The sequence below is a fragment of the Collinsella sp. AM16-21 genome, from assembly GCF_003471905.1.
Taxonomy (GTDB): Bacteria; Actinomycetota; Coriobacteriia; order Coriobacteriales; family Coriobacteriaceae; genus Collinsella.
The window spans coordinates 23,010-73,515 of the sequence record NZ_QRKJ01000012.1 but is presented as its reverse complement, the minus strand read 5'-3'; the positions used below and the strand labels follow the sequence as shown (position 1 = coordinate 73,515).

Here is a 50,506-nt window from a genome sequence, read left to right as displayed (position 1 = left end):
GAGGGGGCTGAGTTTCCCACTGAGCGACTCTGCTTGCAGCCGGAGCGAAGGGGGAAACTCAGCCCCCTCCGCCCCGGCCGGACAGCTCAATCTACACCGTGTGCTGCGGCAGGTCCTGCAGGGCGATGACGTCCATGCCCATGTCGTTGGCGCTGCCGTGACCCCGCTGGTCCTCGCGCACCGCCTCGATGGCACTCACGTACGTGTTGGCCGCAGACATCGCGGTCACGCAAGTCACGCCGCGGCGCACGGCCTCGGTACGTAGCAGGTAGCCATCACCACGCGAACCCGGACCGTACGGCGTGTTGATAATCACCGCGATCTTGCCATCGGCGATGAGGTCGCCGATGTTGGGACGCTCGCCGTCGTGCGAGCCGCTGATCTTTTCCACAACCTCGCACGTCACGTTGCCTCCACGCAGTACGCGCGCCGTACCCTCGGTGGAGCAGATGTCAAAGCCCAGGTAGCGCAAGATACGCGCGACCGAAAGGATATGACGCTTGTCGCGGTCGCACACACTGATGAACACCTTGCCACAGCTCGGGTCGGGCAGCTTGTAGTCAATCGCCAGCTGCGTCTTGGCATATGCCTCGGGATAGCTCTTGGCGATACCCATGACCTCGCCCGTCGACTTCATCTCGGGCCCCAGGATAACGTCGGCTCCCGGGAAACGACCCCAGGGCATAACGGCTTCCTTCATGCAGAACCAGTCCAACTGACGCTCGTCGCTCGGCAGGCCCAGGCTCGCGATGGAATCGCCCGCCATGATGCGCGCCGCGCACTTGGCCAGCGGCACGCCGGTAGCCTTGGAGATAAACGGCACGGTACGGCTGGCGCGCGGGTTGGCCTCGATCACGTAGACGGTCTCGCCCTTAATGGCGTACTGCACGTTGACCAGGCCGCGGACTCCCAGCGCCATCGCGATGCGGCGCGTGGTCTCGCGGAGCTTCGCCTGCAGGCTCTCGCTAAAGCTAAACGGCGGAATGCACGTCGCGGAGTCGCCGGAGTGAATACCGGCCTCCTCGATATGCTCCAAGATACCGCCGATGTAGACCTCTTCGCCATCGCACAGGGCGTCGACATCGGACTCGATCGCACCCTCCAGGAAGCGATCCAGATACACCGGGTAGTCGGGGCTAATGCGCGCAGCCTCGGCCATGTATTCGCGCAGATGCTCGGCATCGTAGGCGATCATCATGCCGCGGCCGCCCAGCACATAGCTCGGACGCACCAGCAGCGGGTAGCCAATGTGCGCGGCAACGGCCTCGGCCTCCTCAAACGAGGTGGCCTGGCCCGCCGGCGGGTACATAATGCCCAGCTTATCGAGCAAAGCGGCAAAACGCTCGCGGTCCTCGGCAAAATCGATGGCGTCGGGCTTGGTACCCATGATGTTAACGCCGCTCTCCTCGAGCATGCGCGCCAGCTTAAGCGGGGTCTGGCCGCCGAGCGTCACCACGACGCCGTCGGGGCGCTCAACATCGATAACGTCCATGACGTCCTCGTAGGTGAGCGGCTCAAAGTACAGGCGGTCGGACGTGTCATAGTCGGTCGAAACGGTCTCGGGGTTGCAGTTGACCATGATGGTCTCAAAGCCGCGGGCAGCCAACGCATAGCTCGCATGCACGCAGCAGTAGTCAAACTCGATACCTTGGCCGATACGGTTGGGGCCGGCGCCCAGAATCATCGCCTTGGGCTTGTTCGCGGGCGTGGTCTCGTCGGGGGCAACGCACTTCTTGGCGACCGGGCTCGTGCGGTAAATGTTCTCGTAGGTCTTGTAGTGGTATTCCGTGGCACTCGAGAACTCGGCGGCGCAGGTGTCGACCGTCTTCATGCTGGGGACCACGCCCAGACCCTTGCGGTAAGCGCGAACAAAGCGCTCGTCCGAGCCGGTCAGCGCGGCAATCTCGGCATCACTCGTGCCATACTGCTTGAGCAGGCGCATCGCGTCGGCGTCAATGTCCTCCACGCGCAGGCCGCGAATGCTCTCCTGGACCTGCACCATATCGTTGATGCGGTTGAGATACCACGGATCGATACCGCAGATGGCGTGAATGCGTGCAACATCCCAGCCACGGCGCAGGGCCTCGACCACAAAGAAGATGCGGTGCTCGGTCGGGGTGCCCACGGCCTGGGCGAGCTCATCGTCGCTCAACTTTTCGGCGCCCTCCTTGCCGCCGGCGCAAATGCCCTGGTGCCCATCCTCCAGCGAGCGCATGGCCTTGCCAAAGGCCTCCTCAAAGGTGCGGCCGATCGCCATGATCTCGCCCACGGCCTTCATGCGCGTGGTGAGCGTGGGGTCGGTGCCCTTGAACTTCTCGAAAGCAAAGCGCGGCACCTTGACCACGCAGTAGTCGATCGTGGGCTCAAAGCAGGCGGGCGTGGCCTTGGTGATGTCGTTGACGATCTCGTCGAGCGTATAACCCACGGCCAGGCGAGCGGCGGCCTTGGCGATGGGGAAACCCGTGGCCTTGGAGGCCAGCGCGGACGAACGGCTCACGCGCGGGTTCATCTCGATGACAATCAGGCGGCCGGTCTGGGGGTTCACGGCAAACTGCACGTTGGATCCGCCGGTCTCGACGCCAATCTTCTCCAGAATGGCGAGCGAGGCGACACGCATGCGCTGATACTCAAGGTCGGAGAGGGTTTGTGCCGGCGCCACGGTGATGGAGTCGCCGGTATGTACGCCCATGGGGTCGAGGTTCTCGATGGAGCACACGATGATGCCGTTGCCGGCGTGGTCACGCATGACCTCCATCTCGTATTCTTTCCAACCCTCGATGGACTCCTCGACCAGCACCTCGTGGGCGGGCGAGAGCTCCAGGCCCTGGCTCACGATGGAGACGAGTTCCTCGTGGGTATGCGCGATGCCGCCACCGGCACCGCCGAGGGTAAAGCTCGGACGCAGCACGCAGGGATATCCCACGCGCTCGGCGATGGCCTCGGCGTCAGCCACGCTGTAGGCGTAGCCCGAGCGCGCGACCTCCAGGCCAATCTCGGCCATGGCCTCGTTAAAGAGTTTGCGGTCCTCGCCGCGCTCGATAGCGGCCAGGTCGCAGCCGATCATCTCGACGCCGTACTTGTCGAGCGTGCCGTCTTTCGCCAGCTCGACGGCGGCGTTCAGACCGGTCTGGCCGCCCAGCGTGGGCAGCAGCGCGTCCGGGCGCTCTTTCTTGATCACGCGCTCGATAAACTCGGCGGTGATGGGCTCGACATAGGTGCGGTCGGCCAAGCCCGGGTCGGTCATGATGGTCGCCGGGTTGGAGTTGACCAGGATGACCTCAAAGCCATCCTCCTTGAGGACCTTGCAGGCCTGGGCGCCGGAGTAATCGAACTCGCAGGCCTGGCCAATGACGATGGGGCCCGAGCCAATGACGAGGATACGCTTGATGTCAGTACGTTTCGGCATGTTAGTTCTCCTCGGTCGCAGCGTTCTCGGACTCGGCGAAATTCCAGCCGGCGAGGCGGTCCTTCGCGGTGTCGATGTCCAGGTAGTTCTCCTCGCCGTCCATGAGTCGCGTAAAGGCGGTAAAGAGATAGTGGGCATCGGTGGGGCCAGGCGAAGCCTCGGGGTGGTACTGGACCGAGAAACACGGGGCGTCGAGCAGCTGGATGCCCTCGGCGGTGCCGTCGTTGAGGTTCACATGTGTCAGGCGAATGCGACCAAAGCGCTCGTTCATCACGACCGGCGCGATGCCGCGACGCACCCAGGCGCGCAGGTCACCGTCGGCCGCATGCTCGGTTTCGCCGCCGGAAAGCTCCGGAATCAGTTTGCCCAGACTGGGGAACAGCAGGCCAAAGCCATGGTTTTGCGCGGTGATCTCCACGCGACGGCTTACCAGGTTCATGACCGGCTGGTTGCCACCGCGGTGACCGAACTTAAGCTTTTCCATCTGGGCGCCGCAGGCCAGGCTGATCATCTGGTGACCAAGACAAATACCAAAGACCGGCACCTTGCCGATCAGCTGCTGTACCTGCTCGTAGGTCTCCACCACGGCGTCGGGGTCGCCGGGGCCGTTGGACAAAAAGACGCCATCGGGATTCATCTCGAGCACCTGCTGGGCGGGCGTATCCCACGGCACGACGGTAAGGTCGCAGCCGGCGCGGACCAGCCCCTCCAGAATGCCGCGCTTCACACCGCAGTCGTAGGCGACCACTTTGTGACGGGCAGGAGCGGCAACCGCAAGCGCAAAGTCATGCGTGGCAGGCAGGTCGGCGGCCACAAACTCGTGAGGCGCGGGGCAACTTACGGTCTTGACCAGGTTCTCGCCTACCAGCGTGGGCGCTGCGGCCAGACGCTCGGCAAGCTCGTCGACGTCGAAGATCTCGGTCGAGATAATGCCCATCTTGGAACCATTGTCGCGCAGATGGCGCACCAGAGCGCGGGTGTCGACACCCTCGATAGCGACGATGCCGTGAGCACGCAGGTACTCCGGCACGCTGACGGCCGAGCGCCAGTTAGAAGGCGTGGCGCACATGTCGCGAACAATCATGCCGCGCATAGCCGGAGCGCTCGCAGGGCGCACGGCGTCGCCGGGGAAGGCCGACTGGACATCGGTCTCGTCGATACCGTAATTGCCGATCTGCGGATAGGTCATGGTTACAATTTGGCCGGCATAACTCGGGTCGGTCATGACCTCAAAGTAGCCCTCGAGCGAGGTGTTGAAGCAGACTTCGCCGGTCGCGGTGCCCTCGGCGCCGCATGCACGTCCATAAAAAATGGTCCCATCCTCAAGATACAGGATACAGGGACCGCAGGTGCCCTTGCTGGTTTTGGCCAGCATATGCTGGCAAAGCTCGCTGGGCGCGAAGGTGCGGGCGGCAGCGCCCGCGGTATGGTTGTTCGCCATAATTCTCCTTCCCGGTCTCACAGGACCGGCTTAAAGGTGTGTAGTTAGGCCTCGCGGTATTGTAACCGCAAGCATGCCTCATGGCGTTAATTTCATCAAATTGTTTACGAAATGATAATTATGACTTTCTATGCATAATGATTTTTCTGGGACGGGGATTAAAAATCATCCCGCGGGGCTTGTGGCTCACGCGGGATGACGGCGTCTTACTTTTTCTTGTCCTGTTCCAGCAGATCGGACGGTGAGCGATCGGGCTTGCCGCCGCGGAAAATCTCGCGGCCATGCAGACGATGCTCCAGGTCACGTTCGGCCTTTTCCTCGTCAATCTTGGTCTGGCTCACCACCGGGTCCTCAATCAACGACGACACCGAGTTCACCTGCTTCTGAATGCGCTCGGCGATGGTGTCATCCATACTCACGATGCGCATCTTCCAGTCGATATTCGTGGCGTTGGATGAACTCTTGGTCCACACAAACGTCAAAATGGCGCTCTGATGACCCCGCGCGGGGAACATGCCAAAAAAGGAATCGTGCTGAATGTTGCTATCTTCGTCGATATAGGCGTGCACGTTATACACCACGCGGTCAATCTTATCGTTGAGCAGCGCGTTGGTCGCAAGCGCCGCAGCCTGAATCTGCCCGTTGGACAGCAGCTCGAGCTCGTTGGCAGACGATGTGTCCAACACCGTCACCTCGACCGTGCCCGTACGCTCATCGGCCTCATCGACGGAAAAATCGAGCGGAAACTGCGTAAAGCCGTTACCCCACTCAAGGCCGCCCTTCAGCGCCGTCGAAACAGTATCGACCGAAACGCTCTCGGACAGATTGGCGGTATTCAAACGGCGCATCACGCCGTAGCCGATCTGCATGCCCACGATCAGCACCAAAATACCGATGACCACGGCCATCGCGGTCTTCGTAATGGTATGGCTCACCTGCGAGCCCGAAGGATCGTCCTCGGACAGCGGGTCGATATGTTTTGCCTGGCTCGCTCGGTCCTCGCTGCGCAGCTGCACTAACGCCGCTTTGTCACCGCGCTTGGCCGCAGCCTCCTTCTCGCGCATGCGCTCGGTACGCTTTTTGGCAAGCGTAGGATCCAAGACGCCGGATGCATCGATTTCGGAGAATAACTCCGTCACCTCTTCCGGAGTCAAAGGGTTCTTATCAGCCATAATCTTCCTGTCATATCAATCAGTCGAGCTCGTGCGCACGCGCACCTTCGAACTGCATTCGATAGTAACGGGCATAGGTGCCGCCACGGGCGAGAAGCTCCTCGTGCGTGCCACGTTCCACAACGCGACCATGCTCAACGGTCGCAATCTCGTCAGCATGCTTAATAGTCGAGAGACGGTGGGCGATGATGATCGTGGTACGGCCGCGTGCCAGCTCTTCGAGCGACTCCTGCACCGCCTCCTCGCTCTCGTTATCCAAAGCACTCGTCGCCTCATCCAAAATAAGAATCTTGGGATTCTTGAGAAACACGCGCGCAATGGCAACGCGCTGTTTCTGTCCGCCCGAAAGACGGCTGCCGCGCTCGCCCACGACCGTGTCATAGCCCTGTGGAAGCGACTCGATAAAGGCATCGATGTTGGCGCGACGGGCGGCCTCGGCGATCTCCTCTGTCGTAGCGCCCGGCTTGCCGTAGGCGATGTTCTCGCCGATTGTTCCGTCAAACAGGTAGACATCCTGCTGCACCAGGCCGATGGCGCGGCGCAGGCTCTGCTGCGTCACATCGCGCACGTCCTGGCCGTCGATGCTAATGGATCCGGCAGCCACGTCATAAAAGCGCGGCAGCAGCGAACAGGTCGTGGACTTGCCACCGCCCGAAGGGCCAACCAAAGCGATGGTCTGCCCGGGCTTGATGGACAGGTTCATATGGTCGATAACGGGACGCTCTTCGGCATCGCCCTCGCCCAGCTCAACGTCCTCGTAGTTAAAGCACACGTCGTGATACTCCACGGCGCCGGCAGTCACCTGCAGATCCGTAGCGCCCGGCTTGTCCTGGATATCCGGCGCGGTCGAGAGCACCTCGTCCATGCGCTTAAAGCCGGCGATGGCCTTCTGATACGTTTCGGCCGAATTGACGAGTGTCTCGAGCGGCGTGCAGAACAGCGAAATATAGAGTGCAAAGGTCGCCATATCGACCGCCTGCAGCTGTCCCTGGGCGACCAGCCAGCCGCCCAGCAGCACCACGATCACATAGAGCACACCCGAGAGCAGGCCATACGTCGCGGTATAGACGCCCATGGCGTGATACATGTTCTCCTTGGACGAAAGATAGCGATTGTTGGAGGCGCGGAACTTGAAGCGCTCGGTCTCCTCATTGGCAAAGCTCTTGACCACGCGCATGCCCGCCAGCGAATCCTGCAGCTGCGCATTGATGCCGCTGATCTTTTTGCGGTTGTCGCTAAAGACCTCGCGCATGCGCATGTTCTGCCAAAACATGATGACCGAAAACGCTGCTGTCACCGCAGCCATGGCAAGCGCCAGCACCGGGGCGATGGTAAAGAGGATCACAAACGAGCCGATAATCTCGATGCCGCAGATGATGATCCACTCGGGCACGTGGTGCGCCGCCTCGCAGATATCGAACAGGTCGTTGACCACGCGGCTCATCATGTCGCCCGAGCTGTTACGGTCGAAGTACGCAAAGCTAAAGCGCTCATACTGGTCGAACAGGTCCTCGCGCATCTTGGACTCCATGCGCGCACCCATCACGTGACCCCAATAGCTCACAAAATAGCGGCAGGCGCAGCGGATGACATACATCAGCACCAAACCTACCGCGATCATACCGAGCGCCTGCATAATGGCAGCATGACCCTGGGTAAACAGCCCACCGGTCAAATTGCGCAGAATAATAGGAAACGCAAGGTCAATGGCGGCAAGCACCAGAGCACAAACAGTATCGGCAACAAAAAGCCCCATCTGGGGCTCGTAATACGAGAGAAACCTTTTCAGCATAATCACCTTACGCGGTTTTACCAAACCGCGTTTCGTCTCGACGCTGCAAGTGCTCCATTTGGACAATCTGGCCTTCAATCGTCGGTCGCGTATATCCATACGCTTCCCTCCTCTTTTAGGCCACCTTGTCTCAAATGGAGCACTTTCGCTGACTTACACAAACCTGCGGGATCATCCCCGCTCGTTAAAGCTCCGCGCCCCCAAGGCGATGCGCGATGCTATCGCAGGCCAAGGCGCCCACGACGGTCTTGGCGTCTTCGATCTTGCCGTCGAGTACGGCGTCGATCAACTCGTGCAGCGGCACCAGGTCCACGTTGACAAACTCGTCATCATCGGGGTTGGGCGCATCAAACTCGAGCTTGGTGGCCAAGTAGATGTGAATGATCTCGTCGCAAAAACCACAGGACGTGACAATCGACGTCAAAAAGCGAATGCGACCAGCCCTAAAGCCCGTCTCCTCATGCAGTTCGCGCTTGGCGCAATCGAGCGGATCCTCGCCTGGATCGAGCTTGCCGGCGGGAATCTCGACCGTCACGCGGTCGATGGCGGTGCGGTACTGACGCACCAGTACGATCTTGCCGCTCTCGGTCAGCGCCACGACGGCCGCCGCACCCGGATGGCGAACGATATCGCGGGCGCTGCGGCGACCGTTGGGCAGCTCAACCTCAAGACGGTGGACGTCGAGGATCTTGCCCTTCCAGGCGCACTCCTCCGAAAGAATCTTCTCGTGCAGCTCGGCATCGTGCGGGTCGTCGTCGCCCAGCACCAGCGCCGGCTCGTCAGCGACCTCGCCGCCAGGCTCGCCCTCGGCGTGCCCATACATGCGGCTGTCCTCTTCAACGATCTGCGCATCCACGAGCTCTTCGTTCTTCTCGTCCATCCGTCTCATTCCTCTCGGATTTTAGGCATCCCAGGCGTCGCGGCCGCGCAGTGCGCGCAGGCCGATGTCGTGGCGCAGGGTCTTGCCTTCAAAATCAATCTTCTCGCAGGCCTCGTAGGCAAGGTTGCGAGCGTTCTCGAACGTGTCACCCAGAGCGGTCACGGCAAGCACGCGGCCACCATTGGTCACGAGCTGGCCGTCCACCACGGCAGTGCCCGCGTGGTACACGGTCACGTTCTCCATGACCTCGGCATCGGCGATACCGGTGATGACCTTGCCCTTCTCGTAGCTGCCGGGATAGCCCGCGCTCGTCAGGACAACGGCCACAGCCCACTCGTCACGCCAGTCGAGCTCAATCTGATCGAGCTCGCAGTTGGCGCAGGCGAGCATGACCTCAACCAGGTCGTTCTTAAGGCGCGGCAGCACGACCTGCGTCTCGGGGTCGCCAAAGCGGGCATTGAACTCCAGCACCTTGGGGCCGGCAGGCGTGAGCATAAAGCCGCCATACAGGCAGCCGCGGTAGTCGATGCCCTCGGCGGCAAGCTCAGCCACGGCCTGCTCCATGACCGCCACCATGGTGGCGTGCTCCTCGTCGGTCACGATGGGCACCGGGCTGTAGACGCCCATGCCGCCGGTGTTGGGGCCCTTGTCGCCCTCGAGGGCGCGCTTGTGGTCCTGCGAGGTGGCCATGGGGCGCACGGTCTTGCCGTCGGTAAAGGCGAGCAGCGAGCACTCGGGACCGGTCAGCATCTCCTCGATAACCACGGTGTTGCCGGCATCGCCAAAGGTGCCGCCAAAGCACTCGCGCACGGCCTCCTCGGCCTGCTCAAGTTCGGTCGCCACGATAACGCCCTTGCCCGCGGCAAGGCCGTCGGCCTTCACGACCAGCGGAGCGCCCTGCTCGCGCACGTAGGCGAGAGCCGAAGCCTCGTCGGTAAACGAACCATAGGCTGCCGTCGGAATGCCCGCACGCCCCATGAGCTGCTTGGAGAACAGCTTGGAACCCTCCATCTGGGCACCCTCGGCACCCGGGCCAAAGCAGGGAATACCTGCCGCGCGCACGGCGTCGGCCACGCCCGCCACGAGCGGAGCCTCGGGACCAATTACCACGAGTCCGCATCCGTGGCTCTGCGCAAACGCCGCCACGGCCGCAGGATCGCAGTCGTCGAGAACAACGTTCTCGCCGCAGCTCGCGGTGCCGCCGTTACCCGGCGCGATGTAGAGCTTGCCGGCGCGCGGTGATGCTGCGAGCTTAGCTGCCAAAGCATGCTCGCGGCCGCCGCTGCCCAACAACAGGATGTCGATGGTTTGAGTGTCCGCCTTCAAGGGTGCCTCCTCTATGGATGAATGGCTCGCTCCGCGCGAGCCCTTTGCAAGCAAATATACCCCTCGGCCGCCCGCTTGGGCTGCAAAGGGGTATATCGCAATAACCAAATAGTCCCGATTACTTCCAGAATCGGTTGATGATCTGCTCGCGACCAGCGCCAACGCCAATGAACGTCACGCGGGTGTGTGCCAGATCCTCGATAAACGCCACGTAGTCCTGCGCCTCCTGCGGCAGCTCGTCAAAGCTGCGGCAGCCGGTAATGTCGCACTTCCAGCCGGGGAGCTCCTCGTAGATGGGCTTGGCGTGCTCAAAACGAACCTGATGCTCGGGCACGCTGGTGTAACGCTCGCCGTCGACGTCGTAAGCCACGCACACCTTGATGGTGTCGAAGGCCGAAAGCACGTCGAGCTTGGTCACGGCGATGTCGGTGAGGCCGTTGACGCGCGAGGCATAGTTGGCGATAGGGCCGTCAAACCAGCCGCAGCGACGACGGCGACCGGTGGTCACGCCGTACTCGTAGCCCTCCTCGGTCAGCGTGTGGCCGGCCTCGGACTCATAGGAAAGCTCGGTGGGCATGGGGCCCGAACCGACGCGGGTGATGTAGGCCTTCATGACGCCCAGCACGCGGTCGACGTTCTTCATGCCCACGCCGGAGCCGGTAATGGCGCCGCCGGCGGTGCAGTTGGAAGACGTCACGTACGGATAGGTGCCGTGGTCGATGTCGAGCAGCGTCGCCTGGGCGCCCTCAAACAGCAGGTCCTTACCCTCATCGATCATGTTGTTGAGCAGCAGGCTCGTCTCGGTGATGTAGGGACGCAGGCGCTCGGCCATCGGCAGGTACTCGTCGCAAATCTGGTCCACGGTGTAGGTGGGCAGGTTGTAGATGAGCTCGAGCTCAGGGTTCACGCGGGCGAGAGCGGTCTCCAGCTTGTCGCGGAACAGTGCCTCGTCCAGCATGTCCTGCATGCGCAGGCCAATGCGGGCCATCTTGTCCTGATAGCACGGACCGATGCCGCGCTTGGTGGTACCGATGTTCTTCTTGCCGAGCTTCTGCTCAAAGGCGCCATCCAGATCGATGTGGTACGGCATGATGACATGCGCGTTGCCGCTAATCTTGAGGTTCTTGGTGGTGATGCCGTCGGCCTCGAACATGTCGATCTCCTCAAGGACAACCTTGGGGTTGACGACGCAGCCGTTACCGATCACCGACACGTGATCGGAATACATGATGCCGGAGGGCACCTGGTGCAGGCCGTACTTCTTGCCGTTGACGACGATGGTGTGACCGGCGTTGTTGCCGCCCGAGTAGCGCACGACGGCATCGAAGTCGCCGGCGACCAGGTCGCAAATCTTACCCTTGCCCTCATCGCCCCACTGGGCACCGACCAAAACGGTTGACGGCATGTTTACTCCTTACATTCATGGACTGTCTACGCGCCACGCCGGCACGCAGAAGCACAAAACATTCCCAGTATACCCGTGCAACGGGCGCCTGTCCTACTCCTCGGCATGTGCCCCATCAAGCTCATAGAACTTGGTGGATGCCGGCAGGAACATCAGGTCGACGTCGCCGATCGGGCCCGAACGGTTCTTGGCCACGACGATACGCGTAACGCCCTCGTCGGGTCGATCGTCGCGCGAGGCCTCGGCCTCGTCGGCGGAGCGGTCCAAGAACATAACGATATCGGCGTCTTGCTCGATGGAGCCCGATTCACGAAGGTCGGAAAGCTGTGGGCGCTTGCCGGTACGGGATTCGACCTGACGCGAGAGCTGTGACAGCGCGATGAGCGGGATCTTGAGCTCCTTAGCCATGATCTTCAGACCACGCGACATCTCCGAAACCTCGACGGTGCGGCTCTCGGAGCGGCGTCCCGGCGGAGGACTCACCAGCTGCAGGTAGTCCAGGATGATGATGGCCTTCTCCTTGTTATGGAGCATGCGACGGCTCTTGGCGCGGATCTCGGTCACTGTGGTGCCGGGCGTATCGTCAATCAGAATATCGAGCTTGGACAAGGTCTGCGTGGCCTCGTTGATATTGGCCCACTGCTCGGGGCTAATGCGGCCCATGCGGAAGTCACTGATCGAGATCATGGCGTAGGCGCAAATCAGACGCTGGGCAATTTCCTTGCCCGACATCTCCAGCGAGAAGAAGCCGACGGTATAACCGGCAGCGGCAGCGTTGAGCGCCAGATTCAGGGCGAACGACGTCTTACCCACAGCAGGGCGGGCGCCGATGATGATGAGCTGGCCCTCGCGAAAACCCATGAGCATGCGGTCGAGCGACGGGAAGCCCGTGGGCACGCCCGCAGCCTGGCCGCCTGCCTGGCACACTTCCTCGGCCTCGTTATAGGCCTCGACCATAAACTCGGTCAGCGTCTTGTAGCTCGACTTGACCTCGCGCGCCGTGACCTTGAGCAACTTGCTCTCGGCCAGCTCCACGACCTCTTTGGTATCGGTGGGAGCGTTATAGGCCAGCGCGTTGATCTCGTTGGTGGCGCCGATCAGCTCACGCAGCATCGAATCGCGGCGAACGATAGCGGCATGGTGCTGCCAGTTGACGAGCGACAGGGTCTGACCCATCAACTCCAAAATGTAGGCCTCGCCGCCCACGGCATCAAGCTTGTTGATGCTTCGCAGGTAATCGATCAGCGAGATGGAGTCGATGGGAATGCGGCTGTTGTACATATCGACCATCGCGGTATAGATGGTCTTATGAATGGGCCGGTAGAAGTCATCGGGCTGCAGCTCGACCTGGGCCTCTTCGACCACCTCGGGCGATAGCAGCATAGCGGCCAGTACATTGGCCTCTGCATCTTGGTTTTGGGGAAGACCCAACTTGGAGCCGCGGTCCTCAACCGTCAGCCCGGTCTCCCTATCGTCATATGCCATGAGCATCCTCATTCATATCGCTTGCGAGCATCCATAGTATCAGCCACGGTCCCAAAACGCGCCGCGCGCCGCCAATCATCACCGAACCAAACGGATGAACGGTCCTGTATATAGGACTTCGACGCAACGTTCACCATGAAACTCACTCAGCGCAAAAAACAAAAGGGCGCCCTGGTTTCCCAGAGCGCCCTTCTTAGAACAAGATTGTTGCGTTGCAGCAAATGCTACTCGGCAGCAGCCTCAGTCTCGACCTCGGCGGTCTCGGCCTCGGCGACCTCAGCGGCCTCCTCGACCTCAGCCTCGGCAGCGAGCTCCTCGGCGGTAACGCCGACGAGAACGACAACCTCGGCCTTGATCTCGCGGTACAGCGAGATGGCAACGGTGTGGGCACCGGCAACCTTGATGGGCTTACCGAGCTCGACGCGCTTGCGGTCGATGTCCATACCGAGCTGAGCCTTGATGGCGTCAGCGATCATAGCGGCGGTAACGGAGCCAAAGAGGATGCTCTCGTCGCCGACCTTGACGTCAACGGTGACCGTCTTGCCCTCGAAGGCAGCCTTGGTCTCGTTGGCGGTAGCCAGACGGACGGCCTCGCGCTTGGCGATGTTGTTGCGACGCTCGTCAAGCTGCTTGAGGTTGCCCTTGGTGGCGGCAACAGCGAGCTTCTTGGGGAACAGGAAGTTCTCAGCGTAACCCTGAGCGACCTCTACGACGTCACCCTCGCCGCCCTTGCCCTTGATCTCATCGAGAAGAATAACCTTCATGATGCGTCTCCCTTCTTAGCCGCGGTCGCGGTTGCCACGAGAGGAAACCACGGGGACGGTGTACGGCAGGAGTGCCATCTCGCGGGCGCGCTTGATGGCATTGGCGATGTCATGCTGATGCTGCGTGCAAGCGCCAGTGACGCGACGGGGCTTGATCTTGCCACGGTCGGTCATGTACTTACGGAGAAGCTGAGTGTCCTTATAGTCGATGAACTCAGTGTTCTCCTTGCAGAACTGGCAGTACTTACGACGCGGCTGACGTGCAGAAAAATCATTAGCCATGTCAAAATACCTTTCATTTGGCAACTTCGGCGAACCGAAGCCGCCTCTCACTCAAAAATAGGTGAACAACCCTTAGAACGGGATGTCCTCATCGTAGACGTCGACCGCGGGCGGCGTAGCCACCGGTGCGGCAGGACGTGCTGCGGGCGCGGGAGCTGCGGGGGCGTAACCACCCTGATCGTAGCCACCCTGGCCACCACGGGAGCTCATAAACTCGATCTCATCGACGATGACCTCAAGCTTGCTCCGGCGCTGGCCGTCGCGCTCCCAAGAGCTGTAGCGCAGCTTGCCCTCGATCGCGACCTTGTTTCCCTTTGCCAGGAAACGGCTCACGGCCTCGGCGCGGGTGCCGAACATAGTGCAGTCGACAAAGTTGGGATAGTCCTCCCACTCGCCAGTCTGCGCGTTACGGCGACGATCGTTGACGGCGACGCCAAAGGACAGAACCTGGGTTCCGCCGGCGGTGGCGCGCAGCTCGGGATCGCGGGTGAGGTTACCGGTGATGTTCACTCGATTGATGCTCATAACTCACTACTTCCTCTTGGGGCACAAGCCCAGTCCAAAACGACAGTCTTACTCCTGGTCGTCGCGACGGACGATCATGTGGCGGACCACAGCGTCGGTGATGCGCAGGATGCGATCAAGCTCGGCGATCTGGGTAGGATCTGCGTGGAAGTTGATGAGGGTGTAGTCACCATCGGTGAGGTCGTTGATCTCGTAGGCGAGCTTGCGCTTGCCCCAGTCGTCAACGGAGTCGACCTTGCCAGCGCCCTCAGCGATCGTGGTATCGATACGCTTCATAACAGCGAGACGAGTCTCGGGGTCGAGCGACGGGTCAACAAAGAACAGCAGTTCATAAGCCTTCATATTGTCACCTCCTCTGGGCAAATGTGGCTTCAGGTCGTGAAGGTGCGCCTGAAGCAGGAAAAGACTTGGTAATAATATCTTTCAACCTCCTAGGCCGCAAGAATATGCAGCTACAACCTCATGACCTCCACATATGCCCATACTCGCACGACGTTTCATGCGTCTTCCAACCAAATGCTGACCAAGTGCTTGACGGATTTGTGGACAAGATACGACGCCGCGGGGACAAGCTGAGCCAAGCCACAGGTCAACGGGCACAAGGCTGTGGTCGCAAAATGCATACCAGTGGTCCACAGCGCCACCCAAAGATTTTTAAATTCATTGCCAAGTCGCTTATGAATACCCCTTTTGAACAATTGAGTTAATCAACCACGCTGGTCGGAAGCCGTTTTTTGGCACCTCAAACCCCACTGCAACGACAAGCGCGGCCGAGCGTTTTAAAAAATGCCAACTTTTCTGTTTGCACTTTGCGGTTCCTCGTGTATACTGACTTTCGCATTTAACGGAGAGTTGTCCGAGTGGCCGAAGGAGCACGATTGGAAATCGTGTAGGCGTCAAAAGCGTCTCCAGGGTTCAAATCCCTGACTCTCCGCCAGTTAATTCCAAAGCAGGCCTTCGAGCCTGCTTTGTTTTTACCCCACGCGGAGGGGTGGCAGAGTGGTTGAATGCGGCGGTCTCGAAAACCGTTTGGCCTGTATAAGGTCACGAGGGTTCGAATCCCTCCTCCTCCGCCATTTTGGTTGAGAAAGCTCCCAACAACGGGAGCTTTTTTGTTATCGAGATACGTCTCGATCCCACGCTTCCCCAAACGTGTACGTCAGCCTCCAAAACCGACATATTTCGACATCTTTGGAGGCTGACGTACACGTTTGGATTGAGCTCACGGGAGTGGCACTATTCGGAAGGCACCTCTTCGTCTCGCATGCTTTTCCAGTTGCGGATAAGCGCCTTGCGTAGTTCGTTTTGCTCTCGCTGGTGCCCGGTATCGGTACAGCGAGGCATGTCGAGTGCTTCGCGAATGTTGTTCATGGCGCGGTGAAAGGCGAGCTGGCTGCCGAACTGAGCCGAAGTGAGCGTAACGATTCGATATCCCATTTGGGAGAGAACGGCCTCTCGCTCCGCATCTGCTCCTTTGCGTTCGAACTCATCGTGAAAGCCGCCCTTATATTCGATACCGAGCTCCCTGCGCTTGTAGGTAACGAGCGCATCGATTTTGAGTGTTCGAGCTTTGGCGCAATGCCAGAGACGTTGAGGGATCTCGAGCGGTTTGTTGAGTTCGATACCTCGGATGCCAACGCCGCCTTCGCTTGTTGGGAGCGAGAGGGCGATTGCCGAAGCGGTCTCCATAGGCGAGGCCGAGCAATCGTAGATGTGCCTGAGCGCGAGCCGTGCACGTGTGGCACCGGGTTTGCCGGGATGCCGATCGAGCAGTTCGATTATTTCATCCTTGGAGGTGGTGGCTGGTTGCTCGGTATAAGGGTCGGCGGGATTGAGCCTCATGCGATAATCGCCGCAAACTTCATAGCCATATTCGAGATATTCGATCCTATCCATCCACTCGGCAGCGAGCACGAAGGTGAAGGCTTCGTCGGTGATGAAGATTCCGGGCGTCAACTCGTTAATATGCTCGTAGGGAAGATTTTGTCCAAGAATGTGGCAGACGACGCCTTTGGTACGAATTCGCTCAAATTCGAATACGACCGCGATATCGATAGTCTTAAGCATATCGGACGGAATGCCGCAGTCGGTAAGGGCCTGTCGTATGCGCGCAACACGTTGCTGGGTGGAGATGCCTTGTGCGCCTATCTGGTAGTCGTGCCGCGCAAGAGACTGAACCAAATTCTGGGGTGCATGATGGACAAGCCATGCGGTTTTATGCGAAATGAGAACAGGGGTATCCATTGAGGGCCTCTCGCTCTGAGCCAGTATCCAACTCTTATGTCCGTTGAAGTGGGGAAATATACCGGATGTGAGTAAATCAACTCACTCATGCTGTGAGCTCAATCCAAACATGTACGTCATCCTCCAAAGATGTCGAAAAATGTCGTTTTTGGAGGGTGACGTACATGTTTTGGATCCCTGGCATTCCAGTAACGCCACGCCCCCACCCAGTCCCGACCGTTTACCGAGCAATAGGATCACCACGCCCGCCAACCATGTACTATGTACGGGCATTGTCTAAACCCGCAACCAAAAGGACCCCATCTTGCCCGTCGTCGCCGCTATGACCGTTACCTCACACGCCACAGATGCCATGGTCGCCATCCCGTTTTGGCTCGAAATGTTCGCCGTCGTCGCGGCTTCAATCTCGGGCGTGTTGGTCGCGCGCGAGCACAAGCTCGATCTGGTGGGCGCGGTCGCGCTTGCCGTGGTCTGTGGCTTGGGCGGCGGTCTTTTACGCGACATGACGCTGCAGGTGGGCAACGTCTACATCCTCAACCAGCCAATGGCGCTGCCGCTTTCCATTGCCACGGCAGCCATCATCTATATTTTCCCGGCAATCGTCGACAAGCCCGAAAAACTCATCCCCCTGCTCGACATCATCTCGGTCGGCATCTATGCCGCCACTGGAGCAGACAAGGCGCTGGTCTACGGCTTTGCGCCGGCGGTGTGCATCATGATGGGCTTTTTCACCGCGGTGGGCGGCGGCATGCTGCGTGACAGCTTTATGGGCGTGGTGCCGGGCATTTTCCAGCGCACCAACTTCTATGCCATCGCAGCCATTGCCGGCTCTGCAAGCTATGTATGCCTTGTCATGAGCGGCGTCGTCAGCAACATCACCGCGTTAATCGTATGCGTTGCGATAACCATGGGACTGCGCTGGCTGTCGCTGCGCTTCGACATCAAAAGCCCCACCGAGGAAGACATCGCACGTTTTTTGCACCGCAAAAAGTAGATTGCGCGGCCTCATCCTTCGAAATACAACCGAGAGGTTCTTTTAGAGCGCCCACGCGTTGGGTACCCTGTTAGGTGCATGTCGAGCATCTGACGAAGGATTCACTATGCCCTGCAATCAATTCCCGTCGACCCAGCGCCATAAAGCGTGGGGCCGCATCACCATCCTATTCGCGCTCATCGTGCTGGCGCTCACCGCACTTCCCACGGCGTCGTTCGCCGGCACGGACACCGCAGGAAACATACTTGCGACCGACAATGACGCCAATCCGTCCGGCGTCGAGGGTGACCTGTACTGGGCAGGCCAGGCTCTCAACTTGGACGATGCGTCCATCGACCGCGATATCATCGCCGCGGGCGATACCCTCTCGATCCGCGACTGCACGGTGGGCGGCGCCGTCCGTCTGGCGGCACGCACTATCGATATCGCCAAAACCACGGTTAATGGCAGCGTCACGGTGGCCGGTCAGCACGTTGTGCTCAATTCCGACAGCGCCGCCAACTGTTTTTACGCGATGGGCGAGACGGTTGCCCTGCGAGGCTCCGCCAAGTCGGCAGCGCTTGCAGGCGATACGGTGACCATCGACGGCACCGTCGAGGGCGATGTCGAGGTTTGGGCCGATAAGCTCGTCTTGGGCAAGAATGCCCGTATTACCGGCACCGTGAACGCGCACGTCTCCGAGGACCCCGAGCGTGCCGCAGGAGCCGAGGTAGGCGCACTCAAGATCGACCGCACCGAGAACGAGAGCGCGGCCACGACCGCTAACAACATCATCGGCGGCATCGTCGCCGCGGCGCTCTCGACCTGCTTTGTCGCCCTGCTGCTCGAGCTCGTCTTTCCGCGTGCAACCGCCAGCGCCGCTGGCATGCTCCACCAGCGCCCCACGCCCCTGTGGGTGAGCGGTCTTCTGGGTACGATTGCTGTCGTCCCCGCCGTCCTACTGCTGATTATCTCTATCGCTGGCCTGTCGCTTGCCGGAACCCTCTTGTGCGGCGTTATCGGCATCGCATTGGTGTCGAGTGCCTTTGCGGGGTGCGCAATCGCCCGCATGGTCGGACACAGCCAGAACCGTTACGCCATGGCGGCCGTGGGCGGCATCGCCGCGGGCGCGCTTACGGCAATCCCCCTCGTAGGCGACTTCATCAGCGGCGTAGCCTTTGTCTTTATGCTCGGCTACATCATCCAAATCATCTGGCGCAACGCCCACCTCAAGCCGCAGCAGGCAGCCAACACACCGGGACTCCCCACCGCTTAGCCGCCAACCGCCACAAAGGGGCCAGGCACCCTTGTGGCGGTGCAGACCAGCTCAATCCCCTTGCACCAAAAAGGGCGCCGACCATTGCGGTCGACGCCCTTTCTTGTTAGTCGCTATAAAGCCCAGCGCTTATTTGTTGACCTGGCCGGCGCGGACGGCAGCCTTCTTGCGGTCGGTGGCGTTGAGCAGACGCTTGCGCAGGCGAATGTTCTTGGGAGTGATCTCGACCAGCTCGTCGTCGGCGATGTACTCCAGCGCTTCCTCCAGCGAGAAAGTGCGGGGCGGCACCAGCTGGACGGAGATATCGGAGGTCGAGGAACGCTGGTTGCCCAGGTTCTTGGTACGGGCGATGTTGACGACCATGTCGCCGGCCTTGCTGCGCTCGCCCACGATCATGCCCTCATAGCACTCGGTGCCCGGCTCAACAAACAGCTGGCCGCGCTCCTGCAGCGTACCCAGAGCATAGGCAACGGCCTTCTCGGTGGTCATGGAGATCATGGCGCCGTTCTGACGGTTACCGATCTCGCCGGCGTAAGGACCATACTCCAGGAAGGTGTGGTAGAACACGCCCTCGCCGTGGGTAACGTTCATAATGCGGTTCTTAAGACCCATGATGCCGCGGGTCGGGATCTTAAACTCGAGGTGCGTCACGATGCCCGAGGTATCCATGCTCGTCATGATGCCGCCGGAGGTGCCGAAGACCTCAACGACCTTGCCCGAGTACTCGTCCGGGCACTCGACGACGGCCTGCTCGACAGGCTCCATCTTGTTGCCGTTCTCGTCCTTCTTAAACAGAACGCGGGGACGGCCGACCTGGAACTCAAAGCCCTCGCGGCGCATGGACTCCATCAGAACGGATAGGTGCAGAATGCCGCGGCCCGAGACCTCGACGCCGCTCTTGTCCTCGAGCTCCTCGATCTTCATGGTCACGTTGTTCTCGGCCTCGTTGAACAGGCGCTCCTTGAGCTGACGGGCGCCCACGATGTCGCCGTCGCGACCGACGAGCGGGGAGGTCGACGCCTCAAAGACGATGGACATGGTCGGCGGGTCGATCTCGATGGGCTCGAGCTCAACGGGGTTCTCGGGATCGGTGTAGACATCGCCGATATCGGTGCGGTCGATGCCCACGACGGCAGCGATGTCGCCGGCGCCGACTTCCTGGCACTCGGTGCGGCCCAGGTAGTCGAAGGTAAAGAGCTGTTTGACGGTAGCGGTGGCGCTGGAGCCGTCGTTCTTCACAACCAAAATCTGGTCGCCCTGGTGGATGGTGCCGGAGTACACGCGACCGATGCCGATACGGCCAACGAAGTTGGAGTGGTCAATGGTCACGCACTGCATGGCCAGCGGGGCGTTCTCGTCAACCTCGGGCGCGGGCATGTCGTCGATGATCATATCGAGCAGCGGATACATGTCCATGTTGCCGTCGTTGGGGTCAAGGCGAGCAAAGCCATTCATGGCGCTGGCGTAGACCACGTGCTCCATGGCGAACTCGAGCTGGTCGTCGGTTGCGCCCAGGTCGGCCATGAGGTCCAGGCAGTCGTTGTAGGCCTTCTCGGGGTTGGCGCCCGGACGATCGATCTTGTTGATGACGATCATGATCTTAAGGCCGGTGTCGATAGCGTGACGCAGCACGAAGCGGGTCTGGGGCATGGGGCCCTCAAAAGCGTCGACCAGCAGCAGGGCGCCGTCGGCCATACGCAGCACGCGCTCGACCTCGCCGCCAAAGTCGGCGTGGCCCGGGGTATCGATGACGTTGATCTTAACGTCCTTGTACTCGATAGAGATGTTCTTGGCGAGAATCGTAATGCCGCGCTCGCGCTCCTGGTCGTTGGAATCCAGGACGCGGTCCTCGACCTGCTGGTTGGCACGGAAGGCGTCCGTGGCACGCAGGAGCTTGTCGACCATCGTCGTCTTGCCGTGGTCGACGTGAGCGATGATGGCGATGTTCCTCAGATTGTCTACGCGCATGTAGTTCCCCTATCTTCTATCCATATACAAACGGCACGCGTATGCGACCCGCCCAGCGATACAACGCTCGGCGGGAATATTGAGCCTTTTACCGAAAACTCGTTTATTTTAGCGATTTTAGATGAGAGGGGTTTCCTCACCTGCAGGTTCAGGGTCGCTCCACATAAAACCATCGCCGGCGCCCATGCCCTCATACAGTACATATGCCGAAAAACCGCTCTCGAGCGTCGTCTCAAAAAAGCTCACGAGCAGAGCGTCATGGTAGCCGCCGTCAATCTCGACGCAGCCGGTATAGCCGATGGCATAGCGGGCGATACGGCCCAGGCCCTCGTCCTTAAGACCCATCTTGTGCTCGGAGATAAAGTTGGTGGCCGCCTCGAGGCACGCCTCTTCGCCATCCTCATCGAGCGCCGCCAGATAACGGTTGGAAGCGGCGTCCTCAATTGCCACGACCACGCCGGGGTTTTCACCGGCGGCAAGGTCATCCAAGAACGCGCCGATTAGATCGCACACCATGGCGTCGAGCTCGGCGGAGACGTTACCGGCGTCCTGCATATCCTGTGCCATCTTTAGACCTTCCCATCGAGTCTGGCGTCGTTACAGTTCTTGCGCCTCGGCGGCGATCTTAGCGGCGGCATCGCGGGCGCGCGTCATGTCCGACGCGCGCTTGTCGAGCACCTTGATCTGGCTGGTCAGCATGACCGCATCGACCACGCCCCAAATCACCAGGCCCGTAGAGATCGAAAACCCAAGCGCACCAACTGTACCACGAAGGCGCGAGCAGATTGCCGCGACAAGGGCGGAGATGACAACCATCTTGATAAACGAGCTGCGGCGTTCACGAAGCGTGCGGGCCTGCGTCACATAGGCAATGCGAGCCGCCTCAGAAGCCTCCGAGCGCATCTGGGCCTCGCGGGCGATTGCAGCCGCTTCAGCCGACATCCCGCCGGCCATCAGCGAACGCTCCGCAACCTGGACGCCCCGCATTTAGAAGTCATCGGGGGAGAGCGTATGGACGAACTCGTCGAACTTCTCGAACTCCTGCTCGTCGTCGACTTCCTCGGCGTGGGTAGAAACAGTGCCCAGGCGATTCATGATGTCGTCCTCCACAAACATGGGGGCATTGCTGCGCACGGCAAGGGCAATGGCATCACTGGGGCGGGCGTCGATCTTGCGCTCGTCACCATCGGCCAGTACGACGATCGTCGCGTAGAACACCGGCGGCTCGGCGCGAACGATCTCGATGCGCTCGAGCTTGGCGCCCAGGGCGCCAACAGTATCGAGCAACAGGTCATGGGTAATCGGGCGCTCGGCGCGGCCGCTATCGATGCCGCGGCTGATGGCAGCGGCTTCAAACGAACCAGTCTGAATGGAAAGGGAACGCAGCGGCGCGGGCGAGTCCGATTTGCTGCAGCGCTCGCGAAGCACGATAAGCGATGGCACGGGACCGGCGGCCATGACGATGGTCTCTATGTCGACACGAACCATGGAACACCTCCGGTACGTAGCGGTTAACACGCGGCAGCTCCACCGCATTGAATAGCTATACTACCCAATCTTTCGCACAGCACACAAAACCAAAATGAGATTTATCGCAGACAAGAAAAAAGCCCCAAGGCAATGCCCCAGGGCTCTTCACAGTTTTGATGGTGGACCTGACAAGATTCGAACTTGTGACCTCCCGGTTATCAGCCGGACGCTCTAACCAACTGAGCTACAGGTCCATCATGGTGGAGGTTAGGGGGATCGAACCCCTGACCTCAGGCTTGCAAAGCCCGCGCTCTCCCAGCTGAGCTAAACCCCCACGGAGACAGTAATAAACACCCCAGCGGCGACTCGGCTCTCGCTGGGGTGTTTATTGCGAAAGAAAGTGGTGGACCTGACAAGATTCGAACTTGTGACCTCCCGGTTATCAGCCGGACGCTCTAACCAACTGAGCTACAGGTCCATCGCGCAAGGGATATATTAGACGAGTCGTTACGCGCGCGTCAACAACTTTTTTGAAAATCTTTGAGGGGTGTCGCCCCCGGCTGCCCGGCGGCATGCGAAGTCGCCTGCTCGGACAGTCCTGCTCGCACGGAGAGCACATTAAGTGCTCTCCTGCTCGTGCGGAACTCGCGATCGACTTCGCATGCCGCCGGGCAGCCGGGGGCGACGTGGGGTTCAAAGGTTTTCAAAAAAGCGGTCGGCGCGCAGTGCGCCGACCGCCGATATATGGGGTCTGATGATTTTTACCAGCTAGAGCCTCTTACTCGTCTAGGAGATCTTCTGGCATGTCGTTGCCATCGCCTAGATCGACTGGGGCTTCTTCGGGGGCAGAACCGTCTTCTGTTGCTTCGCCTTCGGGCTTCTCTTTGGCTGCCGTCATGCGGGCTACGGCGCATACGCGGTCGTTGTCGTCGACGGTCATCATCTTGACGCCCTGGGTGGCGCGGCCGGTCTGGCTGATCTCGTCGGTCTTGACGCGAATGACCGTCGCACCCTCCGTCACGATGAACAGCTCGTGCTGCGGGCCCACCGTCTTCATGGCCGCGAGGTTGCCCTTGCGCTCGGTCATTTGGATGGTGTAGACGCCCTGGCCGCCGCGATTCTGCTCTGGGTAGTCCGCGACCGGCGTGCGCTTGCCGTAGCCGCGCTCGGTGATGACGAACAGATCGCCGTTGCCGTTAGTGACTTCCATGCCCAGAACGCTCACGCCGTCCTTCATACCGATACCGCGAACGCCGCTGGTATCGCGGCCGGTGGCGCGCACCTGCTCCTCGGAGAACATGATCGCCTTGCCCGCGGTGGTGGCTAGGATAATCTTGTCACCCTCGCGCACGCGGCGCACGTTCAGCAGTGCGTCGTCGTCGCGCAGGTTGATAGCGATCAGGCCATCACGGCGGCTACGATCGTAAGCGCTCATCACGGTCTTCTTGACCATGCCGCTCTTGGTGGCAAACATCAGGTACTCGTCGGCCGGGAACTCGCGGCAGCTGATGACGCTCGCGATCTTCTCGCCCTCCTCGAAGGGCAGCAGGTTGACGATCGCGGTACCGCGCGCCTGGCGCGTACCCACCGGCAGCTCGTGCACCTTCAGGCGATAGACCTTGCCCTTGCTCGAGAAGAACAGCACATACTCGTGCGTGGACGCGATGAACATCTCGTCGATAACATCGTCCTCTTTGAGGTTGACGCCCGACACGCCCTTGCCACCGCGCTTCTGGGCACGGTAGGCAGCCACCGGGATACGCTTAACGTAGCCGGTGTGGGTGATGGTCACGACCATATCCTCGTCGGCAATGAGGTCCTCGACGTCCAAGTCCTTCTCAACCTGGCTGATCTCGGTGCGGCGCTTGTCGCCAAACTTCTTGGAGATCTCGCGCATCTCTTCCTTGATGACGCCCAGAATCTTCTCCTCGTGCGCCAGCAGGTCCTCGTAGTAGGCGATGGCGCGGCGCAGGCCGTCCAACTCTTCTTGGATCTTGTCGCGCTCCAGGCCGGTCAGGCGGCGCAGCTTCATCTCGAGGATGGCCGTGGTCTGCTCGGGCGTAAAGCCAAAGCGTTCGATCAGTCGGCTGCTGGCCTCGGAGTCGGTCTGCGAGGAGCGGATGATGCTGATGACCTCGTCGATATGGTCAAGGGCCATCAGGTAGCCCTCGAGGATATGCGCGCGGGCCTGGGCCTTCTTAAGGTCGAAGCGGGTGCGGCGGGTGACGACGTCGACCTGGTGGTCGATGTAGTGCTGCAGCATCTCGCGCAGGCTCAGGCATTTGGGAACGCCGTTGACGAGTGCCAGGTTGTTGGCGCCAAAGGTCGTCTGCAGCGAGGTGTACTTATACAGATTGTTGAGCACGACCTGCGGAATGACGCCCTTCTTGAGCTCGATGACCAGACGGATGCCCTTCTGGTTGGACTCATCGCGCATATCCGAGATGCCCTCGATGCGCTTGTCGTTGACGAGCTGGGCGATCTTCTCCTGCAGGGTGCCCTTGTTGACCATGTAGGGAATCTCGGTAAAGACTAGGCGGCTGCGGCCGGTCTTGGTGGACTCCACGTGTGCCTTGGCACGCACGGTAATGGAGCCGCGGCCGGTCTCGTAGCTCTGCTTAATGCCGGCGCTGCCCATGATGATGGCGCCGGTGGGGAAGTCCGGACCGGGCATGATCTGCATGAGCTCGTCGACGGTGGCGTCGGGGTTGTCGATCAGGTAGCAGGTGGCCTCGATCGCCTCGGTGAGGTTATGCGGAGCGATGTTGGTGGCCATGCCGACGGCGATGCCCTGGCTGCCGTTGACCAGCAGGTTGGGGAAGCGCGCAGGCAGCGCCACGGGCTCGGCGAGCGATTCGTCGTAGTTGGGCTGCCAGTCGACGGTATCCTTCTGCAAGTCACGCAGCAGTTCCATGGCGGGCTTTGCCAAGCGGCTCTCGGTGTAACGCATGGCCGCCGCGCCGTCGCCGTCGATGTTACCGAAGTTACCGTGACCGTCGATGAGCGGCGTGCGCATGGAGAACCACTGCGCCAGGCGGACCATGGCCTTGTAGACCGCGAAATCGCCATGCGGGTGGTACTTACCGATAACTTCGCCGACCGTCCAAGCTGACTTCTTGTGCGGGCGGTTGGGGTAGATGCCGCTCTCGTTCATCGCGTACAGGATGCGGCGGTGCACCGGCTTTAAGCCGTCGCGCACGTCCGGCAGGGCGCGCGCCGTGATGACCGACATCGAATACTCGATGAACGACTGCTTCATCTCGCGGCCAAACTCCGAAATCTGGAGCTGGCCGCCGTTGATATCCTCGCCGGCCGAGGCGCCACGGTCGACTTCGCCAAAGCTCTCCTCGAGCTCGGCGTCGTCTTCTTCCTCATCATCATCGGCATCGGGGTTATAGGCGTCCGGGTCGCCGTCCTCGCCCTGCTCAGCACGGGCAAGCAGGCGCTTCAGATCGTCGGGCATACCGGCATCGCCGGCCTCGTCCATACCCTCGTTATTGTTGATATCGTCTGCCACGTTACCTCCTCATGGTTTGCGTGGTCTAATTAGTTCCCTACCACGGAGACGGCTTTTCCAGGTGCCGCAGATTCGCCCGAAAGAGGAGGGAAACGTACTTGGGTACGCGACCGACGATTGAGGGCGAAGGTGCGGTGGCTGGGAAAGCCGAACAGGTTAGGCATCTAAGAATCGTGCATCATGTGCATGCTTCTCGATGTACTCGCGGCGATAGCCGACCTCGGAACCCATCAGCTCGCGCACGGCGCGGTCCGCCACCACGGCGTCCTCGATCGACACACGCTGCAGGATGCGGGTCTTGGGGTCCATCGTCGTCGAGGCAAGCTGCTTGGGGTCCATCTCGCCCAGGCCCTTGTAGCGCTGGACGGTATAGCCCTTGCGCTTTTTGGTGATCTTGCCGTCCTTGGCCTTGCCGTCCTCGTCGTTATCGTCGGGGTTCAGGCCCAGACTCTGGATGGTGTCGCGCAGGATCTCGTCTTCGGGCTGGCGGCCGTTGGGATACACGTAGTGGATCTTGTTGCGCACCTTAATGCCAAAGATGGGCGGGCAGGCAACATAGACGTAGCCGGCATCGATCAGCGGACGCATGTACTTGTAGAAGAACGTCAGCAGCAGGATGCGGATATGCGCACCGTCGACGTCTGCATCGGTCATGATGATGATCTTGTGGTAGCGCGCCTTGGTGATATCGAAGTCGCCGCCGTCGCCGGCACTCGTCGTGACGCCGCAGCCGATCGCGGTAATCAGCGACTGGATGGTGTCACTCGAGAACGCTCGATGGTCACCAACGCGTTCGACGTTCAAAATCTTGCCGCGCAGGGGCAGAATCGCCTGGATGTCTCGGCGACGGCCGTCCTTGGCCGAACCGCCTGCCGAGTCGCCCTCTACGATGAAGAGCTCGGTCAGCTCGGCATCGCGCACCGAGCAGTCAGCGAGCTTACCGGGCAGGGACGCCGTCTCGAGCAGGCTCTTGCGGCGGGTCGCCTCGCGCGCCTTGCGGGCGGCATTGCGCGCCTTGCAGGCCTGCTGCGCCTTCTTGACGATCTCGCGAGCGGGCTTGGGATGCTCCTCCAAGTAATCGGCGAGGCCGTCGGTCACAATCTTGAGCGTGAGCGCTCGCATATAGGAGCTGCCGAGCTTTGCCTTGGTCTGGCCCTCAAACTGCGGATCGGGCAGCTTGACCGAGATAACGGCCGAAAGGCCCTCGCGCACATCGTCGCCGGTCAGGTTGGCGTCTTTTTCCTTGAGCAGGTTCTGCTTGCGCGCGTAATCGTTGATCACGCGGGTGAGCGCGGTACGGAAGCCCTCAAGGTGCATGCCGCCTTCGGGGGTGTAGATGTCGTTGGCAAACGACATGACGTTCTCGCCGTAGCCGCTATTCCACTGCAGGGAAACCTCGACCTCGCCCATCTTGGCCACAGGCGCGTCCGGGTCCGATTTGCCCTCGATGTAGATGGGCTCCTTAAAGGCCTCGGGGACGTCCTTGCCCTCGTTGAGGAACTTGACGAAGTCGATGATGCCGCCCTCGTAGCAAAACTCCTCCACGTGGGGAGTCGCTTCGCGCTCGTCGGTCAGCACGATTTTGAGGTTCTTATTGAGGAACGCCGTCTCCTGCAGACGGTTATGCAGCGTATCGAAATCGTAGATGCAGGTCTCGAAGATCTCGTCGTCGGGCCAGAAGGTGACGGTGGTGCCCGTCGAATCCGAGGTGCCCACGACCTCCATCTTCTTGACGGTCTTGCCGCGCGAGAACTCCATCTCGTAGGTGTTGCCATCGCGACGAACCTGAACGACCACACGCTTGGACAGTGCGTTGACGACGGAGATGCCCACGCCGTGCAGGCCGCCCGAGACCTTATAGGCCGAGTTATCGAACTTACCGCCGGCGTGCAAGATCGTCATGACGACCTCGAGCGTCGGGATCTTTTTAACAGGGTGCTCGTCGACGGGGATGCCGCGCCCGTTGTCGACGACCGTGATGGAGTTGTCGGCGTGGACCGTCACCTGGATCTCGGTGCAGAAACCGGCCATGGCCTCGTCGACAGAGTTGTCAACGATCTCCCACACCAGGTGATGCAGACCGCTGGCGCTCGTCGAGCCGATATACATGCCCGGGCGCTTACGAACGGCCTCGAGACCTTCGAGAATCTTAATCTCGCCGCCATCGTAATCGTTTTCGTTTGCCACACGTCCTCCTTCAGTCAAGAAAATGTGTACAGCCTTACTAGTTTATCGTAAAATAATACCCTCGGGAACGAGGGTATTTGGCTCTACAAGGCCACCAGATGCGATTTAAGGCTCTTTTTTGCTTTGCACGCCCTTGGCCCACTCGGCACTGGCTCTCATGGCGTTCTCGAGGGCCTCGCGCAGTTTTTGGTCTTCGATGGGCGCCACTTGGCGCTCAATCTCGGTGCGCTCGGCATCGCTGAGGTCGGCGTGTGGGGCCGGCGGGCGCTCGGTCGTCGCTGGGCGAAGGCGCTCCTTGGCGGCGGGCGGCATGTGACCGGGCGCGGTGGTTTTGAACACCAGGCCGTCCACATGCGCACCGGCGCGCTCCATGCGCGCGCGGATGATCTCGCGCAACAACGTCATTTCCTGCGTCCACGAGGGCGAGTCGAGATATACCAGCAGCTCATTGGACTCGGGCAGGTAGCGCAGGCCCGTCACATGCCGCCCCTCGCGCGTGCCCGAGCACACCGCGTTCCACGCGCGATAGACCGCGCGCGACTCCTCGGCGGCCTCCATCTGCGCACGGCGCTCAGGGGTCGCAGCCGCCAGGATGCGCTGGCGCTCTGCGTTCAAAAAGCCACTGAAGGCGACCGTTTCGCTCTCGCGCTCGTAATTAGCACGTCTCACCCATGCTCACCACCTTGGCTCGATCAAGCAGGTCATCGGTAAAGTACCCCAGGTTGGTCGTGGTTATGACCGTCTGGATATCATCGCCGATCAGCCGCAGGAAAGCGCCGCGACGCTCGCCGTCGAGCTCGCTCATCACGTCGTCCAGAAGCAACAGCGGAGCAGTACCCAGAACATCGCGAGCCACGGCCACCTCGGCCACCTTCCAGGACAGTACCAACGTTCGCTGCTGTCCTTGGCTGGCAAATGAACGGGCAGAGCGACCCGCCACGGTAAATTCAATCTCGTCGCGATGCGGCCCCACCAACGTCACGCCGCGGCGAATTTCCTCGCCGGCGTGCTCATCAAGGGCGGCCAGCATGCGCTCGTACGCCCAGCCCTTCAGCTCTTCGCGATCCTCGACCTGGGGCAAATCCCCCAGCGTGGACGCATAGGACACGTTGGCGGCTTCACCGGACGCCACTTGCCCGTAGGCAGTACGCACATGGCCCGCCAGCCGGTCGAGCAGGGCCAACCGGTGCACGAGCAGAGCCGCGCCCGCGCGGGCAATCGAATCGTTCCACGCGCCGAGCATCTCACGGCAGCACCAGGTCTCCTTGAGCAAGGCGTTGCGCTGGGTCACGCAGCGCCCATAGGCGCTCGCAAGATCGGCATAGCGTGCGCTCAGTTGCATGCCAAAGTCATCGAGGGCGGCGCGGCGCACACTGGCGCCCCGCTTAACCATGTCCAGATGGTCGGGGCAAAACAGCACGCTCGGCAGAACCCCGCGCACACCGGCGGCAGAGCATCTCTTGCCGTTGCGGCTAAACGAGCGCTTACCGTCCTCCGCGCTCAATCCCATATCAAGCACGCGGCCGTCGCCCTCGAGCCTCAGCTCGACCCTGCACGAGCCCACGCCGTCATGAACGAGCTCGGCTGCGGTCGGATGCCTAAACGAGGCGCCGCTCGTCAGCAGCTGCAGCGCCTCTATGAGATTGGTCTTTCCCGCCGCGTTGGGTCCTGCAAGTATCGTCACGCCCTCGTCCAGGGCAAGGCGATAGCTATCGAAGCTGCGGTAGTGCGCGACGGAAAGATCGCGGGCGAACATGGTCATGGCGCAACGCTAGATGCGGACCGGCATGACCAGGTACAGGTAGTTGATCTTGTCGTAGGACTTGAAGATGCCCGCCTGCGAGTAGCTCTTGAGCTCCAGCGTGATCTCCTTCTCCTTGGATAGGGCATTGAGGCAGCCGAAGATGTAGTGGTAGTTGAAGGCGATGGTGCCCGACTCGCCCTCGACCTCGACATCGATCGTCTCCTGCGCAAGGTCCTGGTCATTGGAGATGGAGGACAGGCCCATCTGCCCGTTCTCGACATCGATCTCGAACTTGACGGCGGGGTTGGCGCTCGCGATAACAGCCACGCGCTTGAGGGCGGCGTTAAGGGCGGCGACGTCGATCTTGACGCTCGTCACGCACGAATCGGGGATGAGCTGCTTGTAGTTGGGGTACACGCCCTCGATACGACGCGACACGTAGGTGGTGTTGCCGGCCTCGAAGACGACTTGGGTGTCGGTAGCCCCGATCATGATGGTCGCCTGGCTGGCCATGATGTTCAGCGCGTCGTTAAAGGCGTCAGCCGGAACGTTGAGTTCAAAGGAACCCTCGAGGGTCGAGGTCTCGACCTGCGTATCGCACACGGCCAAACGGAAGGAATCGGTCGCCACCAGGCGAACGGTGTTGTTCTCGACCTTCATGTGCACGCCGCCCAGGATGGGGCGGGCCTTGTCGGTCGAGGTGACGCGCCACACGCGGCCGACCATCTCGGACAAGATATCGGTCGGCAGCTCCACGGCACTCTCGATGGCATAGGCCGGAAACTCGGGGAAGTCATTAGCATCAAGCGTGTTCAGGCGGAACGAGCTCTTCTCGCAACCAATCAGCACCTGGCGCTCGGACAGCTCAAAGGTGACCGGGGCATCGGGGAGGGTCTTGGTGATATTGGAGAGCATCTTACAGGGGATAACCATCTCGCCCTCTTCTTCGACATGCGCCGCGATGCGATGACGGATCGAGATGGTGTAGTTAGAGGTCTGGAATTCCAAGATGCCGTCTTGCGCCTTGACGAGCACGCCCGACAGGATGGGAAGGGTGGATGCCGAAGCGACACCCTTCATAACGACGCCGATGGCTTGTGTGAGCGAGCTCTGGCTGACGGTGAACTTCATCTTTTAATACCTTTCTATAGATATAAATATCTTAATAATAGTAATAGCACTGACGAAACTGTTGATTATTCCCAAAGACGCAGGTCAGACCCAGAAAGAGAATCGACAGCAACCTGTGTGCAACAGGGGTGGTTTTCCACGTTCAAAATCTGCGCAAAACTTTTCATCACCGCGGGTTGGGTTTTAGACACCTTATGCCCGTGGTTTCGACAAGTTTTCAACAGGTGTCTCTATTTCCCTACGAGCGCAGTGTAATTTTATCGCGCAGCGACTTGAGGTCTTCGGTGACGGTGCGGTCTTCCTGGATCATCTTCTGGACCTTTTTGTAGCTCGTGCTGACGGTCGAGTGGTTGCGGTTGCCAAATTCGGCGCCCACCGCCGTGGTCGTCATTTCGCACATCTCGATGGCCAGGTAGATAGCGATATGGCGTGCTTTGGCGATATTGGCGTTGCGACGCGGGCCGATGAGCTCCTCGTGTGTCACGCCGTACTGCTCTTCGATGACGGACTGAACCGTCTGGACGTTGATCTTTTTGGCCGATGTGTCGAAGTACTGGCTGGCGATGGCGTCGATATCGTCAAAGGTGAGCTCTCCGCCCTCGCGCTCGCGGTCGCCCGCCTCGCCGGCGCAGCGCTCGCAAAAGCTCTCGAGTTCGCGGATGTTGGTGCCCGAGACCTCGGCCATGTGTTTAAAGTGCTCGTCGGTCAGGTGCCCGCCGTCGCCCCCATAGGCCGCCAGCAGTGAGTCGTCGCCCGCCTCGGGAGCGGCGACGATGGTGTTCTCGTAATAGCGCTGCAAGATCTTGTATTTCATCTCGTAGCTGGGCTCTGCGACCAGGCAGAGCATTCCGGCGTTGAAGCGGCTGGTCAGACGCTCGTCCATGCTCAGGTCCTTGGGGGCGCGGTCTGCCGCGATGACGACCTTCTTGTTGTTGCGGATGAACTCGTCCATGAGCTGGAAAAAGTAGTCCACACTCGCGCGCTTGCCGATGATGTTTTGGATGTCATCGATGATGAGCACGTCCACGCCGTGGTACGCCTGCATGATGGGGGCGTTGCTCTTCTTTTGACGGTCGAACTCGGTCATCAGGTCGTCCAGATATGCCTGGGAGTTGGCATACTTGACCTTGATCTCGGGCGACTTCTCGGCGAGCTCGTTTTTGATGGCGAGCAGCAGATGGGTCTTGCCCAGCCCCGATTTGCCATAGATGAACAGGGATGTGCATGTGCCGCGCTCGTCCGCGAGGGCGGCAAACTTGAGTGCCGAGCGATAGGCATGGCTGTTCTCGGGGCCGTAGACAAAGTTCTCAAAGGTAAATTTTGAGTTCGCGGCGAGCGGGGCTCCATCCGTATTCTGCTCGGCCGGCACGGTCGGTGCTGGCATGGGTGAAGCGGGGGCCGCAGCTTGCGTGGATTTAGTCGGCGCTCCGCCCTTCATCTGGTTCATCATGCGACGAAAATCGTCGGCCGAGAGCGTGTTCTTGATTGCAATGCCCGAATCCGCGCCCGCCGCTGCGTCGTGAGCGATGGGCATGTGCGTGACGGGTGCGTTCGTTGACGTCGCCGCCGCGCTCGTCAACGGTGCCATTGTTTCACGGGAAACATCGCTGTGCTGGTGCTCGATTGTCGGCACATCGCCTGCGGAGGCCGGCACCGCCGGGGAAGCAGCGGGAGCCGTGGCGGGCGCCGTGGCGGCAGCGGATTCCGTCGCGGCGCCTTGCGGTGCCACGATGTCGAGAGCAATCGGTGCAAAGGCGATTTCTTCCAGATAGGCCTCAATAGTCGGCTGATGCTTTTTGAGCTGCGCGATGGCAAAGCGCGAGGGGGCCTCGATCGTGAGCGTATCTTCGGTCAGGCTTATGGCGCGCGATTGCCCCAGCATGTTGATGAGGCGTGCATCTTGGCCGTCGCGCTGGCAAAAGGCGATGGCATCCCCCAGGATGATGCTTGCTTCCTCGTCCACTGTCTCTCCCGTTCTTTAGCTCTGAGCTCGTACGCGAGCGGCGCCGAGTTCGGTCAGATGGTATTTCTGGCCATGCTTGATGACCAAGCCGGCCTGCGCCAAGTCATTGAGCGTGCGTGACCAAGTGGGGGCCGAGTTTCCAAACGCCCTCGCAAGATCGGTTGCGCCGCACGCTTGATTTTGCGCCAGATAGCCCAGCGCGGCGTTGCCGCGATCGCTTACGAACACGTCCGGTTGTGGCTGTGCATACTGATTTACTGCATTAGGATACATCATTTGAGCTGCTGGTTGTTGAGAACTCTGCGTCGGCGGCATTTGCTGTTGAAAACTTTGAGGCCACTGTTGGTAAGGCTGCGGAGGCGTCTGCTGGGCCCAGGGGTTGTACTGCTGCTGCGGCATCTGCTGGTACGGCTGCTGATATCCCTGCTGGTACTGCTGCGGGAACTGCTGGCCATACCCCAGTGGCGGCATCTGCTGATATGGATATCCCTGTTGGTACGGCTGATAGCCCATTTGCTGGCCACCCGGTGCCCCCGTCGCCTGCTGCATTGCTGCTGCATCCTGATCCGCCAGCGGCATGGTCTCTGGCATGTTTGGCGGCATCGACATCGATGTCGCCTGGGGCTCTTGTGTAGGAAGCATTCCGGGCTGCTGCATCTGTCCCACGGGGGGCTGCATCTGCTGCGTTGCCATGGGCTGCTGCGCAAAAGCTCCCGGCAGGGGATATGTGGGGTGCTCCGTCTCGGGCCGCACGGCAGCACCGCGTCCGCCGGCACGCTCGATTTCCTGCACGCGTTTAGGGTTCAGGCTTACCGTAACCACGGTGCCGTTACCCATGTTGTCCTCGATGGATACGGCACCGCCGGCGTTTTCCAAATACTCCTGCACCATGGGAAACCCTGCTCCGGTTCCACGGATATAGCGCTTCATCTTGCTGTTTGCACTGGTAACGCCAAAGTCGAACGCGCGCTCCTTGTCGTCGATGCCGGGTCCTTGATCGGCAAAGCGGATGGTGTCTCCGCCGTCCAGAATCGAGATGATGGGCTCGGCAAAGTGCGCGTGGATAAAGTTTTCGACAATCTCGCGGATGACCATGAGCGAGATATGGCCACCTTGTTCTTTCATGCACTGGTAGACGGTGTTGGTGGTCTCTTCCAAATACGTGCGGACATCTTGCGGATCAATGACGATCACGCGCGGTGTCGACAGCATGTCGTCATAGACGGCGATGCGTGCGGCGTACATGGCTTTTGGCGCCTGCGTGGTCGTCTGCTCGCCTTCCTCACGCTCTTCGCGCACGCCGGTGATGTGCTCGTTGTCGGGTGCCGGGTCTCCGGAATCGACCATGGTGTAAAAGTCGTCAGACATGCCGCTCGCAATCTTTCATAAGGTTTCGAACAAATAGTAGCTCACTGTGCAATGTTTCTCATCTTTCGACAACTTTTCAAAACCTGTTGAAAACTTTGGAAAACGGACGAAAAGTTCTCAACATTGCCAACATGACCTGTTGAAAACTCGATGAAATATCGTGAAAAGTTGCCATGCACCGCTAAATCGAGCTTGGCTTATGGGGGAACCGTGTGAACTGCGCAACCTTTTACCTTTGATTTCTTGACATTTGAACATTGATTTCCCTACAATCTTCAAGCTCACGTGTCTATATCTGCGTCCGCGCCCCCGCGGACACTCGAAATGCAGCAGGAGGAACTTAAGATGAAGCGTACGTATCAGCCTAATAAGCGTAAGCGTGCCAAGACCCATGGCTTCCGTGCCCGTATGGCCACTAAGGGTGGTCGTGCCGTGCTCGCCCGTCGTCGCGCCAAGGGCCGCAAGCGTCTCACTGTCTAGCAGCGATACACACATCTCGCATGAAGACTATTAAGTCTCGGCAAGATTTCGAGCATGTGTTCAGTCAGGGGCGTCGTTTCAATCACCCTCTGATTCGAATGACCATATGTGAATCGGTTGGCGAAGGCGACTCCGGAAGGGTCGCCTTCGTTGGTGCTAAACGGCTCGGTTGTGCTGTCGTGCGCAACCGTTCTAAGCGTGTGATGCGCGAGGCCGCCCGCAGCTGTGGATTTCCCGTTGCGGGTTATGACATCATCTTGTTCGCAACTCCCAAGACGAGGGTTTCCTCGCCGCAGGAGATGGACAAGGCATTGCGTTCGCTTATGAAACGTGCCGGCGTTGCCGGGGAGGAGCGATGAGCAATCACGTTTTGCGACGTGTTGCCATCGCTCCTATTCGCATATATCAACAGGTTATTTCGCCCTTATTGCCTGACGCCTGCATTTATTACCCAACGTGCTCGCAATACGCCATCCAGGCGATTGAGAAGTACGGTGTTTTGAGAGGCTGCTGGCTTGCCGTGAGGCGCATCGCTCGCTGCAATCCCCTGCACGTCGGCGGTTATGACCCTGTGCCCTAGCGGGCACTCGCTATCGGAGGAAAACTTACATGTGGGATTGGATCGTTAACATCCTTTTCGAGCTGCTCAAGCTCATCCAGACCTTTGCGGTCGACTGGGGCCTGTCCATCATCATCCTGGTGGTCATCATCCGTCTGCTGCTGACGCCGCTTATGCTCAAGTCGACCAAGTCGACGGCTCGCATGCAGGTGCTGCAGCCCAAGATGCTCGAGATCCAGGAGCGCTATGCCGACGATCCCCAGCGTCAGGCCGAGGAGATGCAGAAGTTCTACAGCGAGAACAAGTTCAACCCCATGGCTGGTTGTCTGCCGCTTCTGATTCAGATGCCTATCCTGTTTGCCCTGTTTACGCTGCTTCGTAACCTGCCGCAGTACTTTAACGAGGGCACGTTCTCGTTCTTCAATATCCTGCCCGACCTGACCACCACGCCGAGCGCTTCCTTTGCCGATGGCTTTATGGTTGCACTGCCTGCGCTGGTCTGCCTGATCCTGTTCGCCGTCCTGACCCTGATTCCGCAGCTCTATATGTCGCGCAACCAGACCGGCCAGCAGGCCCAGAGCATGCGTATGATGGCCGTTGTCATGACGGTCATGATGCTTTGGATGGGCTGGAGCCTTCCCGTTGGTGTTCTGCTGTACTACGACGTCTCGTCTGCTTGGCAGGTTATCCAGCAGATTTTTGTGACGCAGAAGGTCATCGACAAGGCGAAGGCCGATGAGGAGGAGCGTCTTAAGAACGCGCCGCTGCAGGTTGAGGTCACTCGTCGAGAGAAGAAGCCGCGCCCGCACAAGAAGAAGTAGTCGGGATATCAATCTTATTTAGGTACCTAACTTTTGGAGTACGTTATGTCTGAAGAGATCATCGAGGATATGCTTGAGGAGGTTGCCCCGCAGATTGCGGGCGATTATCCCGAGATTGCACAGCGCTACAAGGCCGGTGAAGAGCTGAGCGATGAGGAGCTCGACACCATTGCCGATGCGGCGATTTCCATTCTGCGTTCCATCCTTTCGCACTTCGATGCCGCCAACTCTCCTATTGATGAGTACGAGGGCGACGAGGGCGAGCTGATTTTGGATGTTACGGCTCCTGATCTTGCTGTTCTCATTGGCCGTCATGGTCGTACCCTTGATGCCCTTCAGGTTATGTTCTCTTTGCTGGTGAGCCGCAAGCTTGGCTTTAGGTATCCGGTTGTGGTTGATGTTGAGGGCTATAAGAGCCGTCGTCAGGACAAGGTTGCCTCTATGGCTCAGTCTGCCGCCGAGCGTGCCATCCGTACTCATAAGAGTGTTTCGCTTCCGCCCATGAATGCCTATGAGCGCCGACTGGTTCACATTGCGCTTCGTGGCAATGATGCCGTCGATACCCATTCTGAGGGTTCTGACCCTGATCGCCATGTGGTGATTGTTGCTCGATAATCTACTCGAGCTTATGCTAAGGGGGCGTGGTTTCCACGTCCCCTTTTTTTGTCAAAAGTTCTCGATACACTGTTTTTTGTCAGAAAGGAGCTTTCGTTGTTTGTACTTACAGATCTGCAGGCTGACGAGATGTTATGTCGTCTAGCCTCTTATTGCAAAGAGTATTCCTTGAATGTAGCTGATGCTGAGCTAAGGAAATGTATTCAGCATCTTGATTTGGTTCTGGAAACAAATAAGACAACCAATCTCACTCGTATTCTTAACATAGAAGACGCTGCGGTACTTCATATCCTCGACTCACTTGTTTTACTCCCTTATATCAATAAGGCTCCTGAGGGAGCTTTGCTCGATATGGGAACAGGTGCAGGCTTCCCTGGTATTCCATTAACAATAACCACGCGTCGAAAAGCTACTTATATTGACTCTGTTGGCAAGAAGGTCGATGCTGTCAATACTTTTGTTCATGCTCTTGGATTGAAGAATGGTCATGCAGTCCATGATCGCCTTGAAGAATATGCTCGAAGCCATAAGAAACAGTTCTCTGTCGTAACAGCTCGCGCACTCGCCCCACTGCCGATTCTTGTTGAGTATGCGGCTCCGTTCCTCAAGGATGGAGGGCTATTTGTTATCACGAAGGGCAATCCATCTGATGAGGAGCTTACTTCCGGCATGTCAGCAGCTAAGATCTGCGGCTTAACTTTGCTTCTGAATGACGCAATCGATTTGCCTGAGGGCTTGGGCCACAGAGAGTTCATTGTTCTTAAGAAGAGTCATCCAGCATCCGTTTCATTGCCTCGTGCAAATGGCATGGCAAAGAAGAATCCGCTTGCCTAGATGTTTCACGTGAAACATAATGGATACTAACAACTTGCAGTGTTTCACGTGAAACATGGCGGTTGATATCGAATCGGAATGTTTCACGTGAAACATCCTCCGTTTGACAGCTTTAATACACACCAGGAGGGACCGTGGGATTTCGCGACGTTAAGCGTTCGAAGAGCGCAAAAGACACGCGTATTATTGCAATTATCAATCAAAAAGGCGGCGTTGGTAAGTCAACGACGGCTGTAAACCTTGCAGCAGCACTGGGTGAACAGGGTCGTAAGACACTGATTGTCGATTTTGATCCGCAAGGAAACAGCACCAGTGGATTTGGAATTGAAAAGGAAGACCTTGATCAATGCATCTATGATGCATTGTTGAATGATGTGCCGGCAGAATCGCTTGTTCTTGATACAAACTGCAAAAAGGTATTCGTCATTCCGGCTACAATTCAGCTCGCAGGTGCCGAAATTGAGCTCGTAAGCGCAATTGCTCGTGAAACCCGCCTCAAAGATTTGCTTGAGCCCATTCAAGACGAGTTCGATTTTATTTTCATTGACTGTCCTCCTTCGCTCGGCCTGCTTACCATCAACGCTTTGACTGCAGCAGACAGCGTTTTGATTCCGATTCAGTGCGAGTATTACGCACTTGAGGGCGTTACGAAGCTACTTGAGTCAATGAAGATGGTCAAATCACGTCTGAACAAGGGATTAGACACCTATGGCGTGCTTATGACCATGTATGACTCGCGTACTTCTCTGTCGAATCAGGTTGTTGAGGAGGTTCAATCGTACTTTGGTGATAAGGCTTTTAAGACTTTAATTCCCCGTACCGTAAAAATCTCCGAAGCTCCGTCTTTTGGAGAACCGGTAATTACTTATGCGCCTCAAAATAAGGGTGCAAAAGCGTATATGAACCTTGCAAAAGAGGTGATCAAGCGTGCCTAGTGCAAAGAAACGTGGAGGATTGGGACGTGGACTCAATGCTTTGGTCTCAGAGGCCGAGTATGAGACCGGTGGTTCAGCTGCGTCGGCTTCAAATGCAGCATCTGAAACAAAACTACCTATTGAAGATATCGTTCCTAACCCTAATCAGCCGCGAATTCACTTTAACGAAACTGAACTTCGAGAGTTGAGCGAGTCGATTCAAGAACATGGCGTTTTGCAGCCGCTGTTGGTGCGCAAGCATGGAAACGGCTATGAGATCATCGCTGGTGAGCGCCGTTACCAGGCGTCAAAGCTTGCTGGTCTTGAGGAACTGCCTGTCATCATTAAGGAAGTTAATGATGAGGAGATGCTCGCTCTTGCTCTTATCGAGAATCTTCAACGTTCTGATTTGAATCCCGTCGAAGAGGCAAAGGGCTATCGTCAGCTCATTGATGCCAGCGGCATGACTCAGGAGGCGTTATCAAAGGCTGTCAGTAAGTCTCGTTCGTCAATCACTAATTCACTTCGTTTGCTAGATCTTCCAGACGTTGTACAGCAGATGATTTTCGAGGGCAAGCTTACTGCGGGCCATGCAAGAGCGATTCTTGCAGTTCCATATGAAGATGCCAGGATTCGACTTGCTGAGAAGGTTGTTGCAGAAGGTCTTTCCGTTAGAGCGACAGAAAATCTTGCTCCGTTGTTTTCTGCCGGAGAGACGCTAAGGACTCCGAGGCCAGCAACACCTCAGTCATTCAAAAAGGCCGCTCGAGTCCTTCGTCAAGTTTTCAACACGAATGTACGTGTGAAGAGCTCGCGTGGCAAGAATAAAATTGAAATCGAGTTCAAAGACGAAGAAGAGCTCTCCCGTATCCTTGGCGAAATGATTCAATTTGGGCAGGAGGATCAGGATGAAGAGTAAGGTTCTCGCAGTCATTGCATTGGCAACCACTGTCGCTGCTGGTGCTTTTGCGGGTTATAAGATTGCGACAGATGATGAACTGCGCGGTCGACTGCTGCGTGGCGCTCAGGATATCGTCGATACATCTAAGAAGAAAATGGATGTCATGACCGAAGATGTCGCTATGCGCACTGCTCAGGTGACTAAGAATCCCAAGATCAACCAAGACTGGGTTAACCATCAGTGGGAAAATGTTGGCTATTAGGTACCTAACAATTACTTACCTGTTTTGAAGGGGTCCTTGTCTGATTCATGAGACAAGGACCCCTTATTTTGGCCATATAACTAACCTTGTGTAAATCAAATCCAATAGCATGAATATAAATGAAACAGCCCTGGTTGCATTATTTGCAACCAGGGCTGTCGGATGTTTCACATGAAACGTTATGGGACGCAGACTCCCCTATGCGTTCTTCTGGACCTTGAAACGTTGCTTCAGCTGACCGCAGGCGGCATCAATATCATTGCCGCGAGAATTACGGATTGTGGTCTCGATGCCACGAGACTCAAGGCGACGCTGAAGATCCTCGACCTTATGAATCGGCGACGGCTTGAGCGGGCTGCCCTCGATGTCGTTAAGCTGAATCAGGTTAACGTGGCACAGCGTTCCTTCGCAGAAGTCGCAGAGTGCCTGCATCTCGGGATTCGTATCGTTGACGCCTTCGATCATGGCATATTCATAGGTCGGGCGGCGGCCAGTCTTCTCGGTGTAGAGCTGAAGTGCCTCGTGAAGGCGGAGCAGCGTGTACTTCTTAACACCGGGCATGAGCTTATTGCGCGTCGACTGGATGGCGGAATGCAGGGAAACGGCAAGCGTGAACTGCTCGGGGATGTCGGCAAATTTGCGAATACCGGGAATAACGCCGCTGGTAGAGACGGTGAGATGACGGGCGCCGATACCGATGCCATCGGGGTCGTTGAGGATACGCAGTGCCTTGAGAACCTCGTCGTAGTTGGCGAACGGCTCGCCCTGGCCCATGAAGACAACGCTCGTGGCACGCTCGCCAAAGTCGTTGGATACATGAAGTACCTGGTCGACGATCTCTTGAGCGGTCAGAGAGCGCTTGAGGCCGTTGAGACCGGTAGCGCAAAAGGCGCAGCCCATGCCACAGCCTGCCTGGGTGGAAACGCAGACGGAAAGCTTGTTACGACGGGGCATACCGACAGTCTCAACGGAAATGCCGTCGTGGTACTCGAGCAGATACTTGCGAGAGCCATCTTTGGAAACCTGCATGGTGAGTTCAGTCGGCGTGTCAAAGGCAAAAGCTCCTTTAAGCTGCTCGCGGAAAGCCTTGGGAAGGTTGGTCATATCGTCAAACGAACAAACGTTCTTCTCAAAGACCCATTCGATGAGCTGCTTTGCGCGGAAGGCGGGCTGGCCAAGTTCGGCCACAAGCTCGCGAATATCGTTTTGGCTCAAGTCGCGAATGTCCTGAGATTTAGTCCTGGGATTCATGGAAGCCTTTCGATTTTGGGGAAACGTAGAGGGTATCGCTACAATATGGTATCAGCTGCAGAAATTATAGAGGAGGAGTCTGCCCATGCCGGGTAAAAGCCTAGAGAACATGCACGTAGCGGTCTTGGCGGGCGGTCATTCCGCTGAGCGCGAGATCTCGCTCAATTCGGGAAAGAACGTCGTGGTGGCCCTGAAGGAGGCCGGCTACACTTCGGTGGAGCTGCTCGACACGGCTGCCGATGATTTTATGGTAACCATGGCGACCGGTGGTTTCGACGTGGCGTTTATCGCCATGCACGGCGCCGGCGGTGAGGATGGCGCCATGCAGGGTGCCATGGAGACCTTGGGTATCCCCTACACGGCCTCGGGCGTGCTTGCCAGCGCTTGCGGTGCCGACAAGGAGGTCTCTAAGCTCCTGTACGCAAAGGCGGGCATTCCCATTGCCCCCGGCCTTGCGCTCGAGGTAGGCGATGAAGTCGATATCGATCATATCGTTGAGGTTTGTGGCGAGCGCTGCTTTGTGAAGCCGGCCGTAAACGGTTCCAGCTATGGCATTTCCCTGGTCCATGAGCCCTCCGAGCTGCCCGCGGCAATCGCCAAGGCGTTTGAGTACGGCGACAAGGTGCTGGTCGAGAAGTGCATCGAGGGTACCGAGATCACCGTCGGCGTATACGGCGAGGATGACGTGCGCGCTCTGCCGATCGTTGAGATCCGCAAGCCCGAGGACTGCGAGTTCTACGATCTGGACGTGAAGTATGTCGACCCCACGGATATCCATCGCATTCCGGCACAGATTTCGCCCGAGAACTACGCTCGTGCTCAGGAGCTCGCCTGTGCTGCCCATAAGGCACTCGGCTGCCTGGGTATCTCGCGCAGCGACTTTATCGTGAGCGAGGATGGCCCCGTCATCCTCGAGACCAATACCATTCCCGGCATGACCGATACGTCGCTGTATCCGGATGAAATCCGCCACACCGACGACATGACGTTCCCGCAGGTCTGTGACAGCCTGATCCGTATGGGTCTTCGTCGAGCGGGCATTGCATGCTAATCGAGGACGCGGTTTCGTCAGGAACGCCGCAGTTTGTCATCGACTCCTATGCCACGCTTGCCGAGCGCGCCAAAACCCAATCGTTTGGCCTCATCGAGGAAGACGTTATCGTCCTCGATACCGAGACCACGGGTCTTTCGGTGCAGGACAACGAGCTTATCGAGATATCGGCGGCTCGCCTTTCGGGCCGCGAGGTTGTCGATCGCTTCGATACCTTCGTGCATCCCAAGCAGCTGATTCCCGCCGAGATTACTGAGCTCACGAGCATTACAAACGCCGATGTGGCAGATGCCCCGTCGGCCGTTGAGGCTGTCGCCGCTCTCGCCGATTTTGTCGGCGGCTGCCCGGTAATCGCACATAACGCCACCTTCGACCGTTCGTTTATCGAGTCGGTCAAGGGCGGCGTCAACGTCAGCGACATCTGGATCGATTCGCTGGCACTGTCGCGCATCGCGCTTCCGCGCCTGGCCTCGCATAAACTGTCTTTCATGGCCGACCTGTTTGGCTGCGACTCGGTGTCCCACCGCGCCAACGCCGATGTCGACGCCTTGTGTGGTGTGTGGCGCGTGTTGCTCGTGGCGCTCACCGACTTGCCTCAGGGCTTGATGGCGCGCCTGGCCGACATGCACCCCGACGTACCCTGGTCCTATCGTCCCATCTTCTCGTTCTTGGCGGGGCAGAACCCCGGTTCCATCTTCTCTCTCAGCGCCGCCCGCGCCGACGTACTCAAGGCCGATCGCGCCGATGATCGGGTGGACGCCGACGAATTGCCGGTCCTTAAGATGCCGAGCCGCGAGAAAATCGAGGCGGACTATGCCCCGGGCGGCCTGGTTAATCGCATGTATCCCACGTACGAGCCGCGCGATGAGCAGATTGCGATGGCGCTCGAGGTTCGTGACGCACTCGTTACGGGAACGCATCGCGTGATTGAGGCGGGGACGGGCGTCGGCAAATCGATGGCTTACCTGGTGCCTTTTGCCGAGGCCGCGCGCCGCAACAACATCACGGTTGGTATCGCAACTAAATCGAATAATCTTGCCGACCAGCTCATGTATCACGAGCTGCCCAAACTTGCCGAGCAGCTGGACGGAGGTCTATCGTTTTGCGCCCTCAAGGGCTATGACCACTATCCATGCTTGCGCAAGATTGAGCGCATGAGCCGCGGCCAGGTCGAGATTACCACCAAGCGCGATCCGGCGGACACGCTCACGGCGGTCGCGGTCATTATGGCGTACGTCTGCCAATCAGCCGATGGCGACCTCGACTCGCTCGGCATTCGGTGGCGCAGCGTCAACCGCCCCGACTTTACGACGGCCTCGCGCGAGTGTGCTCGTCGCCTCTGCCCGTTTTTCCCTGATAAATGTTTGGTCCACGGCGCTCGCCGTCGTGCGGCGCATGCCGATGTGGTGGTCACCAACCATTCCCTGCTGTTCCGCAACGTCGCGGCCGAGGGCAGGATTTTACCTCCGATTCGTCATTGGGTAATCGACGAGGCCCATTCCATCGAGCGCGAGGCGCGCCGCCAGTGGGCGCGCGTGGTGTCGGCGGACGAATCACGCGTTCTGTTTGAGCGCCTGGGTGGCTCGAGCACCGGCGCGCTAAGCCAGGTTTCCCGTGATTTGGCAACCTCCGAGGGCTCTACGCTCTATCTGGGCCTTACTGCCAAGGCAACGTCGACGGTTGCGCGCGCGAGCATGGCAATCGCCGACGTGTTCGATGGCGTTCGCGAGCTCGGTCGCCGTGCCCGTGGGGGTTATGACAATGCCAATCTATGGATTGGCCCCGAGCTGCGCGAATCTGACGACTGGCATGATTTCTTACAGTCGGCCTACGCTGCCATCGACGCATTGGAACAAGCTGACAAGAGCGTCGACGCGCTGGTGCAAGCCGTTGCCGCCGACAAGCCCGAGGTTGTTGTCGACCTGGGTGATATCTCGCGCCGCCTGCACGAGCTGGCCGAGAACCTCAAACTCATCATTGATGGCACCGATGAACACTATGTGTATTCGCTGCAGGTCAATCGCAGGCTGCGTGCCGGCGGAGAGTCAATGACCGCAGAGCGCATCGACATTGGCGAGGCCTTGGCAACCGAATGGCTGCCCGAGGTTCACACGGCTATCTTTGCCTCGGCGACCATGACGGTGTCCAAAAGCTTTGAACACTTTAACCACGCGGTCGGCCTCGATCGCATCGGTGCTTCAACATCCTCATCGCTGCACTTGGACTCGAGCTACGACTTCGATTCGAACATGGCTGTAGTCGTTGCGGGCGATATCCCCGATCCGCGCGATCGTGAGAGCTATCTTACGGCGCTCGAGCGCGTGCTGGTCGACGCCCATCTTGCCATGGGCGGATCGGTGCTCACGTTGTTCACCAATCGGCGCGACATGGAAGACCTGTACGCCCGCGTTGAGCCCAAGATGGCCCGTGCGGGTCTGGAGCTCAACTGCCAGCAGCGCAACTCATCTCCTCGTCGCCTGCGCGACCGGTTTATCAATGAGCCGACCTCGTCGCTTTTTGCGCTTAAGGCCTTCTGGGAGGGGTTTGACGCCAGCGGCGAGACGCTGCGTTGCGTCATCATTCCCAAGCTGCCGTTCTCGAGCCCCACGGACCCGCTCTCGTGCGAGCGCAACCTGCGCGAAGACCGCGCTTGGGCGCGCTATTCGCTGCCCGAGGCGGTGCTCGAGGTTAAGCAGGCGGCCGGCCGCCTTATCCGCTCGTCGACCGATTGCGGCGTGCTGATTCTGGCCGACCCGCGCCTGGTGACGAAGGGCTACGGGAAGAAGTTCTTAACGTCGCTGCCCACGAGCTCCTACCAGCGCATCGAATCGGCGCAGATCGGTCACTATCTGCAACTGTGGCGCGCACACCACGAGCGGCGGCGCTAAAGCGGACAGACGAGGGTTTTTGCCATATCGCACAGACGCTTTGACAGGGCGGGGTCATCCAAGATGCGGATGGCTCCGCCCGCTGCGATTATCTGGCTCAGTAGCCAACGCTCGGAGCCGTAATGCACGGTTACCGTTGCCATGTCTGCCCCGCTGCGCTCGATTAGGGTGATGCCGGCCCAGTCCAGATGCTCCGCCATATCGAATGGCATCAAGAGCTTTGCGCTACGCTGCGTCCGGGCAAGGGAATCGTGGAGGGATGCGACGCCCGGTGTGTGAGGCACGACGGAGTCTTCCGTCAAGGTGAGTCCCTCGATTTTATCCATGCGATAGGTGCGCTGCTCATCGACCGCGATGTCCCAGGCAATCAGGTATGTTTGGTCGCCGTTTACCGTAATGCGCAAGGGGTCGACCAGACGCTCGCGTGGCCGCGCATCGTCCATCGAGCGATACGAGATGCGGCAACGAACACCGTCCTGAATGGCGCAGCTCAGCTGCTGCCAGTGCGACCCGTGGTTGACGGTGTCAAAGACGCGCTGGTTATAGCCGAGCTCTTCGGGCAGAAGGGCATGTCGAATCCGAGCTGCCGTCTGCGGCTCGATCCCCAACGATTCAAGTTCATGGTTGAGCACAGCGCCTTCGGCGGCACTCAGACGCAGCGGTAGCACACGCCCGGCGTCACCGGTGAGGACCACACACTCGCCGTGGCATTCGCAGATGATGCGCGCACCCGATTCTCGGTCCGCGAGCGTCGAGACGATCTCGAGAATCTCGTCGAGCGATACTCCCGTGATGTCAAAGCGGTCGCAAATTTCGGTTCGTGTCATGCCGCTCTCGCCGGCGGCGTAGAGGGCCTCCATGATGTCGATGGCGCGCGAGAGTCTCTGCTCGCTGGTGAGTTTACGCACGGGCATGCTCGTGCACCGTCCTTTCAATGAGGTGGTTCCACGCCTGCTTGAGCGATTTGGGGGCCATGGGCCTCATGCCGTCCATGGCGTGGGCCATGCAAAATGAGGCGGCGGCTTCAAGATTGCGCACGTCAACGGTCCAAGTCCATCCCGCATCGGTATGTGCGAGCTCACCTCGCCCGCGCGTGAGACCGTTGATCATATCGATCTGCGTCTGAGGGGCGAACGAGAACGTGGCTGCAACGGGCGGTCGGTCGGCAAAATCGAATTCAAAGAACAGATAGTCGTTGAGATTGAAGTCCGCAGGGATGGCGTAGGCCTTCGAAGGACGCCAAGCGCGAACGATGCGGTCGCAGCGGAATGTCCTGATGTCGTCGGTGACATTGTCGAGGCCGCAGAAGTACGCCACGCCCTCGCGCTCGAACATGCCGTAGACGCAGACGGTACGCTCTTTCTGCTCACCGCGTCCGTTCTGATATAAAAATCGCAGCGCGCATCGCTCGGCAAAGGCGCTCCATACCGCATCGACGGTGGGAGAGCGGCGGATCGGTGCTTCGTCCGCCGTCGTCCTGCCGGTGAGGTAGGCAATCTTGGAACGAATATCGGCAAGCGGCGCGGCAAAAGTGGATGAGCCGGCCGCTATTGTCTGGTCGATAGCGTTGAGCAGGATATCGGCGTCGTCTGCGGTGATGAGGCCGCCTGCCGCAAACGTGTGCTCGCGGTCGATTGTCCATGAGCTTTCCTCGGTCTCCTGCGCGCCGGCGGGGCGAACCTCCTTGATTAAGATGCCGCGTTCGAGCAGTTTGTCACGATCGCGCCGAAACTTGCGCTTATCCGAGTCGATATTGCCCGAGCCATATCCCAGGTCAGAATCCAAGACGATCTGCTCGGTCGTCAGCGGTTCGGGGGAGCTGTTGAGCACAAAGAAAAGATTGAGGATGCGCTGAGCCGTTTTATCGAAACTGGGCTCCGAATTCCCCTTTTTTATTGTCGCGGTCGCGTCGCTTGCCGTCATAGAGTCCTCGCATGAGAAGGTGGTTTGCTGCCATGATTTTAGTCCGATATGGAGATTAGGCTATATCCTTGTCCGCTCGGGGCGTTAAGATGGCCCGAATTCGGTCGTTTGCGCTCGCTCGGGGTATACTTTCGACTATATACGGTTCTAATGTGCATGCATTGGGCCTATTTGTCGGATTATGGATGTGGAGCGCACATGGCGAACACCCAGAACTATATTAACCACCTGCTGCAGAACACCGGCATCACGCCGGCATGCAGCGAAGAAGAGCGCTTGGCTGCCGAGGATATCGCTCAGATCTTCCGCAACCACGGCTTTGATCCCGAGGTTCAGGAGTTCAATGCCCCGGCGCCCAGCAGGTTGGCATTTGCCGTTACCGGTATTCTTGCGTTTGCCGGCGCCCTGCTGATGGGCATCGGTGGCGGCATCGGCTTGGTCGGCACCTTGCTGGCCATTGTCGGCGCCGTTCTTTACGTGCTCGAGCGCACGGGCCACCCCGTGGTTTCGCGCCTGGGCAAGACGGGCGTGAGCCAAAATGTCATCGCCTACCACAAGGCCTCGGGCCCGCTCGCGTCTCCGCGCAACCGCCCGGTGGTCGTTGTCGCACACTACGACTCTCCCCGTGCTGAGCTGCTCGCCCGCGAGCCCTATGCTTCGTATCGTGCGCTCATCGCCAAGCTGTTGCCCGTTGCCACGGTTGCCCCTGCTGCCGTTGCCATCTTGCGTATCCTGCCGCTCCCCGGCGCGCTCAAGGTTCTGCTGTGGATTGTCGCGATCCTCGCTTCCCTCGTTGCGCTCGCCAACGCGGCAAACATCATTTCTAACCGTTTTGTGCTTCCCTATACGTCCGGCGCAGTGTGCAACAAGTCTTCTGTCGCCGCTATGCTCGGCGTTATGGACAACGTTGCTCCCTTCCAGGGCGAAAACGAGTTTCCCGACGATGTTCCGTTCGATACCTATTTTGGGGAGCAGAAGCGTCGTGCCGAGGAGATGGCGCGCGCAGCAGCGGAGTATGCCGCGGCCCAACAGCAAAACGACTACGGCAACACCATCGAGTATGAAGAGCCTACCTACGCCGAGGACGAGTTCGGTCAGCCGATTGCTCCCGACGCTCAGACCGAGCCCGAACAGGGCGAGGCTTTCGACGAGCAGATCGAGGGCTTTGAGGGTGCGTCTGCCGACGAGACGCTGATTGGCGCCATCGTGCCCGAGGATCAGAATCAGGCTGTCCAGGCCGAAGAGTTCAATGACGAGGTTTCCGCTGCCGAGCCGGTGGAGGAGCCTGTCGCGGCCGAGCCCGAGCCCAAGCTCTATCGCAATGCCGCCGGCAACATCCGCTTTGGTTCGGATGCCATCCGTGCGCTCGGAATGCTTCCCGAGTCCTGCACGCTCGATTACGAGGAGGGCGAGGAGCCGACGTTTGAGCCCGAGCCTGCCCCCGTCGTGACTGCACCTGCGCCCGCTGTCACCGTGGATGATGAGTCTGCCGCGGTTGCCGCTGCCGTTGCCGAGCCCGAGGCAGTGTCCGCGATCGATCCCGCGGCAGGACTGGACGTTTTGGCTCCCGCCGCGCCGGCGCAAGACGTTGCGGACGAGTCTGACGACGATTACGTTGAACAGCCGAGGCGCGTGTCTTACGAGAGCGATACTGATTTTTCGGCCGAGATTCCCGCGGCAACGCCCCATGCCGACATTGCATCCGCGTTCTCGTCGATTGGCGCCAGCGCTTCCAACTTCTTTAAGGGTGCGCTTGCAAAGGGCAAGAAATTTGTCGACGATTTCGAGGAGAAGCGCGCTGCCGCACGCGAGGCTGCCGAGCAGGAGGCTATCGCTCAGCAGCAGGCAGCCGAGGCGGCACGTGAGCACGCGGCGCAAGAGTTCGAGCAGAACGAGGCTATGCAGTCCGCGCCCGTCGACGCCGCCGAAGCTACAACGTCCTTTGAGTCCCAGCAACCGGCGTCCGCGGATGTTGTTGAGGCGACGACGTCTTTCGAGGCCCAGCAGCACGTCGATAGCACCATGTCGTTTGATGCCGCGCAGTTCGATTCCACGATAACGTTTGAAAAGCAAGGCACCGCGATTGCCGAGCCCCTTCCTGTTTCCGATGAACAGGGCGACGCGGCAGACGATGACGAGCCTATTGATGCTGCCGAAATCCAAGATGCCGCCGAGGACGAGTCCGTCGAGGCCAACTCTGACGAAGAGCAATACGCGGCAGCCGAGCAAGATGATTCGACCGAGGCCGAGCAGGAGGAAGTGTCTGTGGTTTCCGAGACTCTCGAAACGGATGAGTCGAGACCTTACTCCACGCAGATTTTCACCATGCCGACCCCGAGTGGTTCCGGTGCCACGGTTGCCAATGTCGCTCCCACCCAGGACGAAACGGTCGATTCCCTTATGGCCCAGATTTCCTCCCAAGCATCGCCGCGTCCGCAGATGAATGTTCCCGATCCGGCGTCGGCACCGTCGCCTGCACCCTCCTCGTCTCCGCTGGCTTCGGTCCCCGATCCGTCGCTGCCGTCTATGAAGCAGGCAAACGTTGCGTCTCGCACGTCGCTGTTCGACCTTCCCGATCCCTCTGCCCAGGTCAACGACCCCTTTGCTACCGCCCAAGGTCCCGAACCCACATCGGCACCCGTTGCGCCTCCCATGCCCGTTGCGTCGGGCGCGCAGCCGATCGAGACCATTTCGGCTCCCGCCCCGGCGGCACCCAAGTCTCGTAAGCGCGGCCTGGGTGGCCTGTTCGGTCGTAAAAAGAAAAACGAGCAGGACAGCATGAGTGACTGGCTGGGCGTCGAAGACGATTACGATGCCAAGAAGTCCGGTCGCGGTATCGGTTCGTGGGATAACTTCGAGGACGATAACGATGGCTGGAAGGGTGGCGCTACGTCTTCCGATGGCGCTTCTTCCGAAGATATGCTCTCGGCTGTCGCCTCTATGGGCGATGATGAGCTGCTCGGTCACGATATCTGGTTTGTGGCAACGGGCGCCTCGGATTGTGATGGCGCCGGCATGAAGGCCTTCTTGGCTTCGCATCGCGATAAGCTCCGCGGCGTATTCTTCATCAATCTTGAATCCGTCGGCGCCGGTAGGCTTTCGGTTGTGACGGTCGAGGGCGAACAACAACTGCTCAAGGGCGATCGCCGCATCATGAACCTGGTCAGCAAGGTCTGCAAGTCGTTCCATGTCGATTGTGGCGCGCTCGAGATGCCCTATGCCAAGACCGATGCCTATGCCGCGCTCGAGGCGAGCCGCCGAGCCCTCACCATCGCCGGCGTGGACGGCACGCGCCTGGCTTGCGCTCGTACCGAGGACGACCTGCCCCACAATGTCAACCCGACGAACATTGCCACGGTATCCGAGGTCGTGACCGAGGTTATCCGCCGTTCGTAGACGGAGCTCTAAGGAGTCAACGTGTTTTCGTATATTAAGCGCCATTGGCCTGTCTACGTGATTTTGACCTTGATCGCCATTGCGTTAGGATTTGGGGCTGCCTACATCGTGGGTGCGAAGGGCTCGACCCCCGCCTCCGCAATCAGCGAAGAGGTGGAGCAAGAACAGAGCACGGGTGCCGATGGGATTCCTGAGTCCGAGCAGGCAATCGTTGATGGTGGATCTTCGTCTGCAGAGTAGATACGGCGATTTACATGATTGAAAGCGGGCGAGCCGGGGGACTGGCTCGCCC

The 50,506-nt window shown here is 59.3% G+C and carries 42 protein-coding genes and 5 tRNA genes; 17 read left to right on the top strand and 30 right to left on the bottom strand.

Annotated features, from left to right (window positions below; genetic code table 11):
- Positions 1-91: 91 nt before the first annotated feature.
- The 12 genes from carB to rpsF all read right to left on the bottom strand — a co-directional run bounded on the left by carB (position 92) and on the right by rpsF (position 14,820).
- Entirely contained in the window at positions 92-3,406 is a 3,315-nt protein-coding gene (gene carB, locus DW180_RS07665) for a carbamoyl-phosphate synthase large subunit (RefSeq protein WP_118238259.1), read from the bottom strand.
- Position 3,407: 1 nt separating this feature from the next.
- Positions 3,408-4,847, bottom strand: a complete 1,440-nt coding sequence (gene carA, locus DW180_RS07660; RefSeq protein WP_117790682.1) for a glutamine-hydrolyzing carbamoyl-phosphate synthase small subunit — start codon at positions 4,845-4,847, stop codon at positions 3,408-3,410.
- 206 nt (positions 4,848-5,053) lie between these two features.
- On the bottom strand, positions 5,054-6,019 hold the full coding sequence (locus DW180_RS07655) for a hypothetical protein (protein WP_118238257.1): 966 nt from the start codon (positions 6,017-6,019) through the stop codon (positions 5,054-5,056).
- 19 nt (positions 6,020-6,038) lie between these two features.
- Positions 6,039-7,811 carry an ABC transporter ATP-binding protein gene (locus tag DW180_RS07650; RefSeq protein WP_118238255.1) on the bottom strand — a complete coding sequence of 591 codons (1,773 nt, stop codon included), beginning with the start codon at positions 7,809-7,811 and terminating at the stop codon, positions 6,039-6,041.
- Positions 7,812-7,995: 184 nt separating this feature from the next.
- Positions 7,996-8,691 carry an NUDIX domain-containing protein gene (locus tag DW180_RS07645; RefSeq protein WP_172622467.1) on the bottom strand — a complete coding sequence of 232 codons (696 nt, stop codon included), beginning with the start codon at positions 8,689-8,691 and terminating at the stop codon, positions 7,996-7,998.
- 21 nt (positions 8,692-8,712) lie between these two features.
- Positions 8,713-10,017: a phosphoribosylamine--glycine ligase gene (gene purD, locus DW180_RS07640; protein ID WP_118238253.1), complete on the bottom strand. Its 1,305-nt coding sequence runs from the start codon at positions 10,015-10,017 to the stop codon at positions 8,713-8,715.
- Positions 10,018-10,135: 118 nt separating this feature from the next.
- Positions 10,136-11,422, bottom strand: a complete 1,287-nt coding sequence (locus DW180_RS07635; protein ID WP_022094075.1) for an adenylosuccinate synthase — start codon at positions 11,420-11,422, stop codon at positions 10,136-10,138.
- A 93-nt stretch (positions 11,423-11,515) separates the two neighbouring features.
- Positions 11,516-12,913, bottom strand: coding sequence for a replicative DNA helicase (gene dnaB, locus DW180_RS07630; RefSeq protein WP_006235827.1), 1,398 nt, complete (start codon positions 12,911-12,913; stop codon positions 11,516-11,518).
- A 218-nt stretch (positions 12,914-13,131) separates the two neighbouring features.
- Positions 13,132-13,671, bottom strand: a complete 540-nt coding sequence (gene rplI, locus DW180_RS07625; RefSeq protein WP_118238251.1) for a 50S ribosomal protein L9 — start codon at positions 13,669-13,671, stop codon at positions 13,132-13,134.
- Positions 13,672-13,686: 15 nt separating this feature from the next.
- A complete protein-coding gene (gene rpsR, locus DW180_RS07620; RefSeq protein ID WP_006235829.1) occupies positions 13,687-13,953 on the bottom strand; it encodes a 30S ribosomal protein S18 in 267 nt (88 codons plus the stop codon).
- A 72-nt stretch (positions 13,954-14,025) separates the two neighbouring features.
- A complete protein-coding gene (locus DW180_RS07615) occupies positions 14,026-14,478 on the bottom strand; it encodes a single-stranded DNA-binding protein (protein ID WP_006235830.1) in 453 nt (150 codons plus the stop codon).
- Positions 14,479-14,526: 48 nt separating this feature from the next.
- On the bottom strand, positions 14,527-14,820 hold the full coding sequence (rpsF, locus tag DW180_RS07610; RefSeq protein WP_117564024.1) for a 30S ribosomal protein S6: 294 nt from the start codon (positions 14,818-14,820) through the stop codon (positions 14,527-14,529).
- 504 nt (positions 14,821-15,324) lie between these two features.
- Between rpsF and DW180_RS07605 the strand changes: the two genes are divergently transcribed.
- Positions 15,325-15,415: transfer RNA gene (locus DW180_RS07605), tRNA-Ser, on the top strand.
- 48 nt (positions 15,416-15,463) lie between these two features.
- Positions 15,464-15,554 (top strand) — tRNA-Ser (locus DW180_RS07600).
- A gap of 160 nt (positions 15,555-15,714) precedes the next feature.
- On the opposite strand, the gene DW180_RS10165 is transcribed toward DW180_RS07600, so the two are convergent.
- The gene (locus DW180_RS10165) at positions 15,715-16,722 is read right to left on the bottom strand and encodes a hypothetical protein (protein ID WP_118260031.1); all 1,008 of its coding nucleotides are present in this window, start codon (positions 16,720-16,722) and stop codon (positions 15,715-15,717) included.
- Between the two features lie 304 nt (positions 16,723-17,026).
- On the opposite strand from DW180_RS10165, the gene DW180_RS07585 reads away from it, so the two are divergent.
- Together DW180_RS07585 and DW180_RS07580 are read left to right on the top strand one after the other, a co-directional pair.
- The gene (locus DW180_RS07585; protein WP_233545222.1) at positions 17,027-17,716 is read left to right on the top strand and encodes a trimeric intracellular cation channel family protein; all 690 of its coding nucleotides are present in this window, start codon (positions 17,027-17,029) and stop codon (positions 17,714-17,716) included.
- A 106-nt stretch (positions 17,717-17,822) separates the two neighbouring features.
- Entirely contained in the window at positions 17,823-18,971 is a 1,149-nt protein-coding gene (locus tag DW180_RS07580) for a polymer-forming cytoskeletal protein (protein WP_117848448.1), read from the top strand.
- A gap of 129 nt (positions 18,972-19,100) precedes the next feature.
- Here the strand turns inward: DW180_RS07580 and typA are convergent, their stop codons facing one another.
- The 14 genes from typA to DW180_RS07510 form a co-directional block, all read right to left on the bottom strand.
- Positions 19,101-20,939, bottom strand: a complete 1,839-nt coding sequence (gene typA / locus DW180_RS07575; protein ID WP_117848449.1) for a translational GTPase TypA — start codon at positions 20,937-20,939, stop codon at positions 19,101-19,103.
- A gap of 117 nt (positions 20,940-21,056) precedes the next feature.
- Positions 21,057-21,506, bottom strand: coding sequence for a hypothetical protein (locus tag DW180_RS07570; protein ID WP_089572580.1), 450 nt, complete (start codon positions 21,504-21,506; stop codon positions 21,057-21,059).
- Between the two features lie 30 nt (positions 21,507-21,536).
- Positions 21,537-21,881 (bottom strand): hypothetical protein, encoded by a 345-nt coding sequence (locus tag DW180_RS07565; RefSeq protein ID WP_147356438.1) that lies wholly within the window; start codon positions 21,879-21,881, stop codon positions 21,537-21,539.
- A 45-nt stretch (positions 21,882-21,926) separates the two neighbouring features.
- Positions 21,927-22,427 (bottom strand): bifunctional nuclease family protein, encoded by a 501-nt coding sequence (locus DW180_RS07560; protein WP_118238245.1) that lies wholly within the window; start codon positions 22,425-22,427, stop codon positions 21,927-21,929.
- A 159-nt stretch (positions 22,428-22,586) separates the two neighbouring features.
- Positions 22,587-22,663: transfer RNA gene (locus DW180_RS07555), tRNA-Ile, on the bottom strand.
- Between the two features lie 4 nt (positions 22,664-22,667).
- A tRNA-Ala gene (locus tag DW180_RS07550) sits at positions 22,668-22,743 on the bottom strand.
- A gap of 67 nt (positions 22,744-22,810) precedes the next feature.
- Positions 22,811-22,887: transfer RNA gene (locus DW180_RS07545), tRNA-Ile, on the bottom strand.
- 300 nt (positions 22,888-23,187) lie between these two features.
- Positions 23,188-25,896, bottom strand: a complete 2,709-nt coding sequence (gyrA, locus tag DW180_RS07540; protein WP_118238263.1) for a DNA gyrase subunit A — start codon at positions 25,894-25,896, stop codon at positions 23,188-23,190.
- Between the two features lie 186 nt (positions 25,897-26,082).
- Positions 26,083-28,113, bottom strand: coding sequence for a DNA topoisomerase (ATP-hydrolyzing) subunit B (gene gyrB, locus DW180_RS07535; protein ID WP_117769723.1), 2,031 nt, complete (start codon positions 28,111-28,113; stop codon positions 26,083-26,085).
- Positions 28,114-28,218: 105 nt separating this feature from the next.
- A complete protein-coding gene (locus tag DW180_RS07530) occupies positions 28,219-28,782 on the bottom strand; it encodes a DciA family protein (protein ID WP_117848452.1) in 564 nt (187 codons plus the stop codon).
- Complete coding sequence (locus DW180_RS07525) at positions 28,769-29,875, bottom strand: DNA replication/repair protein RecF (protein WP_117848453.1); 1,107 nt, start codon at positions 29,873-29,875, stop codon at positions 28,769-28,771. Before DW180_RS07525 ends, DW180_RS07530 begins: the two co-directional genes overlap by 14 nt.
- 9 nt (positions 29,876-29,884) lie before the next feature.
- Entirely contained in the window at positions 29,885-30,988 is a 1,104-nt protein-coding gene (dnaN, locus tag DW180_RS07520) for a DNA polymerase III subunit beta (RefSeq protein WP_118238243.1), read from the bottom strand.
- A 238-nt stretch (positions 30,989-31,226) separates the two neighbouring features.
- Positions 31,227-32,951 carry a DnaA ATPase domain-containing protein gene (locus DW180_RS07515; protein ID WP_117848455.1) on the bottom strand — a complete coding sequence of 575 codons (1,725 nt, stop codon included), beginning with the start codon at positions 32,949-32,951 and terminating at the stop codon, positions 31,227-31,229.
- 15 nt (positions 32,952-32,966) lie between these two features.
- Positions 32,967-34,319 carry an ATP-binding protein gene (locus DW180_RS07510; protein WP_118238241.1) on the bottom strand — a complete coding sequence of 451 codons (1,353 nt, stop codon included), beginning with the start codon at positions 34,317-34,319 and terminating at the stop codon, positions 32,967-32,969.
- A gap of 345 nt (positions 34,320-34,664) precedes the next feature.
- Here DW180_RS07510 and rpmH point away from each other — a divergent pair, with 345 nt between their 5' ends.
- The 9 genes from rpmH (at position 34,665) to DW180_RS07465 (ending at position 39,705) form a co-directional block, all read left to right on the top strand.
- Positions 34,665-34,799, top strand: coding sequence for a 50S ribosomal protein L34 (gene rpmH, locus DW180_RS07505; protein WP_019127408.1), 135 nt, complete (start codon positions 34,665-34,667; stop codon positions 34,797-34,799).
- Between the two features lie 20 nt (positions 34,800-34,819).
- Complete coding sequence (gene rnpA / locus DW180_RS07500) at positions 34,820-35,158, top strand: ribonuclease P protein component (RefSeq protein ID WP_006236191.1); 339 nt, start codon at positions 34,820-34,822, stop codon at positions 35,156-35,158.
- Positions 35,155-35,379, top strand: coding sequence for a membrane protein insertion efficiency factor YidD (yidD, locus tag DW180_RS07495; RefSeq protein WP_117584026.1), 225 nt, complete (start codon positions 35,155-35,157; stop codon positions 35,377-35,379). Before rnpA ends, yidD begins: the two co-directional genes overlap by 4 nt.
- 29 nt (positions 35,380-35,408) lie before the next feature.
- Positions 35,409-36,179, top strand: a complete 771-nt coding sequence (locus tag DW180_RS07490) for a YidC/Oxa1 family membrane protein insertase (RefSeq protein WP_117584025.1) — start codon at positions 35,409-35,411, stop codon at positions 36,177-36,179.
- Positions 36,180-36,224: 45 nt separating this feature from the next.
- Positions 36,225-36,794, top strand: coding sequence for a R3H domain-containing nucleic acid-binding protein (locus DW180_RS07485; RefSeq protein ID WP_118238239.1), 570 nt, complete (start codon positions 36,225-36,227; stop codon positions 36,792-36,794).
- Positions 36,795-36,890: 96 nt separating this feature from the next.
- The gene (gene rsmG / locus DW180_RS07480; RefSeq protein WP_233545220.1) at positions 36,891-37,628 is read left to right on the top strand and encodes a 16S rRNA (guanine(527)-N(7))-methyltransferase RsmG; all 738 of its coding nucleotides are present in this window, start codon (positions 36,891-36,893) and stop codon (positions 37,626-37,628) included.
- 134 nt (positions 37,629-37,762) lie between these two features.
- On the top strand, positions 37,763-38,563 hold the full coding sequence (locus DW180_RS07475) for a ParA family protein (RefSeq protein ID WP_118238235.1): 801 nt from the start codon (positions 37,763-37,765) through the stop codon (positions 38,561-38,563).
- Positions 38,556-39,461, top strand: a complete 906-nt coding sequence (locus DW180_RS07470; RefSeq protein ID WP_199569935.1) for a ParB/RepB/Spo0J family partition protein — start codon at positions 38,556-38,558, stop codon at positions 39,459-39,461. The genes DW180_RS07475 and DW180_RS07470 overlap by 8 nt, the downstream gene beginning before the upstream one ends.
- Positions 39,451-39,705 carry a hypothetical protein gene (locus tag DW180_RS07465; RefSeq protein WP_118238233.1) on the top strand — a complete coding sequence of 85 codons (255 nt, stop codon included), beginning with the start codon at positions 39,451-39,453 and terminating at the stop codon, positions 39,703-39,705. The genes DW180_RS07470 and DW180_RS07465 overlap by 11 nt, the downstream gene beginning before the upstream one ends.
- A gap of 198 nt (positions 39,706-39,903) precedes the next feature.
- Here the strand turns inward: DW180_RS07465 and rlmN are convergent, their stop codons facing one another.
- The gene (rlmN, locus tag DW180_RS07460) at positions 39,904-40,956 is read right to left on the bottom strand and encodes a 23S rRNA (adenine(2503)-C(2))-methyltransferase RlmN (RefSeq protein WP_118238231.1); all 1,053 of its coding nucleotides are present in this window, start codon (positions 40,954-40,956) and stop codon (positions 39,904-39,906) included.
- Positions 40,957-41,041: 85 nt separating this feature from the next.
- Here rlmN and DW180_RS07455 point away from each other — a divergent pair, with 85 nt between their 5' ends.
- Together DW180_RS07455 and DW180_RS07450 are read left to right on the top strand one after the other, a co-directional pair.
- A complete protein-coding gene (locus tag DW180_RS07455) occupies positions 41,042-42,007 on the top strand; it encodes a D-alanine--D-alanine ligase (protein ID WP_035136496.1) in 966 nt (321 codons plus the stop codon).
- Positions 42,001-44,895, top strand: coding sequence for a helicase C-terminal domain-containing protein (locus tag DW180_RS07450; RefSeq protein ID WP_118238229.1), 2,895 nt, complete (start codon positions 42,001-42,003; stop codon positions 44,893-44,895). Before DW180_RS07455 ends, DW180_RS07450 begins: the two co-directional genes overlap by 7 nt.
- Here the strand turns inward: DW180_RS07450 and DW180_RS07445 are convergent.
- Together DW180_RS07445 and DW180_RS07440 are read right to left on the bottom strand one after the other, a co-directional pair.
- A complete protein-coding gene (locus tag DW180_RS07445) occupies positions 44,892-45,809 on the bottom strand; it encodes a YafY family protein (RefSeq protein ID WP_118238227.1) in 918 nt (305 codons plus the stop codon). The two genes, DW180_RS07450 and DW180_RS07445, sit on opposite strands and share 4 nt — an antisense overlap.
- Positions 45,796-46,818 (bottom strand): YafY family protein, encoded by a 1,023-nt coding sequence (locus DW180_RS07440; protein WP_118238225.1) that lies wholly within the window; start codon positions 46,816-46,818, stop codon positions 45,796-45,798. The genes DW180_RS07445 and DW180_RS07440 overlap by 14 nt, the downstream gene beginning before the upstream one ends.
- 198 nt (positions 46,819-47,016) lie before the next feature.
- Here DW180_RS07440 and DW180_RS07435 point away from each other — a divergent pair, with 198 nt between their 5' ends.
- Together DW180_RS07435 and DW180_RS07430 are read left to right on the top strand one after the other, a co-directional pair.
- Positions 47,017-50,214 carry a hypothetical protein gene (locus tag DW180_RS07435; RefSeq protein WP_118238223.1) on the top strand — a complete coding sequence of 1,066 codons (3,198 nt, stop codon included), beginning with the start codon at positions 47,017-47,019 and terminating at the stop codon, positions 50,212-50,214.
- Positions 50,215-50,235: 21 nt separating this feature from the next.
- Positions 50,236-50,454, top strand: coding sequence for a hypothetical protein (locus tag DW180_RS07430; protein ID WP_022094153.1), 219 nt, complete (start codon positions 50,236-50,238; stop codon positions 50,452-50,454).
- The last annotated feature ends 52 nt before the right edge of the window (positions 50,455-50,506 follow it).

Coding starts and splice junctions, on each gene's coding strand:
- DW180_RS07655 (WP_118238257.1), bottom strand. CDS start 6,019: ATGGCTGATAAGAACCCTTTGACTCCGGAAGAGGTGACGGAGTTATTC.
- rlmN (WP_118238231.1), bottom strand. CDS start 40,956: ATGAATCCCAGGACTAAATCTCAGGACATTCGCGACTTGAGCCAAAAC.
- rpsR (WP_006235829.1), bottom strand. CDS start 13,953: ATGGCTAATGATTTTTCTGCACGTCAGCCGCGTCGTAAGTACTGCCAG.
- DW180_RS07455 (WP_035136496.1), top strand. CDS start 41,042: ATGCCGGGTAAAAGCCTAGAGAACATGCACGTAGCGGTCTTGGCGGGC.
- DW180_RS10165 (WP_118260031.1), bottom strand. CDS start 16,722: ATGGATACCCCTGTTCTCATTTCGCATAAAACCGCATGGCTTGTCCAT.
- DW180_RS07490 (WP_117584025.1), top strand. CDS start 35,409: ATGTGGGATTGGATCGTTAACATCCTTTTCGAGCTGCTCAAGCTCATC.
- DW180_RS07650 (WP_118238255.1), bottom strand. CDS start 7,811: ATGCTGAAAAGGTTTCTCTCGTATTACGAGCCCCAGATGGGGCTTTTT.
- DW180_RS07560 (WP_118238245.1), bottom strand. CDS start 22,427: ATGGTTCGTGTCGACATAGAGACCATCGTCATGGCCGCCGGTCCCGTG.
- DW180_RS07465 (WP_118238233.1), top strand. CDS start 39,451: ATGAAGAGTAAGGTTCTCGCAGTCATTGCATTGGCAACCACTGTCGCT.
- DW180_RS07635 (WP_022094075.1), bottom strand. CDS start 11,422: ATGCCGTCAACCGTTTTGGTCGGTGCCCAGTGGGGCGATGAGGGCAAG.
- dnaB (WP_006235827.1), bottom strand. CDS start 12,913: ATGCTCATGGCATATGACGATAGGGAGACCGGGCTGACGGTTGAGGAC.
- dnaN (WP_118238243.1), bottom strand. CDS start 30,988: ATGAAGTTCACCGTCAGCCAGAGCTCGCTCACACAAGCCATCGGCGTC.
- DW180_RS07570 (WP_089572580.1), bottom strand. CDS start 21,506: ATGGCACAGGATATGCAGGACGCCGGTAACGTCTCCGCCGAGCTCGAC.
- DW180_RS07645 (WP_172622467.1), bottom strand. CDS start 8,691: ATGGACGAGAAGAACGAAGAGCTCGTGGATGCGCAGATCGTTGAAGAG.
- gyrA (WP_118238263.1), bottom strand. CDS start 25,896: ATGGACGAGGCCGGCGATGCCGGTATGCCCGACGATCTGAAGCGCCTG.
- rpmH (WP_019127408.1), top strand. CDS start 34,665: ATGAAGCGTACGTATCAGCCTAATAAGCGTAAGCGTGCCAAGACCCAT.
- DW180_RS07510 (WP_118238241.1), bottom strand. CDS start 34,319: ATGTCTGACGACTTTTACACCATGGTCGATTCCGGAGACCCGGCACCC.
- rplI (WP_118238251.1), bottom strand. CDS start 13,671: ATGAAGGTTATTCTTCTCGATGAGATCAAGGGCAAGGGCGGCGAGGGT.
- DW180_RS07580 (WP_117848448.1), top strand. CDS start 17,823: ATGCCCTGCAATCAATTCCCGTCGACCCAGCGCCATAAAGCGTGGGGC.
- DW180_RS07445 (WP_118238227.1), bottom strand. CDS start 45,809: ATGCCCGTGCGTAAACTCACCAGCGAGCAGAGACTCTCGCGCGCCATC.
- DW180_RS07525 (WP_117848453.1), bottom strand. CDS start 29,875: ATGACCATGTTCGCCCGCGATCTTTCCGTCGCGCACTACCGCAGCTTC.
- DW180_RS07565 (WP_147356438.1), bottom strand. CDS start 21,881: ATGTCGGCTGAAGCGGCTGCAATCGCCCGCGAGGCCCAGATGCGCTCG.
- yidD (WP_117584026.1), top strand. CDS start 35,155: ATGAGCAATCACGTTTTGCGACGTGTTGCCATCGCTCCTATTCGCATA.
- rpsF (WP_117564024.1), bottom strand. CDS start 14,820: ATGAAGGCTTATGAACTGCTGTTCTTTGTTGACCCGTCGCTCGACCCC.
- carB (WP_118238259.1), bottom strand. CDS start 3,406: ATGCCGAAACGTACTGACATCAAGCGTATCCTCGTCATTGGCTCGGGC.
- DW180_RS07450 (WP_118238229.1), top strand. CDS start 42,001: ATGCTAATCGAGGACGCGGTTTCGTCAGGAACGCCGCAGTTTGTCATC.
- DW180_RS07440 (WP_118238225.1), bottom strand. CDS start 46,818: ATGACGGCAAGCGACGCGACCGCGACAATAAAAAAGGGGAATTCGGAG.
- carA (WP_117790682.1), bottom strand. CDS start 4,847: ATGGCGAACAACCATACCGCGGGCGCTGCCGCCCGCACCTTCGCGCCC.
- DW180_RS07615 (WP_006235830.1), bottom strand. CDS start 14,478: ATGAGCATCAATCGAGTGAACATCACCGGTAACCTCACCCGCGATCCC.
- DW180_RS07485 (WP_118238239.1), top strand. CDS start 36,225: ATGTCTGAAGAGATCATCGAGGATATGCTTGAGGAGGTTGCCCCGCAG.
- typA (WP_117848449.1), bottom strand. CDS start 20,939: ATGCGCGTAGACAATCTGAGGAACATCGCCATCATCGCTCACGTCGAC.
- rnpA (WP_006236191.1), top strand. CDS start 34,820: ATGAAGACTATTAAGTCTCGGCAAGATTTCGAGCATGTGTTCAGTCAG.
- DW180_RS07435 (WP_118238223.1), top strand. CDS start 47,017: ATGGCGAACACCCAGAACTATATTAACCACCTGCTGCAGAACACCGGC.